The sequence below is a fragment of the Nostocoides vanveenii genome (genome assembly GCF_039531165.1).
Classification (GTDB): Bacteria; Actinomycetota; Actinomycetes; order Actinomycetales; family Dermatophilaceae; genus Nostocoides_A; species Nostocoides_A vanveenii.
Window position 1 is genome coordinate 1 of record NZ_BAAAPN010000052.1, and the last position, 45,236, is coordinate 45,236.

Annotated in this window: 43 protein-coding genes and 1 pseudogene; 24 read left to right on the forward strand and 20 right to left on the reverse strand. The window is 67.1% G+C overall.

The genetic code is table 11. From position 1 onward, the window contains the following. Nucleotides 1–133 precede the first annotated feature (133 nt). Nucleotides 134–283, reverse strand: a pseudogene (locus ABD209_RS11460) (4Fe-4S binding protein); the annotation flags it as partial. Between the two features lie 224 nt (nt 284–507). On the opposite strand from ABD209_RS11460, the gene ABD209_RS11465 reads away from it, so the two are divergent. After that, complete coding sequence (locus ABD209_RS11465; RefSeq protein ID WP_344066293.1) at nt 508–1,515, forward strand: amidohydrolase family protein; 1,008 nt, start codon at nt 508–510, stop codon at nt 1,513–1,515. Between the two features lie 22 nt (nt 1,516–1,537). After that, nucleotides 1,538–1,921, forward strand: coding sequence for a DUF1440 domain-containing protein (locus tag ABD209_RS11470; protein WP_344066296.1), 384 nt, complete (start codon nt 1,538–1,540; stop codon nt 1,919–1,921). Nucleotides 1,922–2,033: 112 nt separating this feature from the next. On the opposite strand, the gene ABD209_RS11475 is transcribed toward ABD209_RS11470, so the two are convergent. After that, entirely contained in the window at nt 2,034–2,696 is a 663-nt protein-coding gene (locus tag ABD209_RS11475) for a hypothetical protein (protein ID WP_344066299.1), read from the reverse strand. Nucleotides 2,697–2,833: 137 nt separating this feature from the next. Here ABD209_RS11475 and ABD209_RS11480 point away from each other — a divergent pair, with 137 nt between their 5' ends. From ABD209_RS11480 to ABD209_RS11495, 4 genes are all read left to right on the forward strand, one after another. Further along, nucleotides 2,834–3,136 carry a nitroreductase/quinone reductase family protein gene (locus ABD209_RS11480; RefSeq protein WP_344066302.1) on the forward strand — a complete coding sequence of 101 codons (303 nt, stop codon included), beginning with the start codon at nt 2,834–2,836 and terminating at the stop codon, nt 3,134–3,136. A gap of 124 nt (nt 3,137–3,260) precedes the next feature. Then, nucleotides 3,261–4,397 (forward strand): NAD(P)/FAD-dependent oxidoreductase, encoded by a 1,137-nt coding sequence (locus ABD209_RS11485; protein ID WP_344066305.1) that lies wholly within the window; start codon nt 3,261–3,263, stop codon nt 4,395–4,397. Between the two features lie 29 nt (nt 4,398–4,426). Further along, complete coding sequence (locus tag ABD209_RS11490; RefSeq protein WP_344066308.1) at nt 4,427–5,491, forward strand: dipeptidase; 1,065 nt, start codon at nt 4,427–4,429, stop codon at nt 5,489–5,491. 168 nt (nt 5,492–5,659) lie between these two features. After that, nucleotides 5,660–6,097, forward strand: coding sequence for an HNH endonuclease signature motif containing protein (locus ABD209_RS11495; RefSeq protein WP_344066311.1), 438 nt, complete (start codon nt 5,660–5,662; stop codon nt 6,095–6,097). Nucleotides 6,098–6,189: 92 nt separating this feature from the next. On the opposite strand, the gene ABD209_RS11500 is transcribed toward ABD209_RS11495, so the two are convergent. From ABD209_RS11500 to ABD209_RS11510, 3 genes are all read right to left on the reverse strand, one after another. After that, a complete protein-coding gene (locus tag ABD209_RS11500; RefSeq protein ID WP_344066314.1) occupies nt 6,190–6,636 on the reverse strand; it encodes a DUF2000 family protein in 447 nt (148 codons plus the stop codon). A 121-nt stretch (nt 6,637–6,757) separates the two neighbouring features. Then, on the reverse strand, nt 6,758–7,087 hold the full coding sequence (locus ABD209_RS11505; RefSeq protein WP_344066317.1) for a tetratricopeptide repeat protein: 330 nt from the start codon (nt 7,085–7,087) through the stop codon (nt 6,758–6,760). 85 nt (nt 7,088–7,172) lie between these two features. Continuing rightward, nucleotides 7,173–7,643, reverse strand: a complete 471-nt coding sequence (locus tag ABD209_RS11510; protein ID WP_344066320.1) for a GNAT family N-acetyltransferase — start codon at nt 7,641–7,643, stop codon at nt 7,173–7,175. 223 nt (nt 7,644–7,866) lie between these two features. Between ABD209_RS11510 and ABD209_RS11515 the strand changes: the two genes are divergently transcribed. From ABD209_RS11515 to ABD209_RS11525, 3 genes are all read left to right on the forward strand, one after another. Further along, a complete protein-coding gene (locus ABD209_RS11515) occupies nt 7,867–8,115 on the forward strand; it encodes a PALP domain-containing protein (protein WP_344066322.1) in 249 nt (82 codons plus the stop codon). Nucleotides 8,116–8,287: 172 nt separating this feature from the next. Then, nucleotides 8,288–8,524: a hypothetical protein gene (locus ABD209_RS11520; protein WP_344066325.1), complete on the forward strand. Its 237-nt coding sequence runs from the start codon at nt 8,288–8,290 to the stop codon at nt 8,522–8,524. Then, nucleotides 8,502–9,218: a M20/M25/M40 family metallo-hydrolase gene (locus ABD209_RS11525; RefSeq protein ID WP_344066328.1), complete on the forward strand. Its 717-nt coding sequence runs from the start codon at nt 8,502–8,504 to the stop codon at nt 9,216–9,218. Before ABD209_RS11520 ends, ABD209_RS11525 begins: the two co-directional genes overlap by 23 nt. On the opposite strand, the gene nrfD is transcribed toward ABD209_RS11525, so the two are convergent. From nrfD to ABD209_RS11545, 4 genes are all read right to left on the reverse strand, one after another. Then, a complete protein-coding gene (gene nrfD / locus ABD209_RS11530) occupies nt 9,205–10,278 on the reverse strand; it encodes an NrfD/PsrC family molybdoenzyme membrane anchor subunit (protein WP_344066331.1) in 1,074 nt (357 codons plus the stop codon). The two genes, ABD209_RS11525 and nrfD, sit on opposite strands and share 14 nt — an antisense overlap. Continuing rightward, on the reverse strand, nt 10,275–11,228 hold the full coding sequence (locus tag ABD209_RS11535) for a 4Fe-4S dicluster domain-containing protein (protein ID WP_344066334.1): 954 nt from the start codon (nt 11,226–11,228) through the stop codon (nt 10,275–10,277). Before ABD209_RS11535 ends, nrfD begins: the two co-directional genes overlap by 4 nt. Next, on the reverse strand, nt 11,228–14,545 hold the full coding sequence (fdh, locus tag ABD209_RS11540; RefSeq protein ID WP_344066337.1) for a formate dehydrogenase: 3,318 nt from the start codon (nt 14,543–14,545) through the stop codon (nt 11,228–11,230). Before fdh ends, ABD209_RS11535 begins: the two co-directional genes overlap by 1 nt. A gap of 146 nt (nt 14,546–14,691) precedes the next feature. Next, nucleotides 14,692–15,402 (reverse strand): TetR/AcrR family transcriptional regulator, encoded by a 711-nt coding sequence (locus ABD209_RS11545; RefSeq protein WP_344066340.1) that lies wholly within the window; start codon nt 15,400–15,402, stop codon nt 14,692–14,694. 193 nt (nt 15,403–15,595) lie between these two features. On the opposite strand from ABD209_RS11545, the gene ABD209_RS11550 reads away from it, so the two are divergent. From ABD209_RS11550 to ABD209_RS11560, 3 genes are read left to right on the forward strand one after another with little or no spacing between them, the layout of a single operon-like run. Further along, on the forward strand, nt 15,596–15,760 hold the full coding sequence (locus ABD209_RS11550; protein WP_344066343.1) for a hypothetical protein: 165 nt from the start codon (nt 15,596–15,598) through the stop codon (nt 15,758–15,760). Beyond that, on the forward strand, nt 15,757–16,539 hold the full coding sequence (locus ABD209_RS11555; RefSeq protein WP_344066346.1) for an efflux MFS transporter permease: 783 nt from the start codon (nt 15,757–15,759) through the stop codon (nt 16,537–16,539). Before ABD209_RS11550 ends, ABD209_RS11555 begins: the two co-directional genes overlap by 4 nt. 1 nt (nt 16,540) lies before the next feature. Beyond that, complete coding sequence (locus ABD209_RS11560; protein WP_344066349.1) at nt 16,541–16,738, forward strand: hypothetical protein; 198 nt, start codon at nt 16,541–16,543, stop codon at nt 16,736–16,738. On the opposite strand, the gene ABD209_RS11565 is transcribed toward ABD209_RS11560, so the two are convergent. Then, a complete protein-coding gene (locus tag ABD209_RS11565) occupies nt 16,735–18,057 on the reverse strand; it encodes an MATE family efflux transporter (RefSeq protein ID WP_344066352.1) in 1,323 nt (440 codons plus the stop codon). The genes ABD209_RS11560 and ABD209_RS11565 overlap by 4 nt on opposite strands. 171 nt (nt 18,058–18,228) lie before the next feature. On the opposite strand from ABD209_RS11565, the gene ABD209_RS11570 reads away from it, so the two are divergent. After that, a complete protein-coding gene (locus ABD209_RS11570) occupies nt 18,229–18,945 on the forward strand; it encodes a hypothetical protein (protein ID WP_324387607.1) in 717 nt (238 codons plus the stop codon). 54 nt (nt 18,946–18,999) lie between these two features. Here ABD209_RS11570 and ABD209_RS11575 read toward each other — a convergent pair whose 3' ends face one another. The 5 genes from ABD209_RS11575 to ABD209_RS11595 form a co-directional block, all read right to left on the reverse strand. Further along, nucleotides 19,000–19,707, reverse strand: coding sequence for a DNA alkylation repair protein (locus ABD209_RS11575; protein ID WP_344066356.1), 708 nt, complete (start codon nt 19,705–19,707; stop codon nt 19,000–19,002). 20 nt (nt 19,708–19,727) lie between these two features. After that, a complete protein-coding gene (locus ABD209_RS11580) occupies nt 19,728–20,003 on the reverse strand; it encodes a DUF2277 domain-containing protein (RefSeq protein ID WP_344066415.1) in 276 nt (91 codons plus the stop codon). A 23-nt stretch (nt 20,004–20,026) separates the two neighbouring features. Continuing rightward, nucleotides 20,027–20,425, reverse strand: a complete 399-nt coding sequence (locus ABD209_RS11585; RefSeq protein ID WP_344066359.1) for a hypothetical protein — start codon at nt 20,423–20,425, stop codon at nt 20,027–20,029. Beyond that, the gene (locus tag ABD209_RS11590) at nt 20,422–21,819 is read right to left on the reverse strand and encodes a sensor histidine kinase (RefSeq protein WP_344066362.1); all 1,398 of its coding nucleotides are present in this window, start codon (nt 21,817–21,819) and stop codon (nt 20,422–20,424) included. Before ABD209_RS11590 ends, ABD209_RS11585 begins: the two co-directional genes overlap by 4 nt. 198 nt (nt 21,820–22,017) lie before the next feature. Further along, on the reverse strand, nt 22,018–23,247 hold the full coding sequence (locus ABD209_RS11595) for an acetyl-CoA hydrolase/transferase family protein (RefSeq protein WP_344066365.1): 1,230 nt from the start codon (nt 23,245–23,247) through the stop codon (nt 22,018–22,020). 388 nt (nt 23,248–23,635) lie between these two features. Between ABD209_RS11595 and dnaB the strand changes: the two genes are divergently transcribed. Next, nucleotides 23,636–24,994: a replicative DNA helicase gene (dnaB, locus tag ABD209_RS11600; protein ID WP_344066368.1), complete on the forward strand. Its 1,359-nt coding sequence runs from the start codon at nt 23,636–23,638 to the stop codon at nt 24,992–24,994. A 243-nt stretch (nt 24,995–25,237) separates the two neighbouring features. On the opposite strand, the gene ABD209_RS11605 is transcribed toward dnaB, so the two are convergent. From ABD209_RS11605 to ABD209_RS11625, 5 genes are all read right to left on the reverse strand, one after another. After that, entirely contained in the window at nt 25,238–25,693 is a 456-nt protein-coding gene (locus ABD209_RS11605; protein ID WP_344066371.1) for an ASCH domain-containing protein, read from the reverse strand. Further along, on the reverse strand, nt 25,683–27,734 hold the full coding sequence (locus ABD209_RS11610) for a GNAT family N-acetyltransferase (protein ID WP_344066374.1): 2,052 nt from the start codon (nt 27,732–27,734) through the stop codon (nt 25,683–25,685). The genes ABD209_RS11605 and ABD209_RS11610 overlap by 11 nt, the downstream gene beginning before the upstream one ends. After that, complete coding sequence (locus ABD209_RS11615; RefSeq protein WP_344066377.1) at nt 27,731–30,277, reverse strand: DEAD/DEAH box helicase; 2,547 nt, start codon at nt 30,275–30,277, stop codon at nt 27,731–27,733. Before ABD209_RS11615 ends, ABD209_RS11610 begins: the two co-directional genes overlap by 4 nt. After that, nucleotides 30,274–31,812, reverse strand: coding sequence for a site-specific DNA-methyltransferase (locus ABD209_RS11620; protein WP_344066380.1), 1,539 nt, complete (start codon nt 31,810–31,812; stop codon nt 30,274–30,276). Before ABD209_RS11620 ends, ABD209_RS11615 begins: the two co-directional genes overlap by 4 nt. 113 nt (nt 31,813–31,925) lie before the next feature. Then, nucleotides 31,926–32,384 (reverse strand): hypothetical protein, encoded by a 459-nt coding sequence (locus ABD209_RS11625; protein WP_344066383.1) that lies wholly within the window; start codon nt 32,382–32,384, stop codon nt 31,926–31,928. Between the two features lie 611 nt (nt 32,385–32,995). On the opposite strand from ABD209_RS11625, the gene ABD209_RS11630 reads away from it, so the two are divergent. From ABD209_RS11630 to ABD209_RS11675, 10 genes are all read left to right on the forward strand, one after another. Then, on the forward strand, nt 32,996–33,508 hold the full coding sequence (locus ABD209_RS11630) for a hypothetical protein (protein ID WP_344066386.1): 513 nt from the start codon (nt 32,996–32,998) through the stop codon (nt 33,506–33,508). Beyond that, the gene (locus ABD209_RS11635) at nt 33,501–35,720 is read left to right on the forward strand and encodes a hypothetical protein (protein WP_344066389.1); all 2,220 of its coding nucleotides are present in this window, start codon (nt 33,501–33,503) and stop codon (nt 35,718–35,720) included. The genes ABD209_RS11630 and ABD209_RS11635 overlap by 8 nt, the downstream gene beginning before the upstream one ends. Before the next feature lies 1 nt (nt 35,721). Next, nucleotides 35,722–36,771: a TniB family NTP-binding protein gene (locus ABD209_RS11640; RefSeq protein WP_344066393.1), complete on the forward strand. Its 1,050-nt coding sequence runs from the start codon at nt 35,722–35,724 to the stop codon at nt 36,769–36,771. Next, entirely contained in the window at nt 36,768–38,180 is a 1,413-nt protein-coding gene (locus ABD209_RS11645; protein WP_344066396.1) for a TniQ family protein, read from the forward strand. Before ABD209_RS11640 ends, ABD209_RS11645 begins: the two co-directional genes overlap by 4 nt. Beyond that, complete coding sequence (locus tag ABD209_RS11650; protein WP_344066399.1) at nt 38,177–38,563, forward strand: hypothetical protein; 387 nt, start codon at nt 38,177–38,179, stop codon at nt 38,561–38,563. The genes ABD209_RS11645 and ABD209_RS11650 overlap by 4 nt, the downstream gene beginning before the upstream one ends. A 5-nt stretch (nt 38,564–38,568) precedes the next feature. After that, on the forward strand, nt 38,569–38,868 hold the full coding sequence (locus ABD209_RS11655; protein ID WP_344066401.1) for a hypothetical protein: 300 nt from the start codon (nt 38,569–38,571) through the stop codon (nt 38,866–38,868). Between the two features lie 230 nt (nt 38,869–39,098). Next, complete coding sequence (locus tag ABD209_RS11660) at nt 39,099–40,247, forward strand: hypothetical protein (protein WP_344066404.1); 1,149 nt, start codon at nt 39,099–39,101, stop codon at nt 40,245–40,247. A gap of 40 nt (nt 40,248–40,287) precedes the next feature. Beyond that, on the forward strand, nt 40,288–40,458 hold the full coding sequence (locus tag ABD209_RS11665; protein ID WP_344066407.1) for a hypothetical protein: 171 nt from the start codon (nt 40,288–40,290) through the stop codon (nt 40,456–40,458). 109 nt (nt 40,459–40,567) lie between these two features. Continuing rightward, complete coding sequence (locus ABD209_RS11670) at nt 40,568–41,272, forward strand: TIGR02391 family protein (RefSeq protein WP_344066410.1); 705 nt, start codon at nt 40,568–40,570, stop codon at nt 41,270–41,272. Nucleotides 41,273–41,488: 216 nt separating this feature from the next. After that, nucleotides 41,489–44,608, forward strand: a complete 3,120-nt coding sequence (locus ABD209_RS11675; RefSeq protein ID WP_344066412.1) for a hypothetical protein — start codon at nt 41,489–41,491, stop codon at nt 44,606–44,608. Nucleotides 44,609–45,236 lie beyond the last annotated feature (628 nt).

Genomic DNA, 45,236 nt, shown 5'->3' on the forward strand with positions numbered 1-45,236 from the left:
GGCCGAGCAGGCGGCCCCTGCTCGGTAACCCACGAGTGTTTGTGAGTGAGGCCCCGGCCCGCAACCGACTCAACCATCCTGAGCGGTCACTCCATACGGTCTAAGAGACAACCTCCACGATTCGGGGGGAACCACAGACCGGCTCGCAGGCGCCGCAGCCGACGCACTCGTCCGGGTGGATGTAGAGCGACCGGCCGCCCTCGTAGATGCAATCGACCGGGCACTCCTCGACGCATGCTCTGTCCTTGACGTCCACGCACGGCTGGGCAATCACATAGGTCACCAGGATCCTCCCATCACTCATTGCAATAGCAGTGCAAGCACTTTCGTTAAATACTCGTGCACTTGTAAATACTCTTTACCCCAAGGAGTTGCCATGAGAACGCCCGGCCTGCGTCCGGCATTCTGGGACGCCTGGCACCTGGCAGTCCCAAAGGATGCTGCTCGTCCTCCACGAGCGAGCCGACGCCGCCGGCAGGGCGGGCATACCGCTGACATGCTGACCCGGTGAATGTCGACCAGCCACTGCATGTCGACGGCGAGCGGCGCGGCCGCGGTGACCTATCGCGCCTTCCTCCCCCTCCGATCGCCATGAGGCCGGGCTCCTCGTCGCTGCCAGCCGGCATCGAGACGCAGGCGTCCGCGGTCGCCGCGTTCCTGGAACGTCACGGCCTTCCCGGACTCGTGGACATCCACACGCATTTCATGCCGGACCAGGTGCTCGCCAAGGTGTGGCACTTCTTCGAGTCGCTGGGGTCAGCCGAGCACCCGAGCGACCTGCGCTGGCCGATCACCTACAAACTCGACGAGGCCGATCGGCTCGCCGTTTTGCGCGCGTTCGGTGTGCGGCGGTTCACGGCCATGCTCTATCCCCACAAGCCGGACATGGCGCCCTGGCTTAACTCCTGGTCATCCGAGTTCGCTTCTCGCACACCGGATTGCGCGCACACGGCTACCTTCTATGCGGAGGCGGGGGCACCGGCATACGTGCTGGAAGCCGTGAATGCGGGTGCGGAAGTGTTCAAGGTGCACGTCCAGGTCGGGGGCTTCGACCCGGCCGATCCGGTGCTCGACCCCGTCTGGGGTCTGCTCGCAGAACGCGGCATCCCCGTCGTCATCCACGCGGGGAGCGGGCCGGAGCCCGGTCGGTATACCGGTCCGGACCCCATCCGCACGATGCTCGCACGTCACCCGCGACTGACACTGGTGATCGCACACCTCGGGATGCCGGAGTATCCGGAATTCCTCGACATCGCTGCTGCCCATCCTCATGTCCACCTCGACACCACGATGGCCTTCACCGACTTCACCGAGGCGCTGATGCCGCTTCCGCGGGACCTGCTGCCGCGTCTGGGCGATCTCGGTGACCGGATCGTGCTCGGGAGCGACTTCCCGAATATCCCCTACCCCTATCTCCACCAGTTGGAAGCGATCGAGCGCCTTGACCTCGGGCGTGACTGGCTGCGAGCCGTCCTATGGGACAACGGGGTTCGCCTCCTGGCCGCGCCGGGATGAGTTAACCGAGAGTTTGTGGAAGGTGCCGTTCCCGCCACGCACACCCGAACGGAATGCGACGAACCCCCCGCAGAAGCTCCTCGAGCAACTCGGCCTGGGCGCTGACACGGTCCACACCACGGTGACCTTCAACGGCAACGACTTGCCGATCTACTCCTTCATCATCCACTTCGCGTTCGCGATCGGTTTCGGCGTGCTCCATTGCGTGGTCGCGGAGTACTACCCACGAATCACCCTGTGGCAAGGCGCAGCGTTCGGATTCGCCGTCTGGGTGGTCTTCCACTCGTCCCCGCGTCGAGCTGATCCGCGGGCGCCGTCACGCCACGGTGATGGGCTGGCCGTGCGGCGAACCGCGCTGGGGCGTCGGGTGGACGCAGACGGGACGTCCCCGGCCGCGAGCGACTAGGAGAGTCTCCAGGGCACGGCCCCGCGCGTCCATCTCGCCCAGTTCGCTGCCTTCGGCGTGGCCCTCGCCATCGTCAGGTGCGTGGTCGCCCGCCATGGCCCCACCCTCTCACTCAGGGGCGAGCAAGGAGGCCGACTTCGACACCGAGGTCGGCGATGGCGCGGCTCTGCCACGAGCGTGGCGTCAGGTGGGCGATGGCCTCGGGGTCGACGGCGCAGATGAGCAGTCGCCGGGGCATCGGGGTGACCACCCGGCCGATCCAGAAGAGCTTGACGGCTTCGGCGACCAACTCCGCGCGCTGCGCGGGGGTCGCCGGGCCCGCAGCCGTCCAGGCCTGCACCAGCACCGAGTTGTCGGTCGCGACGCCGTCGATCCCCACCTGGGCGCCGCTGGGATGACTGATGCGGCGCGGCGCGAGATCGAGACCGAGGCGCCGCCCGAGCTGGGCGATGACATCTCCGTTCGACGCGGCCGTCGGTGCTGCGGCTCGCGCGCGGGCCGGTGCGCGCATGACTGGCGCAGGCAGGTCGAGGTCGAGCATCGACGCGCTCAGGACGTCGGGGCCGGAGATCAATCGGTTGACGATCAACCCGTGCGGGCCGGTGAGGCGCTCGATGATTCCCTCGGTGGCGAGCGCATGGCAGATGGTGTTGACCGTCTGCCGAGGACGCACGCCACTGCGCCTGGAGAGCTCGACGTCATCGAGCGGCCGTGTGCTCGTCCGGATGGCGGTGAGCACTCGCTCCCGGCGCGAGGCGAACATCTCGTTGTCCACGGGGCCAGCCTTCACCGCGACCGGTCGACCGCGCAACCCGGGGTCGGATGCTCCGTCAGGCGTCCGGCCACCCGTCGAGCAGGTGATGAAACTACGCAAGACACCCCTGGGCTATCTGACGACGATCGGCGCCAAGAGTGGGGCGGAACGGACCGTGCCGCTGCGCCTCTTCACCGATAGCCCCCGACTCCTGGCTCGTGGTCGCCAGCCTCGCTGACTCACCGCAGAACCCAGCCTGGCTGCACAACCTGCGCGCCCACCCCGACCAGGTGCGGTTGCGTGTCGGTGCTGCCACCTTCACGGTCACGCCGACCACCCTCCCGCGAGCGGAGCGCGATGAGGTCTGGGAACGCATCGTCACGGAGGCGCCGGACTTCGCGAACTATCAGCGCAGCACCGACCGGGTCATCCCGGTGGTGCGGCTGACCCGTGGTGCCTGACCCCCCTCAGCACAGCAGGGATTGCGCCCTCACCGCCCCGGCCCTGGCGCCATTTTTGACTAGACTGATTGGATCAATCCGTCGTCACCGAACGCCGGCACCCTCCGGACCCGAGGAGCAGGACATGACCCTCGTCATCGTGGGAGCCGGCCTCGCCGGCGCGAGCGCTGCCACCGAACTGCGGGAGCGCGGGCATACGGGAACCATCATGCTCATCGGCGCCGAGGAGCACGAGCCCTACGAGCGTCCGCCGCTGTCGAAGGGCTACCTAATGGGCAAGGAGCCGCTCACGAAGGCCCTTGTCCACGACCGCGATTGGTATGCCGATAACGACATCGACCTGCGCCTCGGCACGCGCGTCACCGCGATCGACGCGGTCGGCCGTACGGTCTCGGTGGGTGAGGAGCAGGTGCCGTATGCCGCCCTCCTCCTCGCCACCGGCTCGCAGCCGCGGCATCTGGCGGTGGCCGACAAGGCCGGCCCGCCGGTCGCCTACCTGCGCACCATCGAGGACAGCGAGCGGCTGCGCGGCGCCCTGACGCAAGGGGCCAGGATCGCGATCGTCGGCGCCGGGTGGATCGGGCTGGAGGTCGCTGCGGCTGCGCGCGAAGCCGGCTGCACGATGACGGTCTACGAGAGCGCGGAGCTGCCCCTGCTACGTGTCCTCGGGCCGGAAGTGGCACAGGTCTTCGCCGACCTGCACCGGGCGCACGGGGTGGACCTGCGGCTCGGGACGTCGGTCACGGCCGCGGATATGGCCGAGGCAGATCTCATCGTCGTCGGGATAGGCGCGATCCCCGACACGGCCCTTGCCGAACAGGCCGGCCTCGACGTCGACAATGGCGTCCTCGTCGATGCCACGCTGCGCACGAGCGACCGCAACATCTATGCCATCGGCGATATCGCCAACCATGAGCATCCGGGACTCCGCCGGCGGATTCGGGTCGAACACTGGGACACGGCGATCGAGCAGGGCAAGGTCGCGGCGCACAACCTCCTCGGCGCCGACGAGACCTACCGGCGGCTGCCGTACTTCTTCACCGACCAGTACGACCTGGGGATGGAGTATTTCGGCAATGTCGGGCCCGAGGGCTACGACCGCGTCGACATCGAGGGCTCGACCGATGTCGCCAATGGCGATGCCTTTCGTGCCTACTGGGTCAAGGACGACATGGTCGTCGCGGCCATGCACGCCAACGACTGGGATGCCACCGACACCCTGCGCGACAGTATCGGCCAACCACAACCGTCCGCGTCCTGACGCCGGCGGCGCATGCCAGCATGCGTCGCATGACACGTGCGCCCGTTGCCGCTCTCGCGGTGGCAGTGGCCGGGTCGGCCGCGCTCTCCGGTCGCCTCCTCGCGGCCGGCGTCTATCGCCGGCTCAACACAACCGCTCTCCCCGGCCCGTATGCCGTTCGCCCCGACGCGCTGCACACTCACCGCAGCGCGACGATCGTCGACCTGCACTGCGACGCGTTGCTGTGGCGTCGTGACCTCGCGCAGCGTCGTCGCTCCGGCCACCTCGATCTGCCGCGCCTGCGCGCGGGAAATGTTGCGCTGCAAGTGTTTGCGGTGACCAGTCACGCTCCGATGGGCTTGAACTTCGAGCGCAATCACCCTCGTCGCGACCTGGTGACCGTCCTGCAGATCCTTCAGGGCCGGCCGGTGCCGACGTGGAGGAGCCGCGTCGCCAGGGCGCTCGACGCCTCCGATCGGCTGCACGCCTTGGCCGCCGCGGATGCGGGCCTGCGGATCGTTCGCACGCGGGCGGACCTGGAGGCTCTCGTTGCCGCGCGCACTGCGGATCCCCGGACAGTGAGCGGCTTGTTCGCCATCGAAGGCGCGCACGCCCTAGACGGCCGGCTCGACGGCCTCGATGAGTTGGTGGCCGCGGGCTTCCGGATGATCGGGCTGCAGCACTTCTTCGACAACGACGCCGGCGGGTCATCGGCGGGCGTGGGCAAGGGCGGCCTGACCGACTTCGGTCGTGAGCTGATCGGCCGGATGGAGACGGCCGGAGTGGCGCTCGACCTGGCGCACTCCTCTGCGGCCGTCATCGATGAGGCCCTGCGCATTGCGACGAAGCCGGTCGTCGTGTCGCACACCGGAGTTCGCGGAACCTGCGACAACTCCCGCAATCTCTGGGACGACCAATTGCGCGGCGTCGCCGCCACCGGCGGCGCGGTCGGCATTGCGCTCTTCGAGCATGCCGTCGGCGGGACGGGAGTCGACGCGGCAGCGCGAGCCATGCGGCATACGGCCGATGTGATCGGTGTCGAGCATGTGGCTCTGGGCACCGACTGGGACGGAGCCATTTCCTGCGCCGTCGACGCGAGCGGGCTGTGCGTGTGACGGAGGCGATGCTGGACGTGGGATTCAGCGGCGACGACGTGCACGCCCTCCTCGGGGGCAACGCGCTGCGCGTCCTACGCGCCACCTTGCCCGAGGGGCCGGCGACGCGCCACCACCCGCACCGTCACCGGCAACGACGCCGACCCGCGCTACCGGATCCCCGAACCCATGGCCCGGCTCGTCCGGTTCCGCGACCGGCAATGCCGCTTCCCCGGCTGCGCGATCAGCTCCCGCTTCTGCGACCTCGACCACGTCACCCCATGGCCCGACGGGCCCACCAGCCCAGCGAACCTGATAGCCCTGTGCCGGCGACACCACCGGCTCAAGCAGTCACCCGGCTGGACGGTCGCGATCCACCCCGACCGAACCGTCACCTGGACCGACCCCATCGGCCGCACCCACACGAGCTATCCCAGGGACCACCTCGGCATCGCCGACGACTGGCGAAGCCTGCCCAGTGCCGACTCGACCGGACCCAACCGCAACGCGGAAGCTCCCCGTCCGGCTCCGGCCGTCCCGTGCGAGATGCCACCCATGCCCGGCGAGACCGCTGATGCCCACCTCAGCCCGCTCGAAGCACACCTGACACGACTCCTGGCTGCGTGAGCGGGCAGTCGGGTCGAAAAGGTCTTGGCACATGAAGTGCCCATCGAGCGAAAGCGCGGGCGGCCCGATGGCGTGCGTGACGGGGCGGCGGATCACGGGTGCAGGCGCGCGCTCTTGATGACCTTGTCGACGGCATTCTTCGGGCCGTGAAGCGCGAGGCCGACCAAGTCGAGCTCGGCGGAAAGCACGGCCGCGACGGCGGGGCGGTTGGCCGCGTCGTAGCCAGTCGCGAACATCTCGCGCGTATAGACCGCGAGCGGAATCCCCCGCGGCACCGCCCGGTCGCGCGCGGACGTCAGCACCTCGCCGCTCGCCTCGAAGACAAGCACGGGAATGCCGAGCAGGGCGAGATACGGCGTGGCGTCGCGATCGGCATACCGCTGGCCGACGAGGTGCGGATGGGCGGCGGCGATCCCGGCACTGAGGAAGGCGGTGACATTCAACTGCTGCCACGGCACCAGGTCGTCGCGGACGGCAATCGCAACCTTGGTGTCGAAGGGCGGACTCAGCGGGTCGCGCAGTACTGCCTGGTCGGACACCGCGCACTACTTCTGGACGGTCGTTGGGATCGCTGAGCGGCGGAAGGAGGCTGTCCGGGGATCTCGGCCATGGATCGACCGCATCCCGTCCAGCCCCTTGTCGCGTGCGGACGGTTGCGCCTCAGGCCGTTTCGCCGAGGGCCGCCGCGCGCGTGAACCACGGCTCCGCCTCGTCACCACGGCCCTGACGCTTCAGCGTGCGAGCGAGCAGCAGCGCGGCGTAGCCGTCGCTGGCGTCCCGCTCGAGGAGATCGCGGGCGGCCCGCTCGGCGCGGCCGAGTTGGGCGGAGTGGTAGTAGGAGCGCGCGAGCAGCTGGCGCGCGTCACCGAGACCGTATGCCGGCGCGTCCTCGCCCAGAAGGCTCTCGAATTCGCGGGCGGCATCGGCATACTGCCGCTGCTCGAAGAGCAGGGTGCCGGTGCGGTAGCGGTCATACGCAGTCAACTGCATGGTGGGCCCTCGGGTCGGGACGGTGGATACCGTCGGGGGTATTAACGAAGCCCGAAGGGGCGGCATTCCTGGGCAGTTTGCGCCATCACACGGCGCGGGTGAGGAAGATGCTGTTCGGGTCGAGCAGATAGCTGCCGAAGGGCGGGCACTCCACAAACCCGGCGGCCCGATAGAGACGGTGCGCGGGCGCGAAGTACGCCATGCTGCCGGTCTCCAAGGACAGCCGGGCAATGCCGCGCTCGCGTGCGTCCTCGACCAGCCGGCCGAGCATGATCCGAGCCAGACCCTGCCCTCGGTGTCCGGGCGCGACCCGCATGCTCTTGACCTCCTCATGCGCCGACTCGATCGCCGCGAGTGCGCCCGTCACGGCGATCTCATCGGCGATCGTGCCGACCCATACGCGAACGCCAGGCGCCTGCAGCCCGCTCAGGTCCAAGGCGTGCCGGCTCTCCGGCGGCGCGGTCGGCGCCATGTCGTCCAGGTGCGCCTGGAGGAAGTCGGCCAGCCAGGGGTCGCCGAAGTCGGCCCGTTCGATCCGCACTCCGTCCAAACGCACGCCGAGACCCTACGTCCGCGCCCGTGCACGCCGCGAGTGGACGATTCGCTGCGTGACCGCCGACTCAGCCTCGCCCCCGGCCCGGCCGTGGGCCAGCGCTCGCCCCGACGCTTCCTTCACGTATGCCGGCACCCCCGCCCCCGGCCCGCGACTTCCATCGCAGCATCCCCGGGTATACCGTGACTCCCCTCATCGACCTCCCCGACCTCGCGCGCCGCTGGGTGTGGCCTCGGCACAAGTCAAGGATGAGTCGGACCGCTTCGGCCCGCAGGCCTTCAAGGTGCTCGGCGCGTCGTGGGCGGTCAACCGCGCGCTGTGTCAGGCCGTCGGCCGGGCGCCGGCCACGACCTTGGCGGGGCTGCAGGAGGTGGCGCGCACACGGCATACGTGCCTGGTCACGGCGACCGACGGCAATCACGGGCGCGCCTTGGCCAGGCTGGCGCGTCATCTCGGCGTGGTGGCCCGCATCTAGGTCCCGGGTGGGCTTCCGGCGAGCACGATCGATGTGATCGCCGGGGAGGGTGCCGAGGTCATCGACACCGGGCTGATCTATGACGCAGCCGTGCATCAGGCGGCGGGCTCGATCGGCGCCCACCTCGATGGCCGGCCTCAACGGCGGGACCGTCTCTGCGACCGCCTGGCCAGTGATCCGATCCGGACTCGATGCCGGCATCGGCGTGTCCGAGGCCTCCTGGGCATTGAATCTCTTGCGCGACAACGGGATCGGTGCGGGCCCGTGCGGCGCGGCGTCGCTTGCGGGCGTCGATGCGGCTCTCGCCGAGCCCGATGGCCGGGCGAGTCTGAGGATGGGTCCCGCGACGCACGTCATCCTGATCAGCACGGAAGGAGCGGCCGCCAATGCCGGATTCGACCCGCGTTGACCGCCTGATCGGATGGCGGCGCGACCTGCACCAGCGACCCGCAACGGCGTTCGCCGAGGACGAGGCCGCCGCCTATGTCGCGGACGTGCTACACGGACTCGGCTTCGACGTAGCCACGGGCATCGGCGGGACTGGCGTGGTGGGGTCGCTGACCCTCGGCCGCGGCGGCCGCGTCATCAGGCTGCGCGCGGACCTGGACGGCCTCCCGCTTGACGAGGTGCCCGGGCGGGCATACGGCTCGCGCAACGCGGGCGCGATGCATGCGTGCGGGCACGACGGGCACATGGCCATGGTGCTCGGTGCAACGGCGGAGCTCGCCCACCTCGCGAACGCCGAGGGTGGCCCGGACGGCGTGGTGCGCGCCGTCGTGAGCTATACCCGGGAGTTCGCGCCCACGGTCAATGACGTCGGGCTTATCGCACTGGTCGTTGCCGCCGCCCGCGAGGCCCTCGGGAGCGTCCGGGTCACGGGCGAGGCACCGGCGATCACGGCGAGCGAAGATTTCGGTGTTTTCGGCGGCCACATTCCCGCGTGCTTCGCGTTCGTCGGCAATGGCACCGAGCCCGGCCGCGGGGGCACACCGCTGCACAGCCGCGACTACGACTTCAACGACGACATCCTCACCACCGGCGTCGACTACTACCTTGCCGTCGTGTCCGCCGTCCTGCGGGCTGACGCGATCAGGCCGTCGTGATCGAGTCGCTGCGCATCCCGGCAGCGCGACGAGCGGCCAGCCGCGCCTTCTGATGGAGGACGGTGTATTTCGGGTCCTTGGCCGACTCGATGCCCGCCTCGACCACCGCGGACCGGGTGTAGGCCGATCCCGCCATCAAGGCCAGACCCGAGAGCGCCGCACCGATCCGGTTGCGGCCGAGCACCGTCGCCCCCAGCGCGCCACCGATGGTCAACACCTCGGCGGCCCTGGCGAGCCGGCCAGGCCGGCCGTGCGCGAGCGGCTCGGCGATCTCGCCGAGCCGCCTGGCCATCAGGTGGTATGCCGTGACATCCGTCGCCGCCCCCATCAGCGCCAGCCGCCGCACCTCGCTCGTCTGCGCTGGCGGCGTGGTGATCATGGCCAGCCCGCACGACGCGGCCAGCGCCGAGCCGGTGAACACGAACGGCAGCTCTCGGTAGCTTTCCTGCCACAACGGGGTGGCTGTGTCCGACAAGAGCACGGCTGTATAGGCAGCCAGCGGCGCCGCGAAGGCGGCGCTGCCGACGCTCGACACGGGTGCGGCTACCTTCACGCCGGCCCCGATGGCCTTCTGCGGCAAGGAATCCCCACGTCCTACGCCGAGAAGATCTGCCGCTTCGACTGCGAACGCGAGCCCGGCGCTTGCGCTGAAGGCACTGAAGATCCACGTCCCCACCGACATCGGCGAGGTCAGCTTGACCGTGCGCATCATGTTGAGGAAACGCTCAGGGCGGCCGAGGTCGGCGACCAGCGCCCCGCCCGACAGGCCGACCGCGGCCATCGCTCCCAGCCGCGCGTTGCGGCGCAGCACGTCATAGCCACAGGCGTGCGCCCACGCCCCGATCAACCCGGACCCGGCGGCCAGGCCACCCAGGAAGAAGTAGGCCGGGATCTCGTTTCCCCAGGGTGCGGGTTTGACGATATGTCGCCCGTAATAGCTGGCAAACTGGGCATCCGGCACCATCACATTGGGATCGCGACGGCGACCCTCGCCACCGCTACGGCGGCGACGACGGGGCAACTCCGGCCCGCGGTCGGCGTCGAAAGCATTGACGGTCATCGGCGCCTGCCGAGGAAGGCGAAGGCGGCAGCGGCGAGCAAACCGGTCGCGGCGAAACCGGCTGCGCGGAACATCTCGGGCAACCGAGCGGTGGCGACGATTGGATCCGGCGGCAAGCCGTAGACCTCCGGCTCGTCCACGAGCAGGAAGACCGAGCCCGTCCCCCCGACCCCGTCATGCTCATTGCCGCCATAGACGCGAGCCTCGGTCAGCCCCTGGGCGTGCAGCACCTCGACCCGCTCGTGCGCCCGCCGGCGCATCTCGTCGTGATCGCCGAACTGTATCGAGGTCGTCGGGCAGGCCTTGGCGCACGCCGGCGTCAGGTCGGCGTCGAGCCGGTCGTAGCACAGCGTGCACTTCTGCGCGACGCCTACCCGCTCGGCAGAACGCTTGTCGGGCAAGGGTTCTCGCCGCTCGATCACCCCGAAAGGGCAGGCCGGCACGCAGTAACCGCAGCCATTGCAGACATCCGCCTGCACCACGACCGTCCCGAACTCCGAGCGGAACAACGCCCCCGTCGGGCAGACGTCGAGGCACCCGGCATGCGTGCAGTGCTTGCACACATCGGACGCCATCAGCCACCGGAGGTCCGGCACCTCGGCGACCGCGGCCTCGTCCGGGGGGCGGGCGGACGGCATACCGAGATCGACGAGCGCGGCACCGCTGCGGCGGGCGTCGGCGATGCGATCGGCGGTCTGCTCGACAAAGGCGACATGCCGCCACGTCGTCGCACCGAGATCACCGGTGTTGTCGTAGCTCATCCCGAGGATCGACAGATCGCCGTCCATCGGCAGCGTGTTCCACTCCTTGCACGCCACCTCACAGGCCTTGCAGCCGATGCAGATCGAGGTGTCGGTGAAGAAGCCCTTGCGCGGCTGCCGATCGGTGCCCCAGCCTGCGTCGCGAGCCGGGTCGGTCGGTCCGGCGAGTTGCTCGTGCCAAAAGCCCATCAGCGTTCCTCCTCTGCGGGTGCCGGCGCGTGTCCCTCCGCGTCGGCCTCGGTGACGAGCGTGTTGTCGGTCATCACCGTTGCGCCGGAACGGGATTGGTATTCCTCGACAAGGCGAAGCAGCGCCTCGCCGCGGGGCCGACGCCCTGGCCGGATGTCGCACGAACCGGCCTTGCTCTCCTGGATCTGGACGTTCGGATCCAGGGCCACGCCGAGCAGGTCGTTCGCCGCGTCGCCCGAGACGACGGCCTCGCGGCCGATTCCCCAGTGGTACGGCAGTCCGATCTGGTGGACGGTATGGCCGCGGACCACCAGCGGCGTCATCCGGTCGGTCACCAAGACTCGCGCCTCGATCGCGGTGCGGGCCGAGATGATCGTCGCCCAGCCATAGGGTTCGAGACCGCGCTCGGCGGCCAGCGCCGGCGAGACCTCGCAGAACATTTCCGGCTGCAACTCCGACAAATAGGGCAGCCAGCGGCTCATGCCCCCAGCCGTATGGTGCTCGGTCAGCCGGTAGGTCGTGAACACATAGGGATAGACCTCCGAGCCGGGCTCGCCCGCCGACGGGCTGAAGAGATTGTCCTTGCGGGGGAAGACGATTCGCGTGGGGCTCTGCTGCTGCGGATAGAGCGGGTTGCGGACCGGACTCTCCTGTGGCTCGTAGTGCGTGGGCAGCGGTCCGTCGACCATGCCGCGCGGGGCGAAGAGCCAGCCTTTCCCGTCAGCTTGCATGATGAACGGATCGTCGCCGGCCAGCCCCGCCGCGCCACCCACACCGAGATCGGGACGATAGGACGGAGCCGTCGTGAGGGGGAAGTCGGGGACATCGTCGCCGGCCCAGGTGCCGCGATCCTCATCCCACCAGACATACCGCTTGCGCTCGCTCCACGGCTTGCCGTCCGGGTCGGCCGAGGCGCGGTTGTAGAGCAACCGGCGGTTCATCGGCCACGCCCAGCCCCAATCCAGGGCGACCTCGTTCTGCTCCTGTCCTGGCCTGCGGTTCATCGATCGGTTGACGCCACCGGCGAAGACGCCGGAGTAGATCCAGCAGCCGCCTGTGGTGGAGCCGTCGGCGCGCATCTCACCGAAGCCGTCAAGCGGCCGGCCGGCCTGGTCCCAGCTCAGATGCACGCCATTGATCTCGGTCAGGACGGCCTCGGGATCGATCTCACCCGAGGCGTCGAGCGGGTAGTCCCAGGTCAGATCGAGCAGCGGCCGGTCGCGCGGGTCTTCGCTGTCGCGCAATAGATGGCGGATTCGCTTGCCGAGTTCATAGAAGAACTCCAACTCGCTCTGGGCATCGCCCGGCGGGTCGATCGCCTTGTGGTGCCACTGGAGCAGCCGCTGAGTCTGGGTGAAGGTCCCGCCCTTCTCGGTGTGGTTGGCGGCCGGCAGGAAGAAGACCTCGGTGGCGATGTCCTCGGTCCGCAGCTCACCGGTTGCGAGTTCGGGGCCGTCCTTCCAAAAGGTCGCGGTCTCGATCAGGGCCAGGTCGCGCACGACGAGCCACTTCAGATGTGCCAGCCCCAGCCGCTGCTGACGCCCGTTGGCCGAGCCCACCGCGGGATTCTGGCCGAGCACGAAGTAGCCGTCGACCTCGTCGTCGAGCATGGCCAGGACGGTTTGGTAGGTCCCGTGCGCTCCGGAGATCCGCGGCAGATAGTCGTAGGCCCAGTCGTTCTCGGCCGTGGCAGCGTCGCCCCACCACGACTTCAATAGGCTGACCGCATAGGCATCGGCATCGGCCCAGAAGCCCTTCTGGCTCTTGCTCCCGATCGAGTCGATGTACTCCGCCCAGGTGTCGTGCAGGCCTGCCATCGGCATGGGGAGATAGCCGGGCAGGATGTTGTAGAGCGTAGGGATGTCTGTGGAGCCCTGAATGCTCGCGTGCCCGCGCATCGCCATCACCCCACCGCCGGGGCGGCCCATGTTGCCGAGCAGCAGCTGCAGGATTGCCGCCGTGCGGATGAACTGGGCACCCAAGGTGTGCTGCGTCCACCCCACGGCATACACGAAGGCCGTCGTCCGCTCGCGCCCGGAGTTCTCGGTCACTGCCCGCGCCAGATAGTCGAAGTCCTCTACCCGGATGCCGCACGTGTCGGCGACCATCGCGGGCGTATAGCGGGCGAAGTGCCGCTTGAGGATCTGGAAGACGGTGCGCGGGTCCTGCAACGTCGGGTCGGTGCGGATCTCGGCGTGCTCCAGCGACGGACCACCGGATCCGAGGGCGTCGCCGGCCGAGCGCGCGGACGCGGTCGAGCCGTGCTCCTCGCCCCAGTCGTCGACGCCGGTGCCCTGCGACCCGTCCGCATAGGCCCACGACGCCGGGTCATAGGCCCCGGTCGTGGGGTCGTAGCCGGAGAAGAGGCCACCGAGGTCCTCGGTGTCCTTGAAGTCCTCGCGGATCAGGTGGGCGGCATTGGTGTAGTGCACGACGTAGTCGGTGAACCACAGGTCGTTGCTCAGCACATGGTTGATCAGCGCGCCGAGCAGAACGATGTCGGAGCCCGCCCGGATCGGGATGTGCTTGTCGGCCGTCGCCGAGGTCCGTGTGAAGCGCGGGTCGACGTGAATGACCTTGGCGCCCTTCAGCTTTGCCTCACCGACCCACTGGTAGGCCACCGGATGGCACTCGGCCATATTGGAGCCCTGGATGACGATGCAGTCAGCGTTGGCGAGATCCTGGACGGCTTGAGTGGCGCCGCCCCGCCCGAACGAGGACCCCAAACTGGGGACCGTTGCGGAGTGTCAAATACGGGCCTGATTCTCGATCTGGATCGCCCCGGCAGCCGTGAAGAGCTTCTTGATCAGGTAGTTCTCTTCGTTGTCGAGCGTGGCCCCGCCGAGGCTGGCGATGCCCATGGTCCGGCGCAGCGGGCGCCCGTGCTCGTCGGTGTCCTGCCAGTGCGCGCGCCGGGCGGCCACGAAACGTTCGGCGATCATGTCGATCGCCGTGTCCCGGGCGAGCGGCTCCCAGTCCGTGCCGCCCGGGCGACGGTAAAGGACCGTCGTGGGGCGTCCGGGGGCGTTGACCAACTGTTCGCTCGCGGATCCCTTTGGACACAACCGGCCTCGGCTGTGCGGGCTGTCGGGATCGCCCTCGATCTGGATGACCTTCTCGTCCTTGACATAGATCCGCTGCCCGCACCCGACCGCGCAATAGGGGCACACGCTCTGCACGACCCGGTCGGCGGTCTCGGTGCGCGCGGTCCACGCTCGGGTCTTCGCCGAGGTCACCGCGGGGCCACGGCCGAGGAAGTCGCCCTGCGTGACCTGGCGCAGCACGGGCCAACTCAGGAAAGTCTTGGTCAGCGACATTGAGGCCACCTGCCGGTCCGGAGAAGTCACTTCAACCTACACGTGAGGGGCGTCGGGGGTGGGGAAGGAGAGGCGCGCGGCTAGCCCGATACTCGTCCGACCTCAGCGGAGCGGATACGCGTGCAGAGCGCAGCGGCTCGACCGGGTCAGCCCGCCTGGAGGCGCAGGCCGGCGAGAAGCAGATCCAGCCCGGAGGCGAACTGATCGATGTCCTCGTGGGCCGCGAATTCCTGCGCAATCTCGTGGATGAACGGGTATCGCTCCGGGTCGGTTGCAAGCCACGCCCGCGCCTGCGCAGCTAGAAACTCCTGGCGATCGACATTGACGTATGCCGCGGCCAACTCCGGCGACTGGCCCAACTCCGCGCCCACGCCGGTCGTGTAGTTGACGATGGCCGAGACAGCGTGGAAGCGCTCGCGCGACGTCAGCGGCAGCCGGAGCACCTGCTGGCCGAAGCGCTCGTAGAGCACCAGCGAATTGGGCTGAAGCTTCACATCGCGCATCAGGTGCACGGCGATCCAGGGGTGCTCGTGCATCGTGGCGTAGAGCGCCATGGCGAGCGTGCGGAGCGCGGTGAAGGGGTCGCCGCCGGTGACTGTCGCGGCAGTCTGCGCGAGCAGTCGGCCGATGACCTCGTCGGCGGCACGCTGGATGAGTTCGTCCTTGCCGGCGACATACCAATAGATGCTGCCGACGCCGCCGCCGAGCCGCCCGGCTAGCGACCGAAACGTCAGCGCACCCTCGCCGGCCTCGTCGAGCAGCTCGATGGCGCCCGCGAGGATCGAGTCCAGCGAATGCTGGGCCCGGCGGCCACGCGCGGCCGCGGAGGCTACGGGTGCACGGCGAGCGGGCGGCATACGGCCATCCAAGCACAGGACTCGCGTTCAATCGAACGATGTTCTATTCTCGAACACAGTTCGATACCGAACCACGTTCGATTGGAGGTTCACCCACATGACTGCTGCTGTTGACCGCCGGCTCCCTGGCCGATGGCCTCGGCCGTCGCCGAGTCCTGCTCTGGGCGCTCACCGCGTTCGGCCTGCTCAGCGGGTGGTGCTGTTCGTCACCACCGCCGGGCAGCTCATTGCCGTGCGCGCCGCCCTCGGCAGCGCCGCGGCCGGGATGGCCCCGGTGACCATGTCCCTGGTCTACCGCCTTGTCGACGACGAGCGCCTACGGATGCGGGCCATCACGCTGATGATCGTCTCGGGATGAGCGGCTTCGCACTCGGCCCGATCCTCGCGGGCTCCATGCTCAGCCAGCTCGCTTGGCACTGGCTGCTCGCCGTCAACCTGCCGGTCGCCGCGATCGCCGTGCTTGGCGTGCGGATCGGCATTCCCGCCGACGCGCCCGGCGACCTGCACGACGCTCCCCTCGACGCGCCCGGCGCGGTCTTGACGATGCTGATGATGGGGAGCACGGCATACGTCCTGACGAGCGGGGTGGAGCACGGCTGGACCGCGCCGCTCACCCTCCTCGCTGCGCTGGTCGCGGTCGCCTCGACCGCCGGCTTCGTCCGGCGCGAACGCACGGCCGAACACCCCATGCTCGACCTGACTCTGCTGGCGAACCGGACGATCCGCGGTGCCGCGCTGGCGCAACTCGGCGGCAGCGTCGCGATGATCGGTGCGATCTTCGCGCTGACTCTGCACTTCCAGGACGCCTACGGGTGGAGCCCGATGCGCGCCGGACTGGCTAATCTGCCCTTCGTCGTCACGATGTTGCTCGCCACCCCGGTCGCCGAGCAGCTCGCTGCGCGCTTGGGGCACCGGATCGCCACCCTCGTCGCGGCGGCAACGCTGACGGAGCCTGGCGGGCATGGCCTGGGCAGTCCCGCACGGGTATGCCGCCATCGCCGCCGCAATGGTCGGGATGACCATCGGCCTGCGAACCATCATGACCATCTGCGCGATCGCGCTCGTCGATGCGATGCCGGTCAACCGCACTTCGGTCGGAGCCGCCCTCAACGACACCGCGCAGGAGGTGGGCACTAGCGTGGGAATCGCCGTCGTCGGCACCGTCCTCGCGGCTGCCCTCGGCACCGCCGGCGTGGGCGGTTGGGACAACGCGACCATTGCCGCCTTCCTGCACGGGGAACGCCTGGCCCTTGTCCTGCTCGCCGTCATCGTCGGCCCGGTCGCCACCTATGGCGCGAACACCCTCACCGACTCCCGCTCCATCGAAGAGAGTTAGTCGGCGCCCAGGACCAGCCAGGCATCGGTGCGGGCGCGATAGAGCAGGGCGGCGCCGCGGGCGAGCATGAAGCCGGTGAAGGCGACCCACAGATAGCCCAGCGCCGCGGGGGCCGAGGCGGGCGCAGCCCAGTGCACGGCCAGCGCCATCGGCACATAGACGATAAGCACCACGAGCATCGCCCAGGCCAGCCACCGCGCGTCACCGGCACCGATGAGCACCCCGTCGAGGACGAAGACCACCCCCGAGACGGGCTGGCTGAGGGCCACGACGAGAAGGCCGACGGCGATTGCGTCACGTACCAGCGGATCGGTGGTGAAGACCATCGGGATCACCCGGTGGCCGACCGCGAGCAGGACGCCGAGGCCCACGCCGCACCACAGGCCCCAGCGCACCATCAGCCGCGTCAACTCCCGCGCCTCGGCGGCGTCGCCGGCCCCCAACGCCTTGCCGGTCAGGGCCTGCGCGGCAATCGCGAGCGCGTCGAGCGCGAACGCCAGGAACGACCAGATCGTGGCACTGACTTGATAGGCAGCAAGCGAGACCACGCCCAGCCGCGCGGCGACCCAGGTGGTCAGCACGAGCACCGCCCGCAGCGCTAGGGTCCGCACCAGCAGCGGCACCCCACCCCGGGCAGCGGCGAGAACGCGCGCCGGATGGGGACGGACGCGGGCGCGGGTGCGAACGGCGTACCGCACGAGCACGGCGAGCAACCAGGCGGCCATGCCGGTCTGCGCGATGACCGTCCCGACAGCGGAGCCCGTTATGCCCCAATGGAATCCATAGACAAAGAGGACGTTCAGGGCGATATTCGCCCCGAACCCAGCAACCGAAACCGCCAGCGGCGTGCGCGTGTCCTGCAGGCCGCGCAGCACGCCGGTGCACGCGAGCGTTACCAGCATGGCCGGTATGCCGATCGCCGCCACCCGCAGGTAGCTCACCGCCGGCGCGAGGGCGGCGCCACTGCCGCCGAAGGCACGGCATACCGGCTCGGCGCAGAGCGCGAGCGGCACGGCGACAAGGGCACCCAAGGCGATCGCGAGCCAGGTGCCGTCGAGGCCGGCGGCGAGCGCGCCGCTGCGGGAGCCGGCGCCGAGTTGGCGGGCGACGACCGCGGTCGTGCCGTAGGCGAGGAAGACGAAGACGCCGACCACGGTGAGCAGGACGGCGCTCGCCAGCCCCAGACCGGCGAGCGCGACCGTCCCAAGGTGGCCGATGATCGCCGAATCGGCGAGCAGGAAGAGCGGCTCGGCGATCAGCGCGAGGAAAGCGGGCACGGCGAGCCGCACGATCTCGCGGGCCAGGCTCCGGTCATCCATAGCGCCCCAGTCTGCCCCGCCCCGTCGCGTGGCCGATTCAGCCCAATCGAAAGTGGACAGGCGCCGACTGGCGGAGACCCGACAGCAGCGCGTGGTATCACGGGACCGACGGCGCGGCTCCTGGTGGGCGAGCGGCCGCACTCGGCGACCGCTGCCTTTCAGGAGGGAATCATGGATCGACGCTCACTCTTGACCGCCGCCGCGGTCGTGCCGGTGACCGGACTGCTGCTGCCTGAGGCGGCCCACGCCGCACCGGCGGGATTCAACAGCACCTTCAACGGCAGCAAAGCCGGCTGGTCCAATGTCCGCGGCACGTGGACGCTCAAGCCCGGGAATCTCTACTCGCGCGGAATCCCCGGCATGCGTGTCTCGACCAAGCGCACGGGCAACTACAGCGACTTCTACTACGCGGTGCGGATGCGACGCCGTGGGAACTCGACCGGGGTAGCCGCCAACGCCTTGGTCGTGCGCGGCAACCCGGGCAGTGTCGACGGCACAGGCAACTGGAAGCCGTCCTATCTCTTCCAGTACGCAAACCAGGGCTGGTATTCGGTCTGGCGCATCAATGCCAACGGCACGGAGGGAGCAGTGGTCAATTGGACCCGAACCTCGTCGGTCTTCTCCACCGGGTACAACTTCGTTGAGGTCTGGGTCGACGGCGACTACCTCGACTTCCACATCAACGGGACCCACCAGTGGTCGGGATACGACTCCGCGTTGAGCTTCGGCCAGGTCGGAATCAGCTACTACACCGAGCCCAGCAAGACCGCGGAGTGTTTCATCGACTCGGCCTCCCTCACGATCATCGGCTCCCGGCGCGAGCCGTGCCGGCTGGGTGCGGCCGGTCGCGCCGTGCCCGGTGGCTCGATCAATATGGCGCCTCGCTGATCGCTTCCGCCCGACGAAGACGAGCCGTATGCCCGCGGGGTGACCCCGCGGGCATCAGCGGAGGTGTTTGAGCGCCTCGCGCTTGCTCAGCCCGGACAACTCTGGCTCGTGCGCGGCGACGAAGGCGCGCACCCAGTCGGGGTCGACGCGTGCGTACTGCCGTAGCGCCCAGCCGATCGCTTTGCGGACAAAGAACTCGTGCCCGTATGCCGTGCCCTCCACGTTCGCCTCGATCACGTCGGTCAGCAGCGCGGTGTCGGTGCGGTCCTTGAACGGGAGCTGGCTGATGATCGCTGAGCGGCGCAGCCAGAGGTCGTCCGCGCGGGCCCACTCCCGCATCGTGGGCGTGACGGCCGCGTTGTGCTGGAACAGAATTGGCGAGATGCAATGGCTGGTCACGTCGTCGACGTAGTCCCACCAGGCGCCCGTCACGACCAGGTGGCGATAGAGCCCGAGCGTCATCGGGTCCTGCCACGCGCGGGCGCTGCGGTGCTGCGCGAGGAGCGACGCGGCATACCGCTCCTCGCGGAAGGCGGCGTCGTCCCAGAGGAGGCGAACGGCATACGTCCATTGGTTGCGGGTCTGCGGCAGCGGCGTGGCCGCTAAGGTGGCGCGCGCGATCGAGCGCAGGTGCGGGCTGGTGATGCCGCGGTAGGGCATCACCGATTTCATATAGCGCTGCTGACCGGCTGCGCGCTCGGGGTCGCCGTGCTCACCGAGGGCGCGCCGGAGGGCGGCGACGATCGGGGGTGCGTCCTTCACGTATGCCGTGGCTCGCGCCGTCAGGCCGGCCGGCCGTAGCGCTCGGCCGCACGGGCGCGGGCCTTGGCCGCCTCGACCGTCCGGTCCTTCTTCGGGCCGGTGGTCACCAGATCGTCGAGCAGGTGCGCGGTCACGTGCGCGATCTCGGCGACCGCCTTGTCGAAGGCGGCCTGATTCGCGGCCGAGGGTTTCGTCGTCCCGGCGACCTTGCGGACATACTGCAAGGCCGCGGCGTGGACCTCGTCGCTGGTGGCGGGCGGCTCGAAGTTGTTCAGCGGCCTGATATTGCGGCACATGCCCGGCATCGTAGGCGCCTGGCTCACGTCGGGTCCGACGCACCCGCTCGGGTGATCGAGAGCATCGAGAAATCGTCATCGGTCATTGCGCGAGTGACGACCCCGTCAGGTGCGGCCACGGAGGCCAGAGGACCGGCGGTGACCGAAACAGACGCAGCATCCGGGCCGGTCGCGACGGCCCGAATCGTGGCGGTGGCGCCGAGAGTGGGGAGGCTATCGCGGAGCACGCGCGCCACGAGGGTGAGGATGACCAGGTCATGGAGCGGCTCAGTCTGGAGTTCCACGTGGGTGCCGCGGCGGCGGGCGATCTCGATCTGGACCTTGAGGGCGGGGGCGACCGTGCCGAGGAGCAATGGATTGCGCAGCTGGTCGCGCAAGGCAAGTTCGGTGCGGGCCGCGGCCGCGCGTTCGTCGTCGGTCAAGGCTGGTCCAAGAGCAGCGCCGTCATCGTGAGCATGCCGACGGCGAACACGACATTGAGCACGGGAAGGCGCGCCGTGTCGAGGTAGAGCCAGCCGATCGCGAGATAGCCGGCTTGGATCAGCGAAAGCGCGAGCAGCAGGACGGGATGCCGCAGGATGTGCAGATCCGGCGCTGGGGAGGCGATGGAGGCCGCAGCCGGCGGGATGGTGAGGGTGATCTGCGTGCCATTCCCGGGGGCGGAACGAACCTGCGCCGTGCCACCGACGGTCCGGAGCCGGTCGCCGATGGCCACCCGCAGGCCATAGCGCCCGACATCGACGCGGGCCGGATCAAAACCCACGCCGTCATCGAGGATCGTCACCTGCGCGCCGGCGTCGAACCGGGCGTGGACCGACGCCTCGGACGTGCCTGGATGACGCCGGACATTTGTCAGGGCCGCCACCGTCGCATCGAGCAGTGCGGCGGCTTGCGTTCCATCGGCCGGCTGCCCCCGCTGCTGGATGTCGACCTGCAAGCCGAGGGCCGCGGCCTGATCGGCGACGGCAGCCCGCCAGCGATTGGGCGGAGCGCCGCGCATACCGTCTCGCGGGCGGTTGAGGGCCTGGTGGGCCTGGCCTGCTAGGTCACGGGCCACGGCCCGAGCGGGTGCGTCGGTGGCCGACGTCGCCTGCACCAAAGCCCCAAGCACGACATTGTGGATCATGTCGTCGAACTGGGCGCGTGCCCGAAGGGCGGCGCGCGTCGCTGCTTGGGTGGCGGTGGCCCGGTTGGCCACTTCTTCGGCGTGGTTGATCGTGGCGACCAGTTGGGTGACAACGCCGTAGAGCACGGCGAAGGCAAGCACGCACGCGGCGAAGTACACGCTCTCGCAAGTTCCTTGATAGACACCGACACCCGCGATGCGCGCGCGTGCGGTGACCACGCCGAGGAGAAGCGCACTGGCGACGGCCGTCCGCACCCCGAAGGCGACCGGCATGAGCATCATCCCCGGCATCACCAGGATGTGGAGCGGCGAGTAGGGCAACGTCGGCCACCGCGGCGCTCCGGCAAGACCGTAGAGCACGAGCACGACGAGCGTGACCGCGGCAAGAATCCGGATCGGGCCGAAGTCACTCGGTCGCAGCAAAGTGCCGGCGACGCACAGCACGGTGCACGGCACCATCACGGCAAAGGCCACGACCATCGGCCAGGTCCGGTAGGCGTCATAGTCGTCGACGGAGCCCAATGCTGTCGCGATCGATGCGACCAGGCCGACGGCCGTCGCGCGGGTGATGCCGAGGGCGACCTCGCGAGGCAGGGGCACGTCCATACGTTGCCCTTGCGCCCAGCGGGCACCCAGCCGAAACGCGAGAGCCGAGACGCCGCGACGGGCGTCCAGCGACGTGTCGGACATGGCGGACGAGACCTCCGGACTGGGGGGCGAGACCGGTGACGAGTCAGCGGGACGTCAAAATGAGTCCCACAACCCATCCTTTCGCTCCTAGCGGCCCGAGAGTCAGATGCGCATCGAGACGTCTGCAATCTGTCCACTTCGACGCGAGCCTTCCAAAGGCGCAACGGACATCCCGCTCTCGCTGCCGTCTGTCAGTCGTCAGGCGAGGCCGAGGTTGGCGGCCTCCTCCCAGAGTTCGTCCCGCACGTCGGGGTGGGCGGCGTCGCGGATAAGGTGGCGGGCCTGGGCCTGCTGGGTGTAGCCGAGCAGTTCGGCGACCCCTTGCTCGGTGACGACGGCGGACTGCTGGAAAGAGGTCACCGGCTCATCGATCAGCGGCACGATCGTCGAGACATCGGCCTTCGGGTGCCAGGAGCGCATGGCCATGAACGCCTGCCCGCCCGGGGAGTGCAGCGCCCCGACGATGAAGTCGGTCTGCCCGCCGAAGCCGGAATAGATGCGGGCGTTGATGCGGCTGGCGTTGGCCTGGCCGAAAAGGTCGATCTCGAGAGCAGTGTTGATCGACGTCATCGAGCGCTGCAGGGCGATCAGGGTCGGGTCGTTGGTGCGTTCGGTGCGCATCATCCGCACGCGCGGATTGGCGTCGAGCCAGTCGTAAAGCTCGCGAGTGCCCATCAGGAAGCTCGTGGTCAGCGGGTGGTTCGGGTCCATTGCGCCGCCACGTTCGAGCGACAGGACGCCGTCGGAGAAGGTCTCGGTCCACACGCGTAGGCCTTTGTGGCCGTGCAGTTGGGCGATGGTCGCGTCCGGGATGGCGCCGATGCCGGCTTGCAGTGTCGCGCCATTGGGGACGCGGACGGCGACGAGTTCACCGATGCGGTTGCTGTCGTCATCGGGGGTGGCTGGCTTGATCTCGGGAAGGGGCGTGCTGACCTCGATCGCAGAATCGACGTGGTCGACGGGGACTTGAGCGTCGCCATACGTATAAGGCATCTGGTCGTTGATGACGGCGATGATCCGGCCGGAGCGGGCACGGCAGGCCTCGATGGCGGCGGGGAGGATATTGCACTCGATGCCGAGGCTGAGCTGGCCGTCGCGCGGCGGAGCGCAATGGATGACGACCGCGTCAGGCGGGAGCGGCCCCTTGAACAGGTGCGGGACAAGCGAGAGGCGGGCCGGAACGTAGGCCAGCCCCGGGTGCTTACGCATCCCCGCGCCGACGAAGCAGGTCTCCGCGGTGACCCCGTCGCGCACCGGTGCAGCGCCGACGCTGGCATTCAGGGCGTGGATGGTGACGCGCTCGAGGGCCGCGTCGATAAGGGGGATGGCGTCGGTCGGGATGGCCGCATTGCCACTGATGACGATGCGGGGACTGGCGGGGAGGGCAGCGAAGATGCCCTGGAGTTCCGCGGGCGTGACGATCTGCATAGCGCCAGTCTCTCCCGGGTGCGGCGGGCGTGCCAGCACGGGTCGCCTAAGGCGGTCACGTTGCCCAGTTTCCGTGGATAACTCGGTCAGGTGACACGCCCGGAATTTCTTTTGTCCCCATTGCCTTATGGTCGTTTGCGCAGGTCAGCGCGTTACGTGCGGGGTTACTGCTCGGTCTCCACAGGCTTTTCCCCCGGGTGTGCACAAGGGGGGCGGGCGTGTTGCACAGGCTGTCCACACGGCATACACAAGGCGTCTTTGGAGTGTCGCGCAGGGGTGCTCTACGGTGTCGCGATCCCCTCTCCCACGCCGCTCGGCCGGGTTGTCGGTGGGCCCTGATCTACTTCGAGGTGGACGCGGGAATGGCTCGGAAAGGTCGTGGTCGTCGGTGAGCATCGCGCAGCTCGATGTGGGGGCATACGGGTCGCCGGACGGCCCCGGTGACAGCCGCCTGCCCCCGCAGGATGTGCACGCGGAGCAGTCGGTGCTCGGCGGGATGCTGCTGTCGAAGGACGCGATCGGCGATGTCGCCGAGGCCCTGAAGTCGACAGACTTCTACCGGCCGGCACACGAGCTGATCTATGACGCGATCGTCGACCTGTTCTCTCGTGGCGAGCCGGTCGATGCGATCACGGTCGCCGATGAGATGACCAAGCGCGGCACGCTGCAGCGCATCGGCGGGCAGGCCTATCTGCACGACCTGATCCAGTCGGTGCCGACCGCGGCGAACGCCGGCTATTACGCGACCATCGTCTCGGAACGCGCGGTGCTGCGGCGCCTGGTCGAGGCGGGCACCCGGATCGTGCAGTTGGGTTATGGCCAGGGTGAGGGCGATGTCGATGACATCGTCAACCGCGCGCAGGCCGAGGTGTATGCCGTGGCCGACAAGCGCGGCTCCGAGGACTATGTCGCGCTCGCGCAGACCCTGGAGGAGACGCTCAACGAGATCGAGGTCGCGTCGGGGCGTACCGATGAGTTCACCGGCGTGCCGACCGGCTTCCACGAGTTGGACGAGTTGCTGCACGGCCTGCACAAGGGCCAGATGATCGTCGTGGCCGCGAGGCCTGCGGTGGGTAAATCTACGTTCGGAATGGATATCGCTCGCGCGGCCGCGATCAAGCACAAGATGGCGACGGCGTTCTTCTCCTTGGAGATGAGCCGCACAGAGATCTCGATGCGTGTGCTCGCGGCCGAGGGGACGATCTCGCTGCAAGATCTGCGCAAGGGCACGATCGGCGATCACGGCTGGGAGAAGCTTGCCGCGTTGGTCGGCAAGATCTCGGACTCCCCGCTCTATATCGACGATTCGCCGAATATGTCGCTGATGGAGATCCGTGCCAAGTGCCGGCGCTTGAAGCAGCAGCACAACCTGAAGCTGGTCGTCATTGACTATCTGCAGTTGATGAGCTCGGGCAAGAAGGTCGAGTCACGCCAGCAGGAGGTGTCGGAATTCTCACGGGCCCTGAAGCTGCTGGCCAAGGAGATCGAGGTCCCGGTGATCGCGATATCCCAGCTCAACCGTGGCCCCGAGCAGCGCACCGACAAGCGCCCCCAGATGTCCGACCTTCGCGAGTCGGGCTCAATTGAGCAGGATGCGGACGTTGTCATCTTGCTGCACAAGGACAAGGAGCGCGAGGGTGAGGCCGACGTGCTGGTGGTCAAGCACCGCAACGGCCCGACCAAGGACATCACCCTGGGCTTCCAGGGCCACTACGCCCGCTTCGCCAACATGGCCGCGAATTTCTGATCGTCTTTGTCGAGATGCAGCGAAGATGTCACAAACCGGGTTCGTATGTGTCATAAACCGCGTGTTATGAATGGACCAGATTTAGAGCGTGGCTTGTTATAGGTGGCGTGGCGATGGTGCCTGCTCACGAGTAGGCACCACGGGTCTCTCCGCTTGGCAACGAGCGGAGACGTCGCTTCTTGCCCGATCCAGTTGCGGGCAAGGGTGACGCGGCTGATCAGCCTCGTCGCATGTGAGCATTGACTACCTGGGTTCGGCCAGGGTCGTCCTGAGCGTCGAGCCCATGAACGCGGCGACGCGGTCCGAGTTCAGGAAGTGCCAGGTCTGAGGAGGGTGCCACGAGCGGCGCTGGCGAATGCTATCGAGAGTAATCGGCTGGGAGAGCACGCTTACGTTCCTGATGTGCAAGGCCACGCACTGAGATGAGTCGCTGAAGTACGCGTCGTACTCGGCACTGGTGATGGACGCTCGCTCCAGCAGGACATCCTTGAGTTCTCGGGGGTCACCCACCTCGACGCTGTCGATGACGCAGGTGGCGACGACCGCACGCGTGGGTGAGGTCGCATAGAGGGCAACGGGTTGTCCCGCCTCAACCAGTGGACGCGTCTTGCGTAGTTCAACAGTCTTCTCGCCCCGCATGATGCTGTTCGCGTGCTTCGTGTGTATGGACATGACCATCAGTCGGGAATTAGTCGGCATCTCGGTGTCCCTCTCGGATGACGGCTTGGAAGAGCGCCTGGCTGACCCGATGGGCCCCAACGGGGTTCACCCCGTCCTTGGTTTTGGCTGCAAGGGACCTGAGTCGGGCCAATGACACCGGGACGGGGAGGAGTTCGGTGTCAGTGACGTTGAGTGCACGGACAAGCCCGTTCTCGTTCGCGGCACCCTTCACGTCATCGAATGTGTAAACCCCGAGACGACGGAAGTCGCGGTAGAGCTCCTTCGGCTGTCCGTCTCGAACGTCCATCAGCAGGCTGCAACCGAAGACCTCGCCACCCGGGTCACCGCTGAGGTACCAGAGGACCCTCCCGGGCGCGGTTTCGCCCGCCCTGCCCTTCTTGTAGTAGACGTGTTCTGTGCTGAGAGCGAGGCCCAGACTCCGCGGGAGGAGCATTGCCGGATGTCCAAAGAGCTCGGATGCCCAATGCCTCCGTATGGGCACCAACCACGTGGGCAAGTCGGCGTCTAGGAGTCGCAGCGGTCGAAAGGCGTGTTCCAACGCGGCAGGTGAATCCTTGGACAAGGACTGAGCCAGACCCAACAGGGCGTCTGCCTGGGCCTGGCCGAGGCTGTTCGTGGCCCTGGCCAAGACAAGACTCAACGCAGCCGAGGGAACCCGCTCATCGATCGTCAACGCAGCGAAATGACCGGCAGCCACCTGCGTAAACCCGTCGGATTGAAGCGCCTTGGGCAATGTTGGAGACAGGTGGTCGTCCTGCACGATGATGCTTGAGCAGTCCAGTGCACGGGCAGTGTCCCTGAGGTAGTGCGCTACTTGTGCGGCCAAAGTGGTCTCTAGCACACCTGTCTGAACTCTCGCGAAGCTCACCGTGAGGGTCGACGTGCGCGCCGTGGCGCCGACAGCGGCCAAGACGTCCCCTTCGGGATCTTCCACCAACGTCAGGCGTGAGTTTGGCCTGGCGGCCGAGATCTCTTCAAGCCGACGGTCGAAGTCCCTCCGCCGTTCGCCAGTCCCGTGGCTGAGCAACGGAGCGGCGAGGTCAGGGTTGCTCGAAATGTCTCTCAGAGACAACTCAGTGGCGCTGAGCGCAGCCGGTGCGTAGGCGCCTGCGTGCTCGCGCTCGTGGATTACCGATGCCAAGGTGCCCGGCGTGCACACCGTGACACCGGCAGCCTCGTCCGCGACGACCTTGAGCGTGCGTCTAACCTTCCGGTCACGCGTGACCACTATGGCCGCGCCAGATGCCGCTGCCCAAGCAACATGTCGAAGGTCGCTACGGTCTTGCTCCGACTTCGTCGGATGCGAGCTGGTGCCCGCAAGTCGTCCCACCCAACGGTCTACTTCCGGGACAGAGGCACGCAGACGGGGGTACGTCTGGGCGGTCTGCATAAGCCTTTGCCTCTCCGCTGGGTCTTCCTGACGGTAGAGCTCATTCAACAGCTCGGGTGTGACAACGAGCTCCACGCGGTCCGTGAGCGCGTCAATCAGCTGCCGCGTCTGCTGGCTAGTCTCGGTTGATTGGCGGCTGTGCAGGTCGATGAACACATTGGCGTCGATCACTGCGGTGAGCGTGCTTCCGCCCGGAGCCCAGGAGAAGAGGTCTGGGTGTCCGAAGTCGTACCACCATTCAGTCAGAATGCCGCCGTCAGACCCGCGGCCCGGTCTCTCTCCGAGCGAAACGAAGCCCAGTTTGGGCCACATTGCGTTGGCCGCCCAGTCCCGCCTGCAACTGAGGCCGATGCCTCTGCGCTCGTGGTGCCGGCTGGCGAGTTCCTTGACTAGGACGCGGGCCACCCCCCGCTCCCGGGCGTCAGGATGAACGACGAGGTGGGCGATTCGAACCTCGGCTCGTGGAACACGATAGGCGGTATAACCGAGCAATTGCCCTCCCTCGGTAGCCACCAAGATGTGCCTTGCGTCCGCGTAGTCTTCCCACGCCGCGTGGGGTAGGAACCCGAGCTTCTTGGTCTCCCTATCTCCGAGAGCCTTGGCTTCCTCAAACAGCCTGGACCCAGGGCCCGGCGTCTCAAGTTTCATGCTGTCGGGCTCGGCGTTCATCGGAAGACCTGGCTGCCCGACCTAAGCGCGTCCCACGAGGTTGCAGCGGCGCAGACGGACTCTGAAGCCAGGAGATAGGCCCACGTCTCGTGGACCTCGGCGGAGGCATTCACGGTGTTGACCCAGGCCGCCGCTGCGTCTCGCTTGGCGATCACGATGGGTGAGCTCATCTCGGAGTCGCGTTTGCCTTCGACGATCCAGTGCACACCTTCAGCGTCGATGACGATGAAGTCGGGTTCGTACTGTCGCTGGACGGCGCCCGACAGGTACGTGATCCGGAGCGGGACGGTCTCGTCGACGCGGACCCATGCCCGGACGGCACTGGACCGCTCGAAAAGATCGGCCAGGACGAACTCCGTGGAGTAGGCGTCGAAGTCGTTGACCTCGTACACCGCCTTTGCGTAGCCGGCATAGGGATAGCCGCGGACGAACTCGCGGGAGGAAGTCACGACCTGCCGATCGGCGGGTGGCTTGGTCTCGTACCGCTCGGAAGGCTCGGGCCAGCGCACCGGCCGTACCTCGCGCACCTCCCGAGCGGGCGACGAGGTCTGTTTGGTTGCGATCCATTCGGTCAGGCGGGCAGTGGCCAGCCTGCCGTGCTCGGGCCGCCATGGAGTCGATTCAGTGACCCCCGCCCCGGCCAAGAAGGCCTTGGCCACACCAACGGCCGCGTTAAGCTCGCCGACCGAGGCCTCGACAGCGTTGGTGCGGATGAGCCGCCCAACGAGGTCATTCTCGATCGTGTCGAACGGCATGACCGTCTGGCTGGCGATGACCTGCTCGACCTGGTCGCGGATGACCACGTGCGCTTCGCCGGAGCTGTCGCGCTCGGCATCAACTGCCTTGCGCATCAAGGTGGGCGCGTTGTCCTTGGCGAACGTTTGCCCCAGCGCCTCGACTGAGTCGAGATTGATCGAGGCAAGCGTGAACCGATCGCGTACCCAACGCGTGACGACCGACGGCAGGAAGAGCGGAATGGACACGCCACCCGGGGTGCGAGGAGTGAGCACACGCCGCAACGCCTCGTTCGCTGCAGCGCCTGCGTGCACGCGGTCGTCAAGTGTGGAAACCATGAGACCGGTGTGCCGCGTGGCCTCGCCGGGTTCCTCGTCAGGATCGAGGTCGAAGAGAGTGTCCTGGTTCGGGTCGGTGGCCGCGAATCCTGGCAACTCGAACTCCACCGTCCCAGAGTCCGGGAAGGAAACGTCCGCGGGCATCTCGCCATCGGCACCGAGGCCGACGCCGGAGGCATGGCGTCCGTCGATCGGGTTGACGACCATCGATGCTTCATCGACGCGATCACCGAGGGTCTGCTCGAGCAGCGACTTTGCTTGTTTGAGGAGGCTGGCGAACGACCGGTGGGACAGGACCTCGACGGTATCCAGCATCGGGTTCCCGGTCCGTTGGCCGAAGGGGAGGCGCAGCCCCCGGCCGAGGATCTGCTCAGTCAGCAGGTTGGACTCCATCGAGCGAACCGAGGCGATGACGTAGATGTTCTTGACATCCCAGCCTTCCTTCAGCATCGAGACCGACACCACCGCACGAACTGGAGAGTCCGGATCTTCGAGCTTGTCCAGCAGGGCCAGCGTGGTGTCGGGCTCTTCGGACGTCACGAGCAGCACCTGCTCCGCCGAGCCCAACATGTCGGACCCCACGAGCAGATCGCGATACTCCGTTGCCTCCTCGATCGTCGAGGCGACCAAGAACATGACCGGCTCGGCGAACTTCCTCCCACGGACCTGACCGCAGTAGGCGAGCATCGCCTCACGCTTGGCATCCAGCAGGGTCAACCCGTCCGCCAGTTGAGTGCGGACGTCATGGATCCCGTCCTGTCGCGTGACCAGTACCGGGATCTTGACCCAGCCATCCGCGATCGCCTCAGACAGGGGATACCGGTAGACGATCATCGACTCCGACGACTCGTGTGGCGTCGCCGTCAGGCCGATGGTCGCCAGCGGGTGCAGCTCGGTGATGGCGGCTTCGAACTTCTTTGCGGAGCCGGAGTAGTAGACGTGGTGCTCGTCTGCGATGACGACGAGGTCCTCGGCGGTCTCAAGATAGGTGCGTACCGCGGTACCCAGCGTCTCGTGGGGCTGGAACGCCCGTCGCCGGTCGGCCTTGTTGGGCCGCAGCAGTGACTGGACCGTGAAGACGAAGACCTTGAACCGGTCGGGATCCGCAAGAGCGGCGCCCACCTCGCCACGCTCGACGGTGTCCAGCGTGATCACCATCGGACGCGACTGCAGACCACGCAGGTACTTCGGGTGCCCCGGCGTCAGGTTGTCAATCGTCTTGCGTTGGATCGTCGAGCCGGGCGTGACAATGAGGACGTTGCGCACCCCCGACTCATGGAGGTAGTCGAGCAACCCGCCGGCGATGTAAGTCTTGCCGACGCCCGTCGCCAGATCAGCGATGAAGCGGGCACCTGGCTCCGCAGTGTCCAAGGCCTTCGCCACAGCATCGAGGGCGAGCTGGTTTGGCTCGCGCAGGTCGAGGTTGTAGCTGACCTGCTCGACCAGTCCCGGGTCGTAGTCGATGCTCACGACTGCGATCCTTCCGTCGATCCATGGGTATGCCGTGTGGTGGCCTCAGTGCGTCGACGCATCCGCTGAGCGCCGGACGTCAGCAGATCGCGTGGCGCCTTCCTGATGCGTGACCCCGGGCTGATCTCCTTCAGCAGGGTCTCCGCCTCCTCGAGCACGGACTTCGCGACGACGGTGACTCGTTCCTTCTCGCCGAGTGCACCGACGATCTGACGGATCTCCTCCGGCCCGACGGCCCCGTCGATCACGGCCAGTCGCATCCGTCCACGCACCCCGCACAACGGGGCCGCGTCCGCTTGAAACTCGAATCCGAGTTGACCAGCGACGGCTCGAGCGAAGCGCCCGTTCTTAGCCCACTCAGCCAGGAGGACACCGAACGGGGTGTCCTCGTACATCGAGGCGCCGACCGTCACCGTCCGGAAGCCGCCACCGCCCTCCCAAGCGACACCTTTCGTGATGCCGCCCGGGTCCTGCCCGCGGACGACTTTGGTGAGCCGAGGCAGCGTGAACTGCTCAACCGTCGAGGGCGATAGCTCCGCCGTGATCCACCGCCGCCCCATCTTGTGCGCTACGGCTGCAGTGGTGCCGGACCCTGCAAAGCAGTCCATCACAACGTCGTTCTCATTAGTAGCGACACGGAGAACCTGGGCCAGAAGCCGCTCCGGCTTGGGGGTCGAGAAGGAGTCCTTCCCGAACATCTTCGAGAGTTCCTGCTTGGCCTCTCGGTTGTTACCGACGTCCTCGTGAAGCCACACCGTGTTTGGGACGAGTCCACCCAGTTCTGCCTGGAAGCGCTTCCTAAAGGGGAAGGTTCGGCCTGTCTTGCCCCACCACAGCCGATCGTCCGCTCTCAGTGCCTCGAACGATTCCTGTGAGACTCCCCACGGACGTCCTGGCCGTGGCTTGAAGACGTCGCCATGTGGCCCCACGACTTCGTAGTGACCGTCTGCATAGGGCTTGGACGCGGTGAGATCGCTACGCCTCCAGGGGCCGCGGGGATCGTCGTCTGGGTTCCAGAAGTCGGCGTCGCTCTTAGCCGAGCGAGCCATCCGATTGGGCCGCCAGCCGGGTGCATTTCGCGCGTAGACCAGCATGAAGTCGTGGTCGGAGGAGAAGTGCATCGCGGAGTTGTTCCGCGCGTGGATCTTCTGCCACACGACAGTGGCGATGAAGTTTGCTGGCCCGAACACCTCGTCCATGAGGAGGCGCATGCGGTGCTGTTCGGCGTCGTCGAGGTGGACCCAGACTGACCCATCAGATGCAAGAAGATCGCGGATCAGCAACAGGCGCTCACGCATGAACGAGAGCCACGTGGAGTGCTCCATCCAGTCGTCGTAGTGCTCGAACGCCTGCCCCGTGTTGAAGGGCGGGTCGATGTAGACCAGCCGGACCTTGCCGCGGTAGATCGACCGGTACTCGGGCACCTCGCACAGGATCCGCAGCACGTCCAAGGAGTCGCCGGTGAAGAGAAGGTTCGCGGTATGCGGGTCCTCAGGGACGTCACCGATGATGCCCCTGAAGTCGCTCAGCCTCACCTCTGAGGTGGCTGGGTGATCTCGTTGCACCCAGACCGGCTTGCCGGTTGTGTCCTTCGGTACGAGAAGGAACTGGTCCTTGCCGGGCCACAACAGTTCAAGACGCGGACCGGTCACGTGCGTCCGCCCTTCACGACAGCGGGCCCGGTCTCAGCGTCGAAGTCCACTCCGACGTAACGGGCAAGTGCCCAGCGCCTCTGGCCGATTGCTGAGTCCAACTCTTCTCCCTGTCGTCGGGTCGTGCCTGGGCGTGCCCGGACTACCTCAAGGTCTTTCACCTCGGCCACCAAGCGATCACGCACCCGATCGTGCTGCTGACGGCAGGTCTTCGAACAGAAGAGCTTCGGTCTGCCTTGACCTCTCATCTTTGGCCAGGCGCAGAACTCTGTGCAGGTCGGGTTGAGACAGCGGTATCCCTTCTCCTCGAGCGGCACGCACTCGTCCAGCATCTCCAGGACGCGTGGGACGGGCGCGTCTGGCTCAGCAGCCATCAAAGTCTCAAGGGAGCGGGTCATCTGCAGGTCTCGTCGGTCGTCACGCTGGTCAGGCGCAGTCGGGTTGGTGCCGCTCACAGTACCTCCTTTGAGTCGTATCTCTCCATCCTTGCCAAAGAGTGTATGGAGAAATATGACGTTGTGGACTGACCTGCGGAAACACCTCAGCAGACGCGCAGGGTGGACAGGTCGCAGCAAGGCAGTGGCTCGTTCGCTCAGACTCCCACCTGGCCGCGCGCCTTCCCGTGTGGAGTAAAACGACGCGTCAAAGTCCCCCAAGATGCTTGCCATGTCGGGCGTGCCGCAGCTACTGTGATCGCCAAGGTTCAACGCCGAGGTCTGCGTCCGACAAGTGAGGGCGCATCCTGCTGGAACAGGACACGCCCTCGGCGGCGGACCCGATGGAACGCTCTATGACAAGCGAGGGTCCTCCGTTGGATCAGTGTATGGAAAGCAGGAAGTCGCGGCCAGTCCCTGTGGGGCAGGTGGTGGACTGGACGTTCCGGATCGGCTCGGAGTCTCCGCAGCGCTGGGACTGGAGCGACGGCGCGCCCGACGTGCGCCAGCTCGCGCCGATCCGAACACCCCGGTCTACGGAGAAGTCGAGGCACATCCCGGTGCAGGCCCACTGCTTCGTGACGCAGACGATGCTGAGGCTGGAGTCCGGATTGGAGTAAGACCTGATCCTGATGGTGGAACGGGACCCGAAAGCCGTCTGGGTCGTTCCCCAGCCCGCCCGGCTGGGAATCAAGTCCGGGAACGGCCGGCGCACCGTTCACACGCCCGATCTGCTGGTCCTGGACAAGGACGACGAGGTGACTATCTGGAACGCACGTTCCTCGGAGCGGCAGGACGACAAATTTCTCGCACAGAGCCGGGCCGCCGAAGCCGCCTGCCATGAGGTGGGCTGGCGCTACGACGTCTTCCCAGGTCACTCGAGGGCGAAGAAGTACAACCTCAGGTGGCTGGCGGCATACCGGAGACCGATGCCCTGGCACGCGGCAGCCAAGCCCGCGCTGGTAGAGATCTGCGGGAGGTCGGCGCCGACCGTTGGTCATGTCCTCGACACTGACCACGGATCCGGACACTTGATGTCGGCTCTGTGGCACTACGTCTGGCGCGGAGAGCTCGCCGTTGACCTCGATCGCGCCGTCCGCCGATCGACGCCGATCTCTTGGGTAGGGGAGCCGACCCATGCTTAGGGCGACCGTCGAGGTGCATGTCGGGGCGCGCATCCTGACCAACCGTGGCGTCGCCGTCATCACCGAGCTCGACCGGCATGGCGTGCGCCTGAAGGACTCCACCGGGCATACGTACTTCACCGCCTTCACCGAACTCGAAGCACGAGAGATCACCGGCAACGGCGTCGAGGCCCTTCACGCATCCCTGCTGCCCTGGTTCGCTCAACTGCCCGAAGATGTCCAGGCGACCGCCCTGTTCCGTCAAGAGTGCGTCATGGAAGCCAAGACCGGGTTCCGCACCGGGCTTGCCGAGCTTGCCCAGCCAGGCGAGCCGTTCTGGCCCTTCGGCGAGTCCTACGGGCTCAGCCTCACCAAGCGCTACGAGGCCATGAGCAAGGTCATCAGCTTCGAACGCTCCGTCAACAGGGCGATCATGCAACGTGTCTACGACGGAGAGCTGAAGTCTCCGACGGTGGCACCTCGCACGCTGCTTCGTTGGGACACCTTGTGGTGCAAGGAAGGGCTCGCCGGTCTTGTCGACGGTCGAAGCCTTCGGGACCGTCAAGGTTTCGACGCCCTGGACGCGAGCTTCCGGCGTATCGCAGAAGAGCAATTCCGCCATTTCGACGGCCGCCATAGCGCTGTCAGCCGCAATGAGATCGAGCGTCGCATCCGCCTGCAGATGAAGCAGGAGGGCATCGACGTCGGCAACCTCCCCGAGCGGCTGATGGAGGAGTACCTCAGTCATCATTGGCGGGCGCTCGGACGGACCACACGAGCTCACAAGTCCCGGAGCCTGCGCAAGGTGTCTGGGCACGAGAGCTTCGCCGCTCAGCACCCCTCCGCCTGTTGCACCGACATCACCAGGGGTGACAACCTCATCTGGGATCCGATCCAAGACCGACCGGTCAGCGTCGAGATCGGCTCGATGCTCAGCATCTCCACCCGGGTGGTCACAGCGATGAGGCTGTTCCCGCGGTCCGCCAACGGTGTGGACGTCGGTCTGTTGCTCTACGACACGATGCGTGAGCAGTCGATGCTCGTTGAATCCGGCCCTGACGGGCCCACGATCGATGACTGGCGTTGGGTCGGTGTCCCGGAGTCCCTGGACTTTAGCGGCAACCCGGTCCACAGCGGCAGACGCCGTGCCACGAAGGCAAGCTGTTCCATCATCGGTGAGCACCGGTCCCCAGCCGTGACCCCGTCAACCGTGCGGTCGGACCACGGCTCTATCTACGTCGGCAAGCACTTCCGCTCCCTGCTCGAGCAGTTCGGCATCACCCTGCAGCTGAGCAGAGGCAAGAAGCCCAGCGACAACCCACACATCGAGCGACTCCACGAGACCTACCAACGCTTCTACCAGCAGTCGCCGTCCTTCAAGGGCCGCGGCGTCTACGAACGCGGGTCGTGGGTCGGCGTCGTCGCCGACGAGCCCATGTGCACCGCCGAGAAGTACCTCACTGACTTCCAACGCTTCCTCACCCTCGACTACCACCGCCAGCCCCACGATGGACTGGTCCTGCCCGGAGCGCCAGGGATCCGCCTCACCCCGTTGGAGTACTGGGACGCGCTGGCCACAACGACTGGTCGAGTGACCATCCCTGTGCACCCCGACCTGATCTACCAGTTCCTCCCCATCATCTGGTTGGCACCCGGCCACGCCGGCGTGGAGTTCAAGAACCTCACCTATGACGACGAAGTCCTCGAGGAGTTCCGCGAGGTCCGCAAGGGCACGTTCAGGGAGCAAGACGGCGCGATCCCGTTCCACCACGATCCTCGCGACATGACACGGGTCTGGTTTCGCCATCCTGACACCGATCGGATCCACGAGATCGGTTGGCGCGGTCGGCACCTTATTGACGCTCCGCTCGTCGACGTCCTCGTCGACCGCGTCAACCACCGCATCAAGGAACGGGGTGGGAACCGGGTCCTCAAGAAGCGCACGGTCATGCTGCAGATCATCGACGAGATCGGGGACCTGACCACGCCGAAAGGCAACGACGAGTCGCGCGCCCAGTTGTCCGCGGCATACATCCGCTGGGGACAGGCCCAGCGAGACCACGCCGAGGTCGCCGAAGCCCATCACATCCTCGACCATGCGCGCCGCTCCAACGTGTTGAGGCTCCTTACCGCATGCGTGGCCGGCGGAGACGACCCAGGCGCCGACGCCCAACCCGACGCCGAATCACGCGTCGACCAGCCATGGCCCGACTACCGACAGATGATGGTCTGACATGGACGCCCACGACTGGCACCGGCAGGCGACGGCCACGCCGCCCGAGTGGCCCGAGCCGGTTTCCTACAACGATTACGACAAGATGCCCGGTCGGGAGAAGACCGACTACTTCCGACACCTAGCCACTGCCATGAACGCTGAGATCCTGGTCTCCAGGCCGATGGCAGCAGCCCAGTCATATCTCGACGAAGTCGTAGCGGCGAACCGACTCAGACCACCAGGCGCCATGCAGATGGTGGCCCTCACCGCCCCGTTCTCGGCCGGCAAGTCGACCCTCATCAAGCAGTGGGGCTTCCGCGTGTACCGCGACACCCTCGGCACGCAGATGAAGCACGACCGACCAACCTGGTCCCCCGAGCCGGGGGTGACCGCCGACTGGTGCCCCGTCGTCTACGTCACCTTGATGGCCTCCAGCTCCATCAAAGAGGTCAACGCCTTGATCCTGCTCTACCTCGGCTATCCGCCCGAAGGATTGGCCAGGACCACCACTACCCGCGTGCTGCACGCCTTGCGGATGCACGGCGTCCGGGTCGTGATCCTCGACGACGCCCACATGCTCCGCTCCACCAACGCCCAGGGGCGCGCAGTCCTGGACTACATCAAGTTCCTCAACACCGAGCTCGGCGAACGTTGTAACGGCACCGTGATCCTCGCCGGTGCCCATCTGGACAGCACCACGATCCTGGACGACCCGCAGATCCGAGCCCGCCTCACCACCATGACCGTCGGCGCCTTCCAGATCACTACCGTCGACGAACGCGCAGCCTGGCAAGAACTGCTCCACACCGCCGAGGAACGCCCGCTTGACCACCTGCCCGACGCGGAACCCGGACTGTTCGTAACCGGTCTGGCACACCACGTGTGGCAACGCACTCAAGGCTTTGTCGGAGAGGTCGCCAAACTCGTCGCAGGCTCGGTCCTCGATGCCTTCCATGACCGGCGCTCCACCATCACCCGAGACGACCTCGACGCCGTCACCCTCAGCGAACGCTCCCTCGACGGACAGATCGAAACCGCAGCCACCGGCAGAAGGAAGAGGCGGCCGTGAGGACTGCTCCCCTCCCAGTTCGGCCCGAGCCCGGAACGCGCGAGCCCCTCTCCCGGTATGCCGTCAGGCTGGCCGATGCGAACGGCGTCCCCCCATCCCGGGTCCTACCTCCGTGGCGGCACGACATCGACGTCCCGAAGAACGAGCTGGCCACTATCTCCGCGCTGGGGAAACTCCAGCCAGCGGAGGCAGCCCGGATGACGATGGACCGCTATCCGCTGGCGATCCGTGGCCACGGACCCCAACATCGTCACGGATGGCGCCTGCACCACTCCGTGAGATGGATCTGCCCGACCTGCACCCCCTCGACCGGCCACACGGATCTGCTCTGGCAGACCGCACTCATGCCGGTCTGCCTGCAATGCGACCGCTATCTCACACGGGCCGGCACGGCTCGCGCCGCGATTCCGGCCACGCCTCGCGTTCTCGAACTCGCGGACATCCTCGGCGAGCTCGCAGAGGCCTCCATCGACGACCGACGTGCAAGAGAGCGGCTCTACCGCCTCCGTCGCCGCTGCCAAGCAAGCGCCGCCACCATCACCGCCACGGACAGCGACAGCGGGGTGCTTCCGTCGATCGACGTCAATGCGGCTCGCAAGTGGACTGCCTACCCCTGCCCAGACCCGGTCACCGCGGCCGCGCTGCTCATCCTGGCGGGCGGACGACTCCGACGTGAGAAGCGGACCAAGCCCCGCCACCTGCGCAGGCATCAGTCAGCCGCGTTCACGAGCTCTGACCGTGACCGCCTCGAATGGTTCCTCACCCGCATCCGCCACCACATCACCCACGACGGCCTCCACCCAGACCACGTGCCCGCGCTGTTACCCCAGCTGGCCGGCGACAATGAGCGAGGACCAGGAGCCTGGCTCTCACTCACCCGCGCCGCGACCGCCCTACACTTGCTCATCAACACCGCCAGCGGTCGCGACCCGTCACCGGAGGTGTCGACTCAGGCTCTGGGCGTCCACGGCATACCAACCTGCCTGCTGATCGACGGCGTCCACACCGGTGCCGGTCTACGTGCGCAGGACTGTGACCTGCTCACCGAGGCCTTGGACCGCCTGCTCGCAGACGGACTCGTCGACTACCAGCGACGGCGCGACATCCTCCGGCCCGTCACCTGCCTCCCCAGCAGCACCACCCGACGTCTGCCCGCGGCCTCGCGTGCCGTCAGCGACCGGATCCTTGCTTTGGCGTGGATCTGGACCAGGTTCACTCACGGAACCCTGCGCTCCAGCCCCTGGCCAACAACCCCCGACCGCGACGTAGCCGCCTTCGACCGGGCCATCGACCCAGAGACGCGTCTGATCCTGCATGAGGCCGGTCAGCAGCTCCTCGCAGACGCCGACCTCCTACAGATCCCCGCGAACGAGACCACCTGGGTCGGCATCACCAGGAGATACGGATGACACCAGGCACCGGCGCTCCAATCGAGACCTTGCAGCAACTGGCACGGCGCATGCTCCACACCATCAACGACACCTCCATCGCCGCGATGGACGCCAGCTTCTACGCCCACTACTTCGAAGAGCTGCGCCTGATCGTCGAAGCCTTCCTCGACGACACGCAGGGTGCCCCAGCCGTTCCGGGGCACCAAATCTGGATCGTGTGGGACTGCGCAGACCCGGTCGCCTGCTTCCTCACCCGACATGAGGCAGCGGAGGCGCAGGCCGACCTTCGGCACCAGATCCTGTGCGAGTACGGCCCAGACCCAGAGCTTATGCAGAGCGTCACCGTCAGCACGGCGATCCTCGAACCCACCAGGTGCGCAACGGCAGGCATGGGCCTATGAGGGACATGAGCCGAGAAGTCCTCGCCCGTGACGCCGCATGGAGCCTCGCCGACGGCAACTGCAAAGGCATGGCCGCCGAGTGGGGCGCCTGGGAGAGGACCTATCTGGCTGCCGATGCCATCGATGACCGCGCCCGGACCCTCCTCGCGCCATCCGCCATCTGTGCAGGCTGCCCCATCATCACGGAGTGTGCTGACCTCGCCGTGCTCTCTGGCTACACCGGCATCGCTGGCGGCCGCGCCTACCGGAACGGCCGCCCGGATACCTACCGCCTACGGCGACCCTCCCGCGAGCAGTCAGCATGAAAGCCGGTGCCGCTCTGCCGGTCGCCGCTCGCGGCTGGGCTCCGGCCCACGGCACCCAGATCTGCCCCGACTGCCTCGCCGAGACCGGCGCCTGGCAGACAAGCTGGCGCCTCCTCGTCATCACCGCCTGCAGGCGAGACAGCTGCTTGCTCGTCTCGCGATGTCCCTCGTGCAAGCGCCCGTTCCGAGACCAACGCCACTCCCACCTCCGCCGCGTCGGAGCAGCCACCTTGTGCGGGAACCCCCTCGGCGCCGGACCCACGCGCCAGTGCCAGCACGATCTGACCACCATCCCCACCGCCAAGGCCACCGACGAAATCCTCGCGACACAGGCCCGTATCGACACCGCCCTGACCGGCCGGTCCGTCACCGCCCTCGGACAACCCGTTGGCGGCGCGGCATACCTGGCTGACCTCCGACACCTGACCACCCTCCTCCTGCACCTGGCTACACAGCCCGGCGGCGAGCAGCTCGCGGACTGGGCGGGCGACCTGCGACCGGAGGCGCGGCGGCGCACCGGGGACCGAGGACCACGCTGGGGCATGCGACCGCCCGACCCGCCGGTCCTGCGCGCCTCCGCCCTCAGCACCGCCGACAGCGTCCTGGCGGCCCCCGACGTGAACACCGCCGCGGCCATGCTGACGCCGTGGACCGAGCTCGCGCCGCCCACGAACGACGGGCCGCTGGGATGGTTGGCCGACCGCACCGTGATGACCCCGACCCTGTCCCGGCTCGTTCTGTCCGCCCGGGCACCGCACCGCCGCCTGTCCCACCACCTCGACACCCACCCCACCCGTGGAGCCCGCATGCCGATTAACCTCGTCGCCGTCCCCCAGGTCATCCCGCACCAGCAGTACGCCGACCACCTGGTCGGTGCGTTCGACAACGGCGAGGAAGTGGTGCGTCAGTTCGCCTCCCTTTGCCTGGCCCGGCTCCACCCCGACATCACTTCCTGGGCCGCTGCCGCTCAGGCCCTGGGCATGCCAAGCTTGATGGGCACCCGCTGCGCCCGCGCCTGCTCCGCCACCCGGCTCGTCACCACCCAGGCGTGGGAGGACCGCATCCGGGCAGCCATGAACGACGTCCGGCCGCGCAACTACCGCGCCACCGAGGCCAAGATCGAGCACCGCCTGCACCTGACGAGCCGCTGGTTCCAGGAATGGGTCCGCCACTACCGACCCGGCACCCACTACACCAGCGTCAGCCACGCCCTGACCTGGCAGTGGGTCCACGTCGCCCACGCCCACCTCGACCTCTCACCCGCCTGGCAAGGCCACCGGACCAGCGCCAAGGAACGCGCCCGCTACCGCCAGTTCGAGGCCTCCCTTGATGAGAGGCAGCGGTCCAACCTCGCCTACGCCCTGCACAAGCGCGCATGATCGACTTGCGTTGTCAGCGTGGCCTCCTAGAGTCGCAGTCATGGCGAAGTTCATCACCGGGACGCACCACTGCCCCGGGTGCGGTAATGCACAGGACGCTTCCCGTTCCTTCGAGGAGCGACGAATCGACGGGACCACGATCGACTGGTGCGCCTTCCGCTGCGCCAGCGGTCACGAATGGGCGCGCCCGGGCCGGCAAGCCGTCAAGTGACTTCCGGAATCGGCGAGACCATGAAGGAGCAGGGATGCCTCTGAGACGCGCTGCTGGGCGTTCCCCAGACCAGCCGATCACCCCCACCGACAGTCCGTTCCTACGACAGATGCGGGCAACGTTCGGCACCCAAGTGGTGACGGTGATTCGCCACCCCGGGACCGCGGATGAGGAGTCTTTCGAGGCCGAAGCCCACATCCAAGGCAAGACAGGGTCTTTCGACAAGAGCACCCCGATCTATGCGGGCGACTATGTTGAGATGACAGATCCACGCAAAGGGCCTGGAGGCGTCGAACGTCGCTACGTCGCGTCAGCGACTGTCCTTCAGTCGGGTCCCGAGGAATCAATGCACCGCGTCAAGGTGGAATGGGGGGTAGGCGCGCCACCCGCCAAGGTGCCGCCCGTGCGCCGCCTCACGTTCGAGAACCTGCACCCTCGAGTACAGGCCGCAGCGGGGGCGCTCTTCGCCGACGGCCACTACGAGTCATCCGCCAACGAAGCTTTCAAGTCCCTCGAGGTCCGCGTCCGGGAACTTACCAAACTCGACAAGTCCGGCGCTGCGCTCATGGGCGATGCCCTCGGAACGGCAACACCAATCCTAGACGTCGCCAGCCACCAGGGACGAAGCGGCGAAGACGAGCGCGAAGGCTTCCTGCACATCTTCCGCGGCGCCATGATCGGCATCCGGAACCCTGGATCCCACGAGCTATTTGAGCAGGGCGACCCACAACAAGCGCTGGAGTACCTAGGCTTCGCCAGCCTCCTTCACCGACGGCTGGACGTGGCTGCCGGTGGCCTAACGAGGCCATCCTGAGGCGGCGGTTGAACCTACCGCGCTGCCATGAGTTGTTCGCTCGAGTGCGCGAACCTTGTTGCCCGCACTTGGCCGACTCGATCAGGCTTCCTCAGCGGACACGGCCGCTTCTCCGGAAGCATGGCGATTCGCCGCGCCCCTGAGATGATGAGGACATCGCCTCTGTACGTCCGGCGAGCCGAGGTTTGGAGAACTGTACGGGAGGTGGCGCGGGAGATGGCCCGTTGGCAGCCGCTCCAGCTTGGCTCGACGCTCAACTCGGCACCGTCAGCTCCCGAGCCCGCACCGGTGATCGGCAAGCTCGAATCGCTGCCGTTCAATGAGTTGCCCTGGGAAGACTTCGAGCGCCTCCAATGGCGCGTGATGCGTGACGTAAAGGGGCTACGGCACGCGCAGCTGTATGGAGAACGAGGTCAGGCGCAGAAGGGCCTGGACATCGTGGCTCTCGCTCCGGACGGCACCGGAGTGGCCCTGCAGAGCAAGAAGTACCGGAGCTTCGGGGCCAGCAATATCAGGGCCGCAGTGAGCAAGTTTCTGAGTACCTCGCGCCCGTTCACGGTCGAGACCTTCATCATTGGGGTGGCCCGCCCAGTCAAGGCCACGGCTGCCGTCGAGGAGCTCGCCGTGCAGCGCCGAGTCCTTCGGCCGACCACGTTGGAATTGTGGGACGCGCAGGAACTGTCCCATCTCCTCCGGGGCCGGCCCGACATTGTCATCGAGTACTTCGGGATGCCGACCGCCGAGGCCTTCTGTCTTCCGTTCAAACTCGACACCCCACTCGTTCCGGCAGCAGACGCTGTTGCTGTGCGCGAGGCCCTGTCCCGCACCCCCGAAGTTGCCACGGGCGCCCAGCAACTGTTCGATCAAGCGGCAGCGACGCGGGATCCGTCGCAGGCTCTGGAGTTCGTTGAGGCCGGACAAGTGAAACTCCGCGATGCCGGCTTTGGTCCTCACGCAGCCCAGCACGACTCAGACCGGTATCGGCTGTTGGCGGCGGTTGGCCGTGAAGGTGAGGCAGCACGCCATGCTCTGGAGCAGTTCTGGACCGCCCTCGACCAAGGCCTTTCCACCACAGCACAGCTCACCCAGTCGCAGCTCGCAGAGCTGGCCAAGCTCGCCGCGGCGAATGATGCAACCGGCGCCGCCAGCAGCTCGAGCGTGGGCGAACAGGTCACTCTGTGTCAGCGCGTCGCCGAGGCTGCGACGGCGCTGTACCTCAACCCGTTGGCCCAGCTCCCCGCCATCGAGACACTCCGGGTCGGGGAGCCCCTCGACCAGATCCGACTCCTTCTGCTCGCCGGCGAGGCAGCGCTCGCCAACAACTCCCACGCATGGCTGACAGACGCTGTCCCGGCCCTCACCGAGCTCGCGGGGGTATCCTCCGCAGACCCGGTGCTCCGCACCCGGCTGCGACTACTGCTGGCTGAGACAACCGGAGATTGGGCCGATTTGCTGGCTGACGTCCGACAAGTCAAGCTCGGCTATGCCCTCCTGGGATTGGTCACAGCTCGTTACGCACGCGACCTCGCCCTGCATGAGCGTTTCACTGAAGCTGACCTTGCCTGGGATGAAGCATCCGCCGCTGCTTCCCTCGCACGCCAATGGGGCGAAGCATCGACCTGGGTCCTGAGCCGTCGCGCCTTCCGGTCGCGTTGGAACCCCTTCACTAGCAACGACCTGCTCCCCATGCAAACCGCGCTGCGGGAAATGGGAACTTCCACACCGCTCATCTCCAGTGCTGACCACGCTTATCAAGACGCACTGACCAGCCTGAGCGATCAGAAGTTGAGATCAGCCGCGATATCAGCACAACGCGCGCTACGCGACGCCGTCACGACCAGCGATTGGGCCGGCGAAGACCGTGCCCGCCGCGTGCTCGCCGCGATCCTCATCGAGTCCGACGAACCCCTACTGGCCGCCCATCAACTGACTCGGGCAGGAGCGACCAAAGCGATCGAAGCCCTGGGCGCATCTCAGCCACACGACTTCATCCGCATCGTCGATGACCTTGACGAGTCCAACTATTGGACCGTGGGCACCGCATATCGGCTCCTGGCCGCCCAGGCCGATCTCATCCCCGACGACCTAATAGGCATCATCACCATCCACCTCATCGGCGAACTCACTGCAGCCGAGACCGGCAGTAAGCCGGACCTACGTTCCTTCGCAACCTCCCGATACAACAACGCCATCAGGCTCTTGGCAGGTATCGCCGACCGCCTTCAATGCTCGGCCGCAGACGAGGTGCTCGACCACTTCGAGAAGCAGCCGCCGGTCGAAGCGAACCACTATCGCTACCACGACGAAGATGAAGCCATCACCGTCGCCAAGATCGCAAGCACCCACACTCAGCTGACGACCCGCGCGATAACGCATCTCGTGGCCCTGCTTGGCCGTTCGGAGTCAGCACGCACGTCCACCACCATCGACGCCATCGAGAAGAACTACCCGTTCGCCTACGACGAGCTAGCCGCGCTCGCGTCAACGGGCAATCGATGGGCGCAGGAGATGCTCGCGTTCCATGACGCTGACGAGGTCGACTCATCGACAGCGTCCGAAGCGCTGACTCGGTTGACCACCACGATCGACCACGTCGATGGTGTCTACTCCGTGGGCACTGGCGCGGTCGGTGACTCGCTTCTCATCCGGCACCTTCCGGCCTCCGACGTCGATGCCGCCGTTACCGAACTCCTCCTTCGCGCCGACGACCCTCACATTGGCTCCAGCGACCGCGGTGACTACCTCGTTGCCGCCGCCAATCTGGCGCCTCACGTCACGTCGAAGAAGCGTGCAGACTTCTTCACCACAGCGGTGCGTTTGGCCACCTCCCCAACGCCCTCGGACCACGACCAACTCAACGAACAGTTCGCTCACAAACTCGGCGCGTTCCGCATGAACGGCACGCGGCGCGACAGCCGCGGTCAAGCAACCGCCCTGGCCGCCGCGCTCGCGACCGACGAAGCACAAAGAAGCGAAGCCCGGCGCCTGGCTTACGGATTGATCGGCACGGACAGCGACTACTGGCCGACCAGGGCCCTGCAACACCTCGGCGACACGCTCAATGACGATCTGACGTTCCTCGCCAGCCAAGGCTGGGCTATCCGCAGCCTTGCCGCCATTCTCTGGGCCAAGCACGGATCGCCGGCCCATGTTGGAGCCCGACTGGCGGCTGACCCGGATGTCAGAGTTCGGCGAGCTCTCGCCCGTGCGCTAGCCCAAGAGTCGGGCCAGACACACCCCACCTTGCGTAAGCAGCTGGCTCTGGACCCGGCGTACAGCGTTCGTTCCGTTCTACAGGAGGCACCGGGCGCCCCCTCCGTCGAACCTGAGGTGTAACCCGCGTCCCGGTTGGATATCTTGAGGCGCGCATATCGACGGGTCGCGACGAAGCGGTCTGCTTGGCAGGAACCGGTCCTGAACCTGGAGTTGTGCAGAATACGGCGCATGTGATCGTGCAGTCTTCGTTGCATCTCGACAGTCTTGTTGTCGAGTGTCGAGATGCAGGTGTCGAGATGCAGTCAAGATTGCGCAGCGCCCGCTCGTATGTAACGTACTCATCCGCTTATCGATACGAGGCCAAATCGAGCGTCGTGTTATGCGCAGTCACGCTCCGGGGCATCCGGCGACGCTTGGCCTACCCAGAGAGCCCGGCAGCTGTCAGCGGTGGCTGTCAGGATGGGCCCGCCCTTGGAGAGGGTTCATGTCCCCCAAGAAGAAGCGGTGGCGATGTCCCCACATCGCTGTCACATGAAGTTGGTGGGTCGAGGCTGCGAGCACGACCTGTGCGTCACCCTCGGTCGGGGTGTCCCGGAGGAGCTGCGTTGCGATGAGGCAGCACCTGCTGGGTACGGCACTGGCGGCGGTGTCAAGGGCCAGTAGGAACTGCCCAGTGGCGGTCATGAGACCTGCCCGCTGACGGTCATGAGAACTGCCCGGTGGTGGCCATGGGATCTGCCCATGGGGG

Coding starts and splice junctions, on each gene's coding strand:
- ABD209_RS11605 (WP_344066371.1), bottom strand. CDS start 25,693: ATGCCGACTAATTCCCGACTGATGGTCATGTCCATACACACGAAGCAC.
- ABD209_RS11630 (WP_344066386.1), top strand. CDS start 32,996: ATGGTGGAACGGGACCCGAAAGCCGTCTGGGTCGTTCCCCAGCCCGCC.
- ABD209_RS11570 (WP_324387607.1), top strand. CDS start 18,229: ATGGATCGACGCTCACTCTTGACCGCCGCCGCGGTCGTGCCGGTGACC.
- ABD209_RS11665 (WP_344066407.1), top strand. CDS start 40,288: ATGGCGAAGTTCATCACCGGGACGCACCACTGCCCCGGGTGCGGTAAT.
- ABD209_RS11545 (WP_344066340.1), bottom strand. CDS start 15,402: ATGCCGCCCGCTCGCCGTGCACCCGTAGCCTCCGCGGCCGCGCGTGGC.
- ABD209_RS11650 (WP_344066399.1), top strand. CDS start 38,177: ATGACACCAGGCACCGGCGCTCCAATCGAGACCTTGCAGCAACTGGCA.
- ABD209_RS11670 (WP_344066410.1), top strand. CDS start 40,568: ATGCGGGCAACGTTCGGCACCCAAGTGGTGACGGTGATTCGCCACCCC.
- ABD209_RS11555 (WP_344066346.1), top strand. CDS start 15,757: ATGAGCGGCTTCGCACTCGGCCCGATCCTCGCGGGCTCCATGCTCAGC.
- ABD209_RS11610 (WP_344066374.1), bottom strand. CDS start 27,734: ATGAACGCCGAGCCCGACAGCATGAAACTTGAGACGCCGGGCCCTGGG.
- ABD209_RS11580 (WP_344066415.1), bottom strand. CDS start 20,003: ATGTGCCGCAATATCAGGCCGCTGAACAACTTCGAGCCGCCCGCCACC.
- ABD209_RS11595 (WP_344066365.1), bottom strand. CDS start 23,247: ATGCAGATCGTCACGCCCGCGGAACTCCAGGGCATCTTCGCTGCCCTC.
- ABD209_RS11505 (WP_344066317.1), bottom strand. CDS start 7,087: ATGCAGTTGACTGCGTATGACCGCTACCGCACCGGCACCCTGCTCTTC.
- ABD209_RS11635 (WP_344066389.1), top strand. CDS start 33,501: ATGCTTAGGGCGACCGTCGAGGTGCATGTCGGGGCGCGCATCCTGACC.
- ABD209_RS11675 (WP_344066412.1), top strand. CDS start 41,489: ATGGCCCGTTGGCAGCCGCTCCAGCTTGGCTCGACGCTCAACTCGGCA.
- ABD209_RS11655 (WP_344066401.1), top strand. CDS start 38,569: ATGAGCCGAGAAGTCCTCGCCCGTGACGCCGCATGGAGCCTCGCCGAC.
- ABD209_RS11495 (WP_344066311.1), top strand. CDS start 5,660: ATGGCCCGGCTCGTCCGGTTCCGCGACCGGCAATGCCGCTTCCCCGGC.
- ABD209_RS11535 (WP_344066334.1), bottom strand. CDS start 11,228: ATGGGCTTTTGGCACGAGCAACTCGCCGGACCGACCGACCCGGCTCGC.
- nrfD (WP_344066331.1), bottom strand. CDS start 10,278: ATGACCGTCAATGCTTTCGACGCCGACCGCGGGCCGGAGTTGCCCCGT.
- ABD209_RS11640 (WP_344066393.1), top strand. CDS start 35,722: ATGGACGCCCACGACTGGCACCGGCAGGCGACGGCCACGCCGCCCGAG.
- ABD209_RS11525 (WP_344066328.1), top strand. CDS start 8,502: ATGCCGGATTCGACCCGCGTTGACCGCCTGATCGGATGGCGGCGCGAC.
- ABD209_RS11565 (WP_344066352.1), bottom strand. CDS start 18,057: ATGGATGACCGGAGCCTGGCCCGCGAGATCGTGCGGCTCGCCGTGCCC.
- ABD209_RS11485 (WP_344066305.1), top strand. CDS start 3,261: ATGACCCTCGTCATCGTGGGAGCCGGCCTCGCCGGCGCGAGCGCTGCC.
- ABD209_RS11590 (WP_344066362.1), bottom strand. CDS start 21,819: ATGTCCGACACGTCGCTGGACGCCCGTCGCGGCGTCTCGGCTCTCGCG.
- ABD209_RS11490 (WP_344066308.1), top strand. CDS start 4,427: ATGACACGTGCGCCCGTTGCCGCTCTCGCGGTGGCAGTGGCCGGGTCG.